Below are 56819 nucleotides of genomic sequence, written 5' to 3' on the forward strand. Positions count from 1 at the left end.
GCGGGAGATCGAGTCTGCCTCGACTCGCTACGGCGTCGACCAGGCGTTGGTCCGCGCGGTGATTCATGCCGAATCGGCGTTCCAGCCCAACGCCATTTCCATCGCCGGCGCCCAGGGGTTGATGCAGTTGATGCCCGACACCGCCGAGCGCTTCAACGTCAGCAATGCCTTCGATGCGCGGCAGAACATCCGTGGCGGCGTGCGCTACCTGGCCTGGCTGCTCAAGCGCTTCAACGGTAATCAGAGGCTGGCGCTGGCCAGCTACAACGCCGGTGAAATGACCGTCGACAAGTACAACGGAATACCGCCCTACACCGAGACGCAAACCTACGTCGCCCGCGTGCAGTCCCTGACCGAGCGCTATCGCAACCATCGCTAAGGCGGGCTGCCGACATCTCAGCGCGCGTAGGAGCGGACTCCGTCCGCGATGGGCTCGCCGTGCTTCGTGGTCTGCCGGAGCGGCGGCAAATCGATCGCGGACAGAGTCCGCTCCTACGCTAGCCCTGCCCCCTGCGTAGGGCGCATAACCTGGAACAGGTTATGCGCCGGACCTTCCGCCGCGGATAACGCTGGCGCGTTATGCGCCCTACAAAGGCGGTGATCCCGGCGCGGATGAACCACGCCGGGATCAACTCAAGCGAACTTCCATCCCGCCGTAGCCAGGCGCGTCTCCAGCGCAGCAAGGTCGGCTTCCACCCGCGCCGCCGGCTCCGGCATGTAGGCCAGCGGATCGGGCAGCGTGGACGCACCGCCGAGGAAACCTTCCGTCGCCGCATGCAGGCAGTACGCGCTGTAGGCCGGGTTGTAGCCGCCCTCCTGCACCACCAGCAGTCGCCCCTGGCAGAGTTCGTCGGCCAGCGCGCGGGCGCGGCGGGCCAGGCGGTTGAAGCCTTGCATGGTCACCAACTGGCGGCCGTTGGGGTCGAACTGCGAGGCGTCCAGGCCGTTGGCGATGATCAGCAGGTCCGGCTTGAACGCCCGCAGCGCCGGCTCGACGAAGCGGCTGAAGACCCTCTCGTAGAGCTGGTCGCCCGAGCCCATGGGCAGCGGCAGGTTGAGGTTGCTGCCCAGCCCCGCGCCGTAGCCGCGCTCGTCCGCCGCACCGCTCTGCGGGTGGCTCGGGCCCCAGGCGCCGTGGTCCATGTGCAGGGACACGGTGAACACCGAAGGGTCATCGTAGAAACCTTCCTGCGTGCCGTTGCCGTGGTGCACGTCCCAGTCGACGATGGCCACGCGTTCCAGCCCCGCCGCCTGCGCTGCCCGCGCGGCAACCCCGACATTGTTGAAGAAGCAGTAGCCGTCGGCCATGGCCGGGGCGGCGTGGTGGCCCGGTGGGCGCACCAGGGCCATGGCCGGGTTGCCGGTCGCCAGCACGCTTTCCAGCGCTGCCAGGCTGGTGCCGGCGGCGGCCAGCAGGCCGGCGAGGCTGCCGGCGGACATCAGGGTGGTGCTGCTGAAGCGCTTGCCCTGGGCGTCCGCTTCGAAGATGCCGCGCAGGTAGTCGGCATCGTGGAAGCGCAGCAATTCCTCTTCGCTGGCATGGCGGCCCTGGTGCCAGCGCAGCGAGCCGGCGACCGGCCCGCGCTGGAGGATGGCGCGCATGTTGAGCAGCCGGGGATTGCTCTCCGGGTGCAGCAGTTGTTCGGCCAGCAGGTCGCTGGGCGGCGCCTCGAACACGCCGGCGGCGGTGTCGTGGCGCAGCACGTCGTCGTGCCAGAAAACATCCATCGTGTGACTCATCAGAAACCCTCGGATTCCATCACTGCGCCCGCAGGCGCAGACACGCAACACGGATTCGCCCCCGGCCGGCCAGCGAAGTGGCGCCGGGAGCGATCCTCCATCAGTCGATGATCGTCAGTTCCGGCGGTATCTCCGACAGGCTCGCCGAGCCCTTCTCGCCGCACAGCACGGTGTCGCCGAGCTTGATGCCGAAGCCTTCGTTGTACAAGGACAGGTTCGGCTCGATGGAGAACGACATGTTCGGCTGGAATACGTGGTCATCGGCCTCGTCCACCATCATCGCTTCCAGCCAGGTCGGCGGGTAGGCCAGGCCCAGGCTGTAGCCGATGCGGTGCACGCGGGTGCGCGAGAGGTCGATGCGGTCGAGGATCTGGTTGCACACACGGTTGGCCTCACCCACCGGGGTGCCGGGCTTGGCGATGTCGATGGCGGCGTTGAAGGCCTCGGTGAGCAGGGTCGCCACTTCCTTCACGCGCGGGCTGGGTTTGCCGATCACCGCGGTGCGCATGAGGATCGCGTGGTAGCGGTTGCACACGCCGGCGTGTTCGAGGATCACCACGTCGCCGTGGCTGATGGTCTGGCGGTGCGGCATGGCGTGGGTCATGGTGCTGCGGCGGCCGGTGGCGCACATCGGGCTGATCGCCGAGTACTCGCTGCCGGCGCGGCCCAAAGCGTTGGCGACGATGCCGGCCACTTCCACTTCGGAGATGCCCGGACGCAGTGCCTCGAAGGCGGCCAGCATGCCCTGGTCGGCCATGCGCGCGGCGCTGCGCTGGTACTCGATTTCTTCGGCGGTCTTGATCAGGCGGTTCTCGGCGACCAGCGGGCCGGCGTCCTCGAAGCGCGCTTCGGGCATATAGCCCAGCAAGGCGTTGTACTGCGCCGGGGAGAAGGTCGAGGCGGTCATTTCCAGGCCGATGCGCGCCTGGGACAGGCCGGCCTGGGCGAGCACGTCGGCGACCAGTTTCAGCGGGTCCTGCTTGGCGATGTCATAGAAGATCGCCTCGTTGATGCACGACAGCTCCCACGTGCAGGGCTCCTCGCTGGTGCGGGTGAGGAACACCGGCTCGGCCAGCTTTGGCGAGATGATCAGCGCCTGGTACCAGAGGAAGCCGAGGCTGTCGAAGCCGGTCAGGTAGTTGATGTTGTCCGGGTAGTTGACCACCAGGGCATCCAGGCCACGATCGGCCATGCGCCGTTTGACGGCTTCGACGCGTTGACGGTAGGTGCGCGCGGGGAAAGCGGTAAGCATGGGGATTCCCTCCTCAGGGACAAGGTGCAAGCGACAGGCAGTTCGATTGGTCGCCAACGTGGCGACCGGATGTAAATCGGGGTGAGTCAGGAAGGCGGCTGTCGGCGCTCCAGGTATATGCGCAGCAGCATCACCGCCAGGGTGAGGACGATCATCAGGGTGGACACGGCGGCGATCGCCGGGTCGAGGTTGTAGCGCAGGCCGTCCCAGATGCGCTTGGGCAGCGTCACCACGTTCAGGCCGCTGGTGAACAGGGTCACCACCACTTCTTCCCAGCTCATCACGAAGCCCATGAAGAAGCCGCCGAGGAGGCCGCCGCGCACGTTGGGCAACAGCACGTGCCAGAGCGTCGGCCAGAGCCCGGCGCCGAGCGAGCGCGAGGCCTTGTACAGGCTCTGGTCGAGCCGCGCGTAGGCCACCAGCAGGGCGATCACCGAGTACGGCAGCGCCATCAGCAGATGGCCGAAGCCAACGCCCAGCAGGCTGTCGAGAATGCCCAGGCGCGCGTCGAGGTAGTAGATCGACATCGCCGAAACCACCTGCGGGACGATCATCGGCAGCAGTACGATCAGCGTCAGCACGGTGCGGAAGCGCCGTTGCAGCCAGATGCCGGTGGCGAACAGGAAGGCCAGCGCGGTGGACAGCGCACCGACCACCAGCGCCAGGCCCAGGCTCTGCAGGATCGACAGCAGCCACGCGCCGTCGAACAGCGTCGCGTAGTGGCGCAGCGACCAGCCGCCATCGGGGAAGGCCAGGTAGCGCTGGTTGCCGAACGACAGCGGCACGATCACCAGGATCGGCAGCAGCAGGAACAGCGCGGACAGCACCAGCGCGGCCCAGGACAGCCAGCGCCCCAGCGGCGGGCGTGGCAGTTGCGGTTTTTTCGCGCCCTTGGGCATGGCGGAGAGATAGGTTCCCTGCGGAGTCACAGCTCATTCCTCCCGAGCAGGCGGCGGAAGCCGATCAGTTGTCCGAACAGCAGCGCACAGCCCACCACCAGCAGCATCAGCACGATGCTCAGCGCCGCGCCCAGGCCCCAGTTGGAAAGCTGGAACATCTGCACGTAGATGTACTCGGCGAGCATCGCCGCCTTGCCACCACCCAGCAGCGCCGGGGTGACGAAGCAGCCGAGGCTGAAGACGAAGACGATGGCGCACGCGGCGACCACGCCCGGCAGGGTCAGCGGGATGAAGATGTCCTTCAGCGTCTGCCAGTGCCGGGCGCCCAGGCTGCTGGAGGCACGCAGCAGGCTGTCGTCCACCTGTTTCAGCGAGGACAGCAGCGGCAGCACCGCGTACGGCACCATGAAGTGCACCATGCCGATCAGCGCGCCCAGCTCGTTGCGCACCAGCGGCGGCGGCGCGTCGAACCAGCCGGTGGCCATCAGCCCCTGGCTGACCAGCCCACCGTTGCGCAGCAGCACCAGCCAGGCGAAGGCGCGGATCAGCATCGACAGCCAGAGCGGCAGCAGCACGAACAGCTCGATCAGCTGCCGGCCACGTGGCGTCGCGAAACGCCAGCGGTAGGCAATCAGGTAGGCGATGGCGACGCTGATCGCGGTGGTCAGCAGGCAGATGCGCAAGGTGCGCCAGATCACCGCCTGCAGGTTGGCATTGTCGGCGATGGCCGCGTAGTTCTGCGTGCCCCACTCCGGCAGGCTGAAGCTCCAGCCGAGCACGCCGAGGGTCGGCAGCAGGTAGCCGACCACGACGAGCACAGGCAGGGGCAGGATCAGCAGGCCGTAGACCGGCAGCACGCCCGGTGCGAAACGTCGCATCTCAGCCACCGATCAGCGCGAGGTAGCGCTCCAGGGTTTCACCGTAGTGTTCGGCGTGCCACTTGTTGTTCAGCGACACCTGCTTCTTCAGGTTGTCCGGCGCGGTGGGGTTGATCGCCTGCAGCTGGGCGCTGAGCAGGTCGTTGGCCGCAAGGTTCACCGGGCCCATGTTGTAGACCTCCATGAGCTTGGCCTGCACCTCGGGACGCAGCGCGTAGGCGATGAACTCCATGGCCGCCTTGGCGCCGGCCGGGTTGCCCTTGGGCACCATCCACACCGAGGGCGAGACGACGCCGCCGTCGAAGCTCCAGTCGATCTTGCCGGCGGTGTCGTTCTTCACCAGCTCGGCGCGGGTGTGCCACATCTGCGCCATGCTCACCTCGCCGTCGCGGATCAACTGCTGCGACTCGGCGCCGGTGGACCAGTGGGTGGCGATGTGCGGCAGCAACTCCTCGATCTTGCGCAGGGCGCGGTCGACGTCCAGCGGGTAGAGCTGTTCCGGCGGCACGCCGTCGGCCAGCAGCGCGCATTCGAGGTTGGCGCTCATCCACTTGTAGAGGGTGCGCTTGCCCGGGTACTTCTTCACGTCCCAGAAGTCGGCCCAGGACTTGGGCGGGTTCTTGCCGAACTGCTCGTGGTCGTAGCCGATCACGTAGCTGTAGGTGTAGTTGGCGAGGCCGAAGTCATGCACGTCGCCGTAGCCGATCAGCGATTTGTCGACGATGCCGAAGTCGATGGGGGTGAGGAACTTGTCCTTGCCCAGCCGGTAGGACGAGTACATCTCGCCGTCGCACACGTCCCAGCGCACCGCGCCGCTGCTTACCTGGGTCTTCAGCGCGCCTTCGGTGGGGCCGCTGCCGTCGACTTTCAGGGCCAGGCCGGAAGCCTGGTCGAAGCCGCCGAAACTCTTTTCGAAGGCTGGCACCGCATCGCCACCCCAGTTGGCCAGCACTAGGTTGCCGCCCGCGGCGAAGGCCCGGCCCCCGGCGCCGAAAGGCAGCGCACTGGCGGCGGCGAGCAGCAGCAGGCTGCGGTTGAAATCGCGGCGGCTGATGCCGGCGCGCTCGCCCTTCTGGGCGGCGATCTCGATGGCGTCTTCGATGAAGCCTTGGGCTGCTTTTATAGAGTCGCTCATGTGATTGCTCCCCGATCGTTTGTTTTCGTTATGGGTTTGTCAGGCGGACAACAGGTGGCAGTGCTGCGGCGACCAGCTGCACCAATAGCGCTGGCCGCTGCGCAGGCTGCCCAGCAGCGGGTGCGATACCGGCAGGCGCAGGTCGAGGCGCTCGCCCTGTTCCAGGGTCAGTTCGAGATTGACGTGGGCGCCCTGGTAGGTGGCGCTGCCGACGGTGCCGCAGAGGCCGTTGTCGCGGCCGGCGTCCTGCAGCGGGCGCAGGTCGATGTGCTCCGGGCGCACCGCCAGCCAGCTCTTGGCGCCCTGCCCGGCAGCGGGCGTTTGCGCCACGCGCAGAGGTTGGCCACGGAAATCACAGAGCGTGGTTTCAGTCTCGCGACCGACCACACCGACTTCCAGCAGGTTGGTGTCGCCGAGGAAGTTGGCAACGAAGCGGCTGGCCGGGCGTTCGTAGACCTCGCGCGGGGTGCCGACCTGCTCCAGGCGGCCCTTGTTGAACACGGCGATGCGGTCGGACAGCGCCAGCGCTTCTTCCTGGTCGTGAGTCACGAAGACGAAGGTGGTGCCGAAGTCCTTGTGCATGCGCGCCAGCTCGCCCTGCATTTCCTGGCGCAGGCGGCGGTCGAGGGCGGACAGCGGCTCGTCGAGCAACAGCAGCTTGGGCTTGAACACCAGCGCGCGGGCCAGCGCCACGCGCTGCTGCTGGCCGCCGGAGAGCTGGTTGATGCCGCGCTCGCCCATGCCGGCGAGGCCGACGCGCTCCAGCACCTCCGCAACCCGGCGCTCGATCTCCGCGCCCGGCACCTTGCGGATGCGCAGCGGGTAGGCAACGTTCTGCGCCACGCTCATGTGCGGGAACAGCGCGTAGCCCTGGAACACCACGCCGAATTCACGCTGGTCCGGCGACAGGTGGGTGATGTCGCGGCCGTCCTGCTCGATGCGCCCTTCGCTGGGCTCGACGAAGCCGGCGAGCATCATCAGCGTGGTGCTTTTACCCGAGCCCGATGGACCCAGGAGCGTGAGGAATTCGCCCTGGCGGATGCTCAGGCTAAGGTCGCTCAGGACCTGCAGGTTGCCGTAGCGCTTGCCCAGGCCGAGCAAGTCGACGAAATGCTGCATGGCGGATCTCCAGCCGTTTTTTCTTGTTGATCGGTATTGGCTTGGGCTCATCTTCTGTGCAAATTTAACTAACGACAATTCAATAGATTTCTGCCTGAATCGTTAGTCAAATTCACGAAAGAAGGTCCTTCATGCGTCAGAACAGTGCGTTTCGCATGCCCTCGCTCATTGCCCTGCGCGCTTTCGAGGCGCTGGTCCGCCAGGGCAGCATCAGCCGCGCGGCGCTGGAGCTGCACGTCACCCACGGGGCGGTCAGCCACCAGGTGAAGAAGCTCGAGGAAGAACTGGGCATGGCGCTGGTGGAGCGCCAGGGCAAGGGCGTCAAGCTGACCCCGGCCGGGCGCCAGCTGAGCCAGCAGATCAGCAGCGCCTTCGACCAGTTGCGCGACATTCGCCGCGCCCTGCCCACCGAGGAGCCCGCCGGCGAGCTGCGCATCGCCTGCGCCCCGGCTCTACTGGCGCGGGTGTCATCACTGCTGGAGAAATTCCTGCGCAACTACCAGGAAGTCGCCCTGCACCTGCTGCCGATAAGCAGCGACCTGGGCCAGGTGGACATGGTGATTTCCTTCGGCGAGACGCACATCGAGGGCCAGCGCTTCGCTGCGCTGGGCGACATCCGCTACTTCCCGGTGTGCAGCCCGCGCCTGCTCAACACCCAGGAACACCTGCGCAAACCCCGCGACCTGGCGCGCCAGGTGCTGCTGCACGAAGACGACGGCTTCGACTGGAGCCGCTACTTCCTCGCCGCTGGAGTGCCCGGCCTGCAGGCGCGGCAGAACGTCTTCCTGCCCGATGCCTACCTGACCATCCGCGCGGCCCTGGCCGGCGGCGGCGTGACCATCAGCGACCACATCCTGGCCGGCGAGGAGCTGCACCAGGGGCGGTTGGTGCGCCTGTTCGACATCGACTTCCCGGCGCCCCACCCCTACTTCCTGATCATCCCGCCGCACGGCAACCAGGCCCTGGCGCGGGAGTTCGCCGACTGGCTGCTGCATGAGCTGGAGGCGATTCCGGCGTTCGATTGAAGCGGCGTGGCCTTACTCGGAAGCGCCCGAAGGAACACTTCGCAGGATGGCGTGGAGCGTAGCGATACCCATCCTACGTTGATGATCCAACGGTGAGCCCAGCGTTGGGCGTTCGCGAGCAAGCTCGCTCCTACAGCCCGGCCACCCGCAGCGCTGCTTTTCGTAGGAGCGAGCTTGCTCGCGAACCGCATGGCACAGACCCTGGCGCGTCTGAATCACCGTCAGACCAACCGCCATTGACGGCGCCACACCATCGGATAAGCTGTATATCCATACAGTTTTATCCGAGCCATTCCATGTCCCACCCTCTCATCTCCCTCCCCCGGCCAGCCTGCCGGGCGCATGACCGTCGCCGTTCGCCGTCCGGGAGGCCGTGATGGGCAGCGTGGTCGCGCTCGACACCCTGTTCCACCAGCGCCAGGTCTGGAAGGGCCAGCCCCAGAGCCTGCCACCCAGCCTGCAGCCCACCGGCCATGCGGCGCTGGACGCGGCCCTGCCCAGCGGCGGCTGGCCGGAAGCGGCGCTCAGCGAAATTCTCCTGGCCGCCGAGGGCACCGGCGAGCTGCAACTGGTCTGGCCGACCCTGGCGCGGCTCAGTGCGGCGGGCGAACGCATCGTGCTGGTCGCCCCGCCCCATGTGCCCTACCCGGCTGCCTGGCAGGCCGCCGGCGTCGCGCTGGAGCAGCTCGCCATCGTCCAGGCGACCGGTCGCGATGCGCTCTGGGCCGCCGAGCAGTGCCTGCGCTCGGGCAGCTGCGGCGCCGTGCTGTGCTGGCCGCAGCAGGCCAACGACCGTGCCCTGCGCCGCCTGCAGGTCGCCGCCGAAACCGGGCAGACCCTGGCCATCGCCTACCGCCCGCAGCGCGAAGCGCTCAACCCCTCGCCCGCCGCGTTGCGCCTGGCGCTGGACGCCAACCCGGCGCAACTGCGCGTGCTCAAGTGCCGCGGCGGCCTGGCGCCGGCGCGGCCCATCCCGCTGCCCTGGCACTGAGGCCGTCATGCTCTGGGCCTGCATTCTCCTGCCGCAACTGGCAATGGACGGCGTGCTGCGCGGCCGTCCCGAGCCGGACACCGCCCTGGCGCTGCTCGCCGGGCCGACCCAGCGCCGCCTATTGCAGGCGGTGAACCCGGCCGCGCGGGCGCTGGGGCTCAAGCCCGGTCAGTCGCTCACTGCCGCACAGGCCTTGAGCCGTGACTTCGCCACCGCCGAGTACGACCTGCGCGAAGTCGACCGCTGGCAGAACCTGCTGGCCGCCTGGGCCTACGGCTTCAGCTCGCAGGTCAGCCAGCACTACCCGCGCGCGCTGCTGCTGGAGGTGCAGTCCAGCCTGCAATTGTTCGGCCCCTGGCCGCGCTTCGAGGCGCGCCTGCGCGAGGAGTTGAGCGGGCTGGGCTTTCGTCACCGCATCACCGCCGCGCCCAACCCGGCCGCCGCGCGCATCCTCGCCAACGGCCACGACGGCCTGGCGATCCACGACAACGACCAGCTGCGCCAGTACCTGGGCAGGATGCCGCTGGAGCGCCTGGGGCTGGAGCGCGACGCCGCCACCTCCCTGGGCCGCATGGGCCTGCGCAGCCTGCAGCAACTGCTTGCCCTGCCGCGCGAGAGCCTGGCCCGGCGCTTCCCGCCGCAGGTGCTGCGGCAGGTCGATACGCTGCTCGGACAACGCCCGCTGGCCCTGGAGTTCTACCGGCCGCCGGACTGCTTCGAGTCGCGCATCGAGCTGAACTTCGACGTGGAATCCACCCAGGCGCTGCTGTTCCCGCTGCGCCGCCTGACCGCCGACCTCGCCGCCTTCCTCGCCGGGCGCGACAGCGGCGTGCAGCGTTTCGTCCTGCATCTGGAGCACCACGAAGGCTGCGACACGCAGATGCCGGTCGGCCTGCTCAGCGCCGAGCGCGAGGCGGCGATGCTCTTCGAGCTGACCCGTGGCCGCCTGGAGCAACTGCAACTGCGCGCCCCGGTGCACAGCGTGCGGCTGCTGGCCGACGACCTGCCGCCCTTCGTGCCGCAGCACCGCGAGCTGTTCGACGACCGCCCGCAGCAATCGCTGCCCTGGGAGCAGCTGCGCGAACGCCTGCGCGCGCGACTGGGCGACGATGCCGTGCACAGCCTCGGAGGCCGCGCCGACCATCGCCCCGAGCGCGCCTGGCAAGGCAGCTCCACATCGCTGTTGCCCATCGTCGATGTCCCGCGCCCCGGCTGGCTGCTGGCGGAACCCCAGCCGCTGCGCGAATTCGCCCCGGCCCTGCTGGCCGGCCCCGAGCGCATCGAATCCGGCTGGTGGGACGGCGAGGACATCCGCCGCGACTATTACCAGGTGCGCACCCGCAGCGGCCAGCACGCCTGGGTGTTCCGCCCGGTGGGCGACGACGGCCCCCTGCTGCTGCACGGCTGGTTCGCATGAGCGCGCCGGTCGAAGGCATCGGCTATGCCGAGCTGCACTGCCTGTCCAACTTCAGCTTCCAGCGCGGCGCCTCCAGCGCCGCCGAGCTGTTCGAGCGAGCGAAGAAGCTCGGCTACCGGGCGCTGGCGATCACCGACGAATGCAGCCTGGCCGGTATCGTCCGCGCCTGGCAGGCGGCGAAGGAGAAGGAAATCCCGCTGATCACCGGCAGCGAACTGAGCATCGAGCAAGGCCCGAAACTGGTGCTGCTGGCGGAGAACCTGACCGGCTACGAGAACCTCTGTCGCCTGCTCACCCATGCTCGGCGCCGGGCCGAAAAAGGCAGTTACCGCCTGGTGCGCGCGGACTTCGACGGCAACCTGGAGCACCTGCTGGCGATCTGGCTGCCAAGGGATGATCGGGACGACGACGGCCTCTGGCTGCGCGAGCACTTCCCCGAGCGCCTGTGGCTCGGCGTTGAACTGCACAAGGGCCCGGACGATACCGGCAAGCTGCGTCGCCTGCGCGAACAGGCGGCGCGCCTGGAGATTCCCGCCGTGGCCTGCGGCGACGTGCACATGCACGCCCGTGGCCGCCGCGCCCTGCAGGACTGCATGACCGCCATCCGCCAGCACCTGCCGGTGCACGAAGCCGGCCAGCACCTCTATCCCAATGGCGAACGCCATCTGCGGCCGTGGGAGGCGCTGGCGTCGATCTACCCGGCCGAGCTGCTGGCGGAGACGCTGAAGATCGCAGGGCGTTGCACCTTCGACCTGGGCGATCTGAAGTATCAGTACCCGCGCGAACTGGTACCCGAAGGCCATACGCCCACCACCTGGCTGCGCGAGAAGACCGAGGAAGGTATCCGGCGTCGCTGGCCAGACGGCGAGAGCGAGAAAGCACGCGCGCAGGTGGAATACGAGCTGGAGTTGATCGCCGAGCTGGGCTACGACAGCTACTTCCTCACCGTCCACGACATCGTCGCCTTCGCCCGCCGCCAGAGCATCCTCTGCCAGGGGCGCGGCTCGGCGGCCAACTCGGTGGTCTGCTTCGCCCTCGGCATCACCGAACTGGACCCGACCCGCGAGCACGTCCATCTGCTGTTCGAGCGCTTCATCTCCCGCGAGCGCAACGAGCCGCCAGACATCGACGTCGACTTCGAGCACGACCGCCGCGAGGAAGTCATCCAGTACGTGTTCCAGCGCTACGGCCGCAGCCGCGCCGCGCTCACCGCCGTGGCCAGCACCTACCGCGGCGCCGGCGCGGTGCGCGACGTAGCCAAGGCGCTGGGCCTGCCGCCGGACCAGGTTGGCGCGCTGGCGGACTGCTGTGGGGCCTGGAGCCGCGAAGCACCGCCGCCCGAGCGTCTGAAAGAGGCCGGCTTCGACCCCGAGAGCCCGATCCTGCGCCGCGTGCTGGCCCTGACCGGGCAACTGGTCGGCTTCCCCCGGCACCTGTCGCAGCACCCCGGCGGCTTCGTCATCTCCCAGCAGCCGCTGGAAACCCTGGTACCGGTGGAAAACGCGGCGATGCCCGAGCGCACCCTGATCCAGTGGGACAAGGACGACCTCGACGCCGTCGGCCTGCTCAAGGTCGACGTGCTCGCCCTCGGCATGCTCAGCGCCCTGCGCCGCTGCTTCAACCTGATCGCCGGCTATCGCGGCCAGCAGTGGACTCTCGCCACGCTGCCGCAGGAATGCACGAAGACCTACGAAATGATCAGCCGCGCCGACACCGTGGGCGTGTTCCAGATCGAGTCCCGCGCGCAGATGGCCATGTTGCCGCGGCTCAAGCCCAGAACCTTCTACGACCTGGTGATCGAAGTGGCCATCGTCCGCCCCGGCCCGATCCAGGGCGACATGGTCCATCCGTACCTGCGACGGCGGAACAAGGAGGAGCCGGTCGACTACCCCTCCGAGGAACTCAAGCCGGTGTTCGAGCGCACCCTCGGCGTGCCGCTGTTCCAGGAACAGGTGATGCAACTGGCGATCATCGCCGCCGAATACACCCCCGGCGAGGCCGACCACCTGCGCCGCTCCATGGCTGCCTGGAAACGCCATGGCGGACTGGAGCCGCACCGCGAGCGGTTGTTCGAGCGCATGAGCGCCAAGGGCTACGAACAGGAATACATCGCCCGCATCTTCGAGCAGATCAAGGGGTTCGGCAGCTACGGCTTCCCCGAGTCCCACGCCGCCAGCTTCGCCCTGCTCACCTACGCCAGTTGCTGGCTGAAATGCCACGAACCGGCGGCTTTCACCTGCGCGCTGATCAACAGCTGGCCCATGGGCTTCTACAGCCCCGACCAGTTGCTGCAGGACGCCCGCCGCCATGGCCTGGAGATTCGCCCGGTGGACGTGCGCCACAGCCACTGGGACTGCACCCTGGAACCCATCGCCGAACGCCAGCCGGCGATCCGCCTCGGCCTGCGCATGGTGCGCGGGCTGCGCGAGGACGTGGCCAATGCCGTGGCCCAGGCGCGCGAGCAACGCCCCTTCGCCGATGTCGCCGACCTCTGCCTGCGCGCGCATCTGGACGGCCGCGCCCGCGAACAGCTGGCCGACGCCGGCGCCCTGCGCGGCCTTGCCGGCCACCGGCACAAGGCGCGCTGGGCAATTGCCGGGGTCGAACCGCAGCTGCCGCTGTTCGCCGGCCAGGCCACCGAGGAAGCGCCAATCAGCCTGCCGCTGCCCAGCCGCGGCGAAGACCTGCTTACCGACTACGCGACCCTCGGCACCACCCTCGGCCCGCACCCCATGACCCTGCTGCGCGGCGCCCTCAAGGCCCGCCGCTGCCGCAGCTCAAAAGAACTGTCCACCCTGGAAGCCGACCGCCCGGTGCGCGTCGCCGGCCTGGTGGTCGGCCGCCAGCGCCCCGGTACGGCCAGCGGCGTCACCTTCGTCACCCTGGAAGACGAGTTCGGCATGATCAACGTGATCGTCTGGCGCGACTTGGCCGAACAGCAGCGCCGCCCCTTCCTCAGCGCCCGCCTGATGCAGGTGGACGGCACCCTGGAAGCCAAGGACGGCGTTCGCCATGTGATCGCCGGGCGGCTGATGGACTTGAGTGAGCTACTGGACGGGCTGGATGTGCGGAGTCGGGACTTCCATTGACACGCTCTTTGCAGGGCCAAGCGGTTCGCGAGCAAGCTCGCTCCTACGAAAGGCGCGCGGTGCAAACCTGAACCGGTAGGAGCCGTCAGGCATGGCGCATACCCCTCATCCTCCCAGCAGGTAAACCACCGACAGCAAAACGAACCCCGCAGGAATGCAGCTTCGTAGGATGGCGTGGAGCGCAGCGATACCCATCAACTCCCCGCACCAACCGCATGGGTATCGCTGCGCTCCACCCCTCCGACCAAGAGCGCTCATCCTCCCGGCAGATAGATGACCAACTCCCCCACCGACAGCGAGAACAGGTACGGCTCGACACGAAACAACCCCGGCCGATTTGCGAAAGACCGCGCGGACGCCTTACGCTGCCGCCATTCCTCTTTCCGGCCCCGAGCATGATCACCCTCCGCCACATCGAAGTCTTCCGCGCGGTCATGACCACCGGCAGCGTCACCCGCGCGGCGGCGTTCCTGCATACCAGTCAGCCCACCGTCAGCCGCGAGCTGGCAAGACTGGAGCAACTGGTCGGCTTCGAGCTGTTCCTGCGCGAGCGCGGGCGGCTGGCACCGACGGCGCGGGCGCTGATGCTGTTCGAGGAGGTGGAGCGTTCCTTCACCGGGCTGGACCGTATCGTCGCCTTCGCCGACAGCCTGGGGCAGTTCGCCGAGGGCAAGTTCTCCATCGGCTGCCTGCCGGCGCTGTCCCAGGCGCTTCTGCCGGAAGCCTGCAAGCGCTTCAGCCGGGAAAACCCGGCCATCAGCCTGGAGGTGGCGGCGCTGGAGTCGCCGCATCTGGAAGAGGCGCTGAGCGCCCAGCACCATGACATCGGCCTGATCGAGAACGACGACGCCCCGCGCGGCACTGAGCTGCAGCCGCTGCTGGCGGTGGACGAGGTGTGCATCCTCCCGGACGGCCATCCGCTGCTGGCCCGCGAGCGCCTGGAGGCGGCGGACTTCGCCGGCCTGCCCTTCGTCAGCCTGGCCACCAGCGACCGCTACCGGCACCTGATCGACGCCGTGTTCCTCGGCGCCGGCGTGCAGCGGCAGATGCAGGTGGAAACCCACAGCGCCGTCTCGGTGTGCAGCATGGTCCGCGCCGGATTGGGCCTGGCCGTGGTCAACCCGATCACCGCGCTGATGTTCCAGGGCCAGGGCATTCAGCTGCGCCCGCTGGCCTTCTCGCTGCCGTTCCAGGTCAGCGTGGCGAAACCGCTGTACCGCCCCGCTACACCGCTGCGCGAGCGCTTCGTGGCGGCACTTCAGGCAGAGGCTGGGGTACTGGTGCAGCGCCTGCGCGATGCCGGCGTGGGCTGCACCCTATATCAAAATTGAATTGATCAGATAACAAGCGGCATTATTCAGACATGCAAAGGGCCGGTAGACTAGCGCCATCTACCTTTGGAGCCCATTCATGACTTTCCTCGCCCTGCCCCGCGCCGAACAGCTCGCCCTGCAATTCGGCACCCCGCTGTGGATCTACGACGCAGCCACCATCCGCGGCCAGATCGAGCGCCTGAAGAGCTTCGACATCATCCGCTTCGCCCAGAAGGCCTGCTCCAACCTGCACATCCTGCGCCTGATGCGCGAACAGGGCGTGAAGGTCGATGCGGTCTCCCAGGGCGAACTGCTGCGCGCCCTGGCCGCCGGCTATTCGTGCCGCGAGGATGAATCCGAGATCGTCTTCACCGCCGACCTGCTGGACCGCACCACCCTGGAAACCGTGGTCGAGCACGGCATCCCGGTGAACGCCGGCTCCATCGACATGCTCCGCCAACTGGGCGAAGTCGCCCCCGGCCACCCGGTGTGGCTGCGCATCAACCCCGGTTTCGGCCACGGCCACAGCAACAAGACCAACACCGGCGGCGAGCACTCCAAGCACGGCATCTGGCACAGCGACCTGCGCGCCGCGCTGGACGTGATCCGCGAGCGCGGCCTGCGCCTGGTCGGCCTGCACATGCACATCGGTTCGGGCGTCGACTACGGCCACCTGGCCCAGGTCGGCGAAGCCATGCTCGGCCTGGTGCAGCAGGTGAAGGACGCCGGCCACGACCTGTCCGGCATCTCCGCCGGCGGCGGCCTGTCCATCCCCTACCGCGCCGGCGACCCGGAAGTGGACACCGCGCATTACTTCCAGCTGTGGGACAAGGCGCGCAAGGCCGCCGAAGCCGTGGTCGGCCACAAGCTGCACCTGGAAATCGAACCGGGCCGCTACCTGGTCGCCCAGTCCGGCTGCCTGCTCAGCGAAGTGCGCGCCACCAAGGACGCCGGCCGCAACCACTTCGTGCTGGTGGACGCCGGCTTCAACGAACTGATGCGCCCGTCCATGTACGGCAGCTACCACGGCATCCGCGTGCTGGCTGGCGACGTGGCCCGCCGCGAGGCGATCGACACCGTGGTGGCCGGCCCGCTGTGCGAGTCCGGTGACGTGTTCACCCAGGGCGACGGCGGCGTGGTCATCCCCCGCGCCCTGCCGCGCGCCCAGGTCGGCGACCTGCTGCTGATCGAAGACACCGGCGCCTATGGCGCGTCCATGTCGTCGAACTACAACAGCCGCCCGCTGATCGCCGAGGTATTGCTCGAAGGCGCCGAAGCGAAGCTGATCCGCCGCCGCCAGCGTGTGGAAGAGCTGCTGGCGCTGGAAGAAGACCTGGGCTGATTGTTCCCCAGGATCAAATGCCCCTCACCCTAACCCTCTCCCGCAAGCGGGAGAGGGGACCGTTCGGCGCAGGATGAAACAAAGGCGTTCGCCGGCACGATCTGCCCCCTCTCCCTCCGGGAGAGGGCTGGGGTGAGGGGCAGCCCCGGTACAGAATTCCGCAAGTAAACCCACCCTCACCGATCAATGCGCGTCGACAGGATGATCGACGACATCGTCCGCTCCACCCCGTCCAGCGCGCCTATTCGGTCCAGCACTGCGTCCAGGTCGCGGATCGACAGCGCCTCGACGATCACAATCATGTCGAAGTTGCCGCTCACCGAATGCAGCGTCTTCACCTCGGCGATCTTCTCCAGCGCCTGCACCACCTGATGCGACAGCTTGGGCAGCGCCGTCACCAGCACGTGGGCGCGCACCAGCGATTGTGCGTAGCTGTCCGACACCTTGATCGAATAGCCGCTGATGATGCCCTGCTGCTCCAGCCTTTCAATACGGCTCTGCACCGTGGAGCGCGACACTCCGAGCTTGCGCGCCAGCTCGGAGATCGACTCGCGGGCGTTGGCGCGCAGCAGGTTCAGCAAGGCCGCGTCGGCGTTTTTCGTCATATTGCTCATTATATTGGTCAATCTGCCTGAAAGCTCTCGCCAATCTTGCAGATTGTCAGGTTCATTTCAACGACGGCCTTTGCAATAGTGGACGCCACGGCGAGCCCTCACAGCTCGCCATTTCTTTGCCCGCGCGCCATCCATCGACTGGCCTCAGCGGGCCGCACAAAGCCTTGCCAAGCTGGTTGATACAAGCCGGCGAGCCGCATAAGTCGAACAAGATTGAAGGGAGCCTTCCATGCACAAGAACCGCCACCCCCACACCCCCGGCAAGAAACCGGTGACCATCTTCGGCCCGGACTTCCCCTTCGCCTTCGACGACTGGATCGAGCACCCCGCCGGCCTGGGCAGCATTCCTGCCGACCGGCACGGCCAGGAAGTGGCCATCGTCGGCGCAGGCATTTCCGGCCTGGTGGCGGCCTACGAGCTGATGAAGATGGGCCTCAAGCCGGTGGTCTACGAGGCGTCGAAGATGGGCGGCCGGCTGCGTTCGGAAACCTTCGAGGGCGCCGACGGTATCATCGCCGAGCTGGGCGGCATGCGTTTCCCGGTCTCCAGCACCGCCTTCTACCACTACGTCGACAAGCTCGGCCTGGAAACCAAACCCTTCCCCAACCCGCTGACCCCCGCCTCGGGCAGCACCGTGGTCGACCTGGAAGGCACCAGCCACTACGCCGAGAAGATGGCCGACCTGCCGGAAATCTTCCGCGAAGTCGCCCTGGCCTGGGCCGAAGCGCTGGAAGACGGCGCGCGCTTCTCCGAAGTCCAGGACGCGCTGCGCGAGCGCGACACGGTCAAGCTCAAGGCCCTGTGGGACGAGCTGGTGCCCAAGTGGGACGACCGCACCTTCTACGACTTCGTCGCCACCTCCAAGGCCTTCTCGCGCCTGTCCTACCGCCACCGCGAAATCTTCGGCCAGGTCGGTTTCGGCACCGGTGGCTGGGACTCGGACTTCCCCAACTCCATGCTGGAAATCTTCCGCGTGGTGATGACCAACTGCGACGATCACCAGCATCTGGTCGTGGGCGGCGTCGAGCAGGTGCCGCGCGGCATCTGGAGCCACGTGCCGGAAAACTGCGCGCACTGGCCGGCCGGCACTTCCCTGGCCACCCTGCACAACGGCGCGCCGCGTCCGGGCGTGAAGAAGATCGCCCGCGCCGCCGATGGCACCTTCGCCGTCACCGACTACTGGGGGGACACCCGCCACTACGCGGCCGTCCTGGCGACCTGCCAGACCTGGCTGCTGACCACTCAGATCGAGTGCGAGGAAGCGCTGTTCTCGCAGAAGATGTGGATGGCCCTGGACCGCACCCGCTACATGCAGTCGTCGAAGACTTTCGTGATGGTCGACCGGCCGTTCTGGAAGGACAAGGACCCGCAGACCGGCCGCGACGTGATGAGCATGACCCTCACCGACCGCCTCACCCGCGGCACCTACCTGTTCGACAACGGCGACGACAAGCCGGGGGTGATCTGCCTGTCCTACTCCTGGATGAGCGACGCCATGAAGATGCTCCCGCACCCGGTGGAGAAGCGCGTGCAGCTGGCCCTGGACGCGCTCAAGAAGGTCTACCCGAAGGTCGACATCGCCGGCCACATCATCGGCAACCCGATCACCGTGTCCTGGGAGGCCGACCCGCACTTCCTCGGCGCCTTCAAGGGCGCGCTGCCGGGCCACTACCGCTACAACCAGCGCATGTACGCGCACTTCATGCAGGACGACCTGCCCGCCGAGCAGCGCGGCATCTTCATCGCCGGCGACGATGTATCCTGGACCCCGGCCTGGGTGGAAGGCGCGGTGCAGACCTCGCTGAACGCCGTGTGGGGCATCATGAAGCACTTCGGTGGCGCCACCCATCCGCAGAACCCCGGCCCCGGCGACCGCTTCGCCGAACTCGGCCCGATGGAACTGCCGGACTGATTCCCACCACTCGCTGACGTGTGGCTCGCGTGGGGCCGGGATCGGGTGCAAACTGCCTGATCCCGGCCTTGCGCGTTTCGAAGGAGAACCCCATGTACCTCGCCCTCTACCAGTGCCCACCCGGCCCCGAAGACGTCGCCGGCAACCTGCACCGCCTGGAGCAGGCCGCCCAGCAGGCGGTGCAGAATGGTGCGGACCTGCTGGTGCTGCCGGAGATGTACCTGTCCGGCTACAACATCGGCGCCCAGCGCGTCGCCGAGCTGGCGGAAAGCTGCGACGGCCCGTCCGCCCTGCGCATCGCCGAGATTGCCCGCGAGCACAAGCTCGGCATCCTCTACGGCTACCCCGAGCGCGACGCCGGCGGCGCCATCTTCAACAGCGTGCAACTGATCGACCGCCAGGGCGAGCGCCGCGCCAACTACCGCAAGACCCACCTCTACGGCGAGCTGGACCGCAGCCAGTTCAGCGCCTCCGACGAGCCACCGGCGATCTTCGAGCTGGACGGCTGGAAGGTCGGCCTGCTGATCTGCTTCGACGTGGAATTCCCCGAGGCCGTGCGAACCCTGGCCCTGGCCGGCGCGGATGTGGTGCTGGTGCCCACCGCCAACATGCGCCCCTACGAATTCGTCGCCCAGGTCCTGGTGCCGACCCGCGCCTACGAGAACCAGGTGTTCCTCGCCTACGCCAACTACGTGGGCAGCGAGGGCGAGATCGAGTACTGCGGCCTGAGCAGCATCGTCGCCCCGGATGGCCAGGTGCTGACCAAGGCCAGGCACAGCGAGGAACTGCTGGTGGCCGAACTGGACCCGCAACGCATCGCCCTGGCGCGCGAGGGGTACAGCTATGTGCACTTGCGGCGGCCGGTGCTTTACCGCAGCTGAAAAAAGGCCCGGCACACGCCGGGCTTTTACGCTTGCGCCGAACCTGCTTTTGTAGGAGCGAGCTTGCTCGCGAACCCGCTTGACGCTGGTGCGGCAGGAAACGCTGTTCGCGAGCAAGCTCGCTCCTACGAAGATCCGTCTGGCTTACAGGTCCAGCACCAACCGCGCCGATCTGGCTCGCGAAACGCAGGCGCAGATCTGCTTGTTGGCGGCCTTCTCCTTGTTCGACAGGCAGTTGTCGCGGTGCTCCGGCTCGCCGTCCAGCACTTCGACGATGCAGGTGCCGCAGATGCCCTCGCGGCACTCGGTGTCGATGTCGCAGCCGTGGGCCTGGAGCACGTCCACCAGCGTCGAGTCCGCCGGTACGTGAAGCACCACGCCGGAGCTGGCCAGTTCCACTTCGAAGGAGCCGGCCGGCGCCGCGTTGGCGGCCGGGTCGGCCTGGAAGTGTTCCAGGTGGATGGCGTCTTCCGGACGGCTGCGCGCGGCGATTTCCACCACCTTGTTCATGAATGGCGCCGGGCCGCAGGTGTAGACATGAGCCTGCTGCGGAGCCCGCTCCAGGCACTCGCCCAGCACGCGATCGAGGTCGGCGGGCTCGACGCCGTAGTGCAGCTCCACCTTGCCGGCGAAGGCCTTGCTGGCCAGCAGCTTGACGAAGGCTGCGTGCTCGGCGGAGCGGGCGAAGTAATGCAGGCGATAGGACTCGCCCCTGGCATTCAGGCGGTAGGCCATGCTCAGCAGCGGCGTGACGCCGATGCCGGCGGCGAACAGCACGTGCTCGCGGGCTTCCGGCGCCAGGCGGAACAGATTGCGCGGCGCGCCGATGTCCAGCTCCATGCCTTCGCGCACTTCGTGCAGCGCACTGGAGCCGCCACGGGAAGCGCCTTCCTTCTTGATTGCCACCAGGTAGGCCGCGCGGTCGTCCGGCGGGCTGCACAGCGAATACTGGCGCGTCACCCCGGTGGGGCCGGTGACGTCGACGTGGGCGCCCGGCTCGTAGGCGTCGAACGGCTGGCCATCACACCGTACGAGGCGCAAGGAACGGATGTCCTGCGCTTCCTCGACGATCCTTTCGATTCTGACCTTCATCATGGCGGTACCTGCAAGGCGTTGAGTGCGGGCTCTGTGGCCCCTTTCCGGCCTCTTTTTCACGAGTGGACGGGTTGTCGATGTTGCTCTGGAGAGAGATTTCCTCTCTCCGATTGATTGGTTTCGGAGCAAGGGCACTGCCCTCACCCCAGCCCTCTCCCCGAGGGAGAGGGAGCAGAATGTGCCGGCTGACGATGCGGATTCATCCTGCTCCGGACGGTCCCCTCTCCCTTCGGGAGAGGGTTAGGGTGAGGGGGTCTTGAAGCCCATCACCCAAGCCAGGACCGAGCGTAGGGCGGATAACGCACAGCGTTATCCGCCGATCACTCAGCCAAAGCCTCAGCGCATGAACAACCCGCCGTTGATATCCCAGCAGGCGCCCGTTACCGACCCGGCGTTCTCCGCGCAGAGCAGCAGCACGCTGTCGGCGATGAAGGTTGCATCGCCCAGGCGGCCGGCAGGGATGGTCTTGAGGATCTGTTCCAGACGCTCCGGCGCCACGCTCTCGTAGACCACCGGCAAGTCCAGCGGCCCCGGCGAGATGGCGTTGACGGTCACGCCCTGCGCCGAGAGTTCGCGGGCGAACACCTTGGTCAGGGTCGCCACGCCGCCCTTGGCCGCCGCGTAGTGGCCGCCGGTGGCGGTGCCGCCGTTCTGCCCGGCCAGCGAGGCGATATTGACGATGCGGCCATAGCCGCGCGCCGCGAAGTGCGTGCCGAACACCTGGCAGGCGACGAAGGTGCCGCGCAGGTTCACCGCCATGGAGGCGTCGAAGTCCTCCGGGCTGATGTCCATGAGCGCGGCCACTTTCGACATCCCGGCGTTGTTCACCAGGATGTCGGTGCCGCCCCAACGCTCGGCGAGCAGGTCACGGGCACGCTCGAAATCGGCTTTCTCCCGCGCATCGAGACGAATGCCGACAGCCGTGCGGCCCTCGGGGTCAAGCTCGTCGGCCAGGCGCTGCACCGCTTCTTCGTTCAGGTCGGCCAGCGCCACGCGCAGGCCGGCGGCGTGCAGGCGGCGCGCGATGACTTCACCCAGCCCGCGTGCGGCGCCGGTTACCAGGGCTACTCGTTGCATGGCGCGGCCCTCAGAGCAGGAAGCCGAGCGCGTTGAGCGCGTCTTCAGCATTGATCAGGCGGATCACCTTGCGCTCCAGGCGGGCTTGCCCGTCGGTGAAGCGGATGCGGTGGTTCAGGTCGGCAATGAACGGAGTCGCCACGCCGCGCTTGTAGGCGTAGAGCACCTGCGCCGAGTTCACCTCGACCCGGTCGCCCGCTGCGTCCACCAGGGTGAAGCGCGAGACGGTGCGCACGGTCTTGGCCGCATCCACCGCCGAGGGCGAATGGCCGCCGGTGAGGCGTTCGATACGCAGGGCACGCATGCGCGCGTCGTCGAAGACGTAGTTCAGGCGCGAGGCGAAGTCATCGTCCTCGCCGTCGATCGGCACCACGTAGACGCCGTCCTCGCTCCACAGCTGCGACCACTGTGCGTAGTCCTTGCGGTCCAGCAGTTCGGCTTCGCGCCAGACGAATTCGATGGCCTTGGCCAGCGGGCCGGAGAAGCCGTTCAAGGTGTCGTTGCTCATTGGCTCATCATCCTTTTCCACATCTGGTACGCCTCGCGCATGCCGCCTTCGTCGGTGGCGTGGGAGACCTTGTCGCCGTTCTCGGCGACCACTTCGCGGTTCAGGCCGCGGTTGACCAGGATCGGTGCATCGACGCCGGCATAGGAGCCACGCTGCACGCGGTCCCAGGCTTCGGCGTCATCCGGGCTGCCGAAGCCGAACGGGCCCTGGAAGTGCTCGTGGATGCGCATGCGCTCGCGGTTGGCGATTTCCGGGCCGCCGTCCATGCCCAGCGCGACGTGGCGAATCTCGGTCTCGGTGACGGAGATCGGCCGCAGCACGCGGAAGAACGACATGGACATCGCCACGTTGGGGAACAGGTTGAGGTTGAAGCCGGCGCCATGCAGCGAACGGACGATGCGACGTACCTGCGCAGGCTCCATGGTCTTCGACAGTTCCTCGGTGACGTGGGCGAAGCGCTCCTGGAGCTGCTCGGTGCCGTCGTCGTGGTCGAGGTCGACGTGCTCGGGGACCATCACCATCACGCTGTGGCCGTTGCCCAGGGCGTGGGTGACCGCCTGCTCGTCGCTCATGAACGAGAGCATCTCTTCGGTCTCTTCATCCACCGAGGACATGAACGACTTGTGCACGATGGGGAAGTGGTAGCCGTCGGTGGTGTTTTCCAGCTGGATCTTCCAGTTGCCGCGGAAGGTGAACTTGTGTTCGCCCTGGGTCTTGATCGGGTAGCCGGCGCCCTGCTTCATGAACAGGTCCATCCAGTGCTTGGCGCCGCCGAGGAAGTCTTCCAGCGGCTCGATCTCGTCGTTGTAGGTGGCGAACACCATGCCGGCGTAGCTCTCGACCCGCAGGCTGGTCAGCGGCAGCTCGGACTTGTCGAGGATGTCCTCGTAGCCGTCCGGGTACGGCAGCGCACGCAGCTTGCCGTCCAGCGCGTAGGACCAGCTGTGGTACGGGCAGGTGAAGCCGGTGGCGTTGCCCTTGTGCTTCTCGCACACGGTGGCGCCACGGTGGCGGCAGCGGTTTTCCAGGACGTTGATATGGCCCTTCTTGTCGCGCACCACGATCACCGGGCGGCGACCGACGCTGGTGGTCTTGAAGTCGCCGGCGTTGCGCACTTCGCTTTCGTGGGCGACCCACACCCAGGTGCGGTAGAAGATCTTGTCCATCTCCGCTTCGAACAGCTGCGGGTCGTTGTACAGCGAAACATCGACGCGGTCGTCGCCGACCAGCTCTTCGACGCTGCGCGACCGGGCGATCAGCCGGTATTCGTGAGCGCTCATGCCCCTCTCCTCATGCCGATTTCTTATGTTTTTGCGCAGGCCGCGTGGCAGCCAGGCTGTGTTCGAGTTGCGCGCCGAAGGCGCACACACGTTCGTCGTCGCCCTGGCGGCCGACGATCTGCAGGCCGACTTTCAGCCCGCCGCAATCCAGGTCCACCGGCACGGTCAGCGCCGGGTGTCCGCTCAGGTTGAAAGGCCGTACCAGGGGCGTCATGCCGGCCACGGACTTGCCGTTGCGCGCATCGCTGAGCAGCGGCGGCAGGTCGGGCATGGTCGGCAGCAAGAGCACTTCAAAGTCCTCCAGCGCGGCATCGATGGCGCGGGTGAAACCGTCGCGCACCTTCTCCGCCTCGGCGCGCTCGGCGTCTGTGGTGCGGCTGGCCAGCAGCAGGCGCTGCTCGACGTCGGCGCCGATCAGGCCCTTGCCGGTCAGCGCCGCATAAGCGGCCCAGTTCTCGTGGTTGATCACCACCAGCCCGGCCTGGAAGGCCGCCTCGAATTCACCGAGGAACAGGTGGCTGCGGCGCCAGCCGGCGCGATCGGCGGCGGCGCCCAGGCAAGCCTGGATGTGCGGCGCCGACGGTACTTCGAGGAAGGCCACACGGGCACCCTCGCCCGGCATCCGAACCTCGCCGAAGCCGGGGCAGATGACCTGCATGGCGGCGATCAGGTCGGCCATGCTGGCCGCGAACGGGCCGACGCAATCCAGGCTGCTCTGCGCCGGGTGCACGCCGTCACGGCTGACCCGGCCGAAAGTCGGCTTCAGCCCGGCGATGCCGCAGCAGGCCGCCGGTACGCGGATCGAGCCGCCGGTGTCGGTGCCCAGGGCGATGTCCGCCAGCCCCGCCGCCACGGCGGACGCGGAGCCGCTGGACGAGCCACCCGGCACACGGTCGGGCGCCATCGGGTTGATCGGCGTGCCGGTCCAGTCGTTGATGCCGGTGACGCCGAAGGCCAGTTCGTGAAGGTTGGTCTTGCCGACGATCTGCCAGCCGGCGTTCAGCACGGCGTCGACCACGAAGGCGTTGCGCTCGGCTGGCGCGGCATCGGCCAGCGCGCGGGTGCCGCAACGGGTCGGGTAGCCGGCGATGTCGATGCTGTCCTTGACCGCGACGCGCTTGCCGTTGCCGTTATCGTTGTGGCCCAGGAGGAATTCGCTGACGAAGGTGCTCATGGGCGGCTCTCCTCTGCTCTACCCAGCAGGCGCTGCGACAGGCGCTGGGTACGGAAGTGGCTGATCTGCCAGTGCCCGTCGATCTCGCGGAAATCGATGTCCAGGCGCGTGCCGAACAGCTCGGTGTGGCCCTCGGCGTAGGTCGAAAGCTGCTGCATGATCCATTGCCCGCGCGCGGTGCGGCCGTTGACACGGATCGACTCGCTGGTGAGGAAGTGCAGGTTCAGCGTGAAGTGCGGCGACGGCGGCAGGTAGCCGAAGACGAACGCCGCAATCGCCTCGCGGCCCTGGTGATGGCCGAAGGTTTGCGCGGTGGATGAGCCAATGCCCTCCCATACCGCGTCCTCGCTGAACAGCTCGGCCAGCTCGCTCATCGCCACCGGCGCGTGCGGCACATCGCAGAGGTCCATGTAGCGGGCCATCAGCCGACGCACCTGGCTCTCCCCTTCGAGGGCCTCCAGGCGGCGGTTCAGTTCGGCCATGCTCAGGCTGCTCATGGCTCAGGTCCGCGCGGCTTCAGGGATGGTCAGCGGGCGGCCGATGCGCGCCTCGACCTTGGCGTACTTCCACAGGCTGTACTCGCCCACCGGGGTGGTGCGGAACAGGTTGCAGGCGTCGATCACGGTCTGGTGGCAGTCGACGTCGGCCATGATGTAGACGGTCCACGGCGAGGTGGTGGACGGGCCGACCATCAGGCGGTCGTCATCCAGCACGCCGAGCACGTTCATCCCCGGCAGCGCGCCGAGGTCGCCCATCATCTGCGAGAAGCCCTTCCACACGGTGATGCCTTCACCGGTGGGCAGGTCGAAGAACGGCTGGGCGATGCCGATGCAGAACAGTACGCGCAAGGGTTCGGTGGTGGGACGGGTCATGTGTCGAGTCCTTGTTCTTATAGGGTTGAATCAGATGTATCCGGGGAACGGCGGCACATCGAGCAGCACCGCGCCGGCGCCGTCGTACATGCCATCGCTGAGGAAGGCGTGCTGGGTGACCACCATGGCGTCGCGCAGGTAGCGCTGCAGTGGGTGGTGCATATAGATCGCCGTGGTACCGGCCAGGGTGTAGGCGCGGCGCACCACGTCGGCGCCGGCGCGGGACACGTGCACGGCGGACAGGCGCAGCTGGCTGACCTGTTCGGGGCTCACCGCATCGCCGGCCAGGATGGATTCCCAGACGGCCTCGGTGGCGTCATAGAAGAAGCCGCGCGCGGCCTGCAGTTCGGCTTCGGCCTTGCCAATCTCGATGCGCACGTAGGCGCGGTCGCCGAGCTTGGGCGCGCCGGTCACACCGCTGGAGGAGGCCATGCGGGTGATCTCGTCCAGCGCCGCGCGGGCCAGGCCGAGGTTGACCACGGCGAGCACCTGGGCGGCGTAGGCGATGGTCGGGTAGCGGTACAGCGGCTCGTCGATGTTGGATTCGCCGCCACGGATGAAGGTCCAGTCGTCCGCGACGAAGGCGTTGTCCAGCTTCAGGTCGTGGCTGCCGGTGCCCTTGAGGCCGACCACGTTCCAGTTCTCGACGATCTCCACGTCCCTGGCGCGCAGCACTGCGGTGCGCGGCTTGCCGCCGGGGCCACCGATGCCGATGCCGACGCCGAGCACGTCGGCGCCCTTGCAGCCGCTGGCGAACTTCCAGGTGCCGCTGACCCGCCAGCCGCCTTCCACTTGCGTGGCCGGCTGGATCGGGAACAGGCCGCCAGCGAACACCAGGTCCGGGCCGTCGGCATAAAGTTCGGCTTGGGTATGGCGGGGCAGCGCGCTGAGGTAAGTGCTGGCGCTGCCAAAGCTGGCAACCCAGCCGGCGGAACCGTCGGCCTCGGCGATGCGCTCGATCAGGCGCAGGAACTGGGCTGGCGGCAGTGCGTCGCCACCGAAGCAGCGCGGCGTCGCGGCGCGGTAGATGCCGACATCGCGGAAGCGTTCGATCATGTCGCGCGGCACGTGGGAGTGGCTGTCGAACTCCTCGCGGCGCTGGCGGACTTCATCCAGTACACGCTGGAATTCGAGGGCACGGCCGTCCGCATCGAGCGGTTCGGCGAGGGCGGCACGCAGCATGGCGTCATCTCCGGTTGTTCTTGTAGGGCCGGCCCGTTCGATGCGGGTCGGTCGTCGTTGGGGCCAGTGTATGAACCGCCGTGCACGCCCAACTATTGGTGCGTGCAGCCCCATGCCTAAAGAAATCCCCTAGTCGGCGCCGGGTTACTCCGCAGTCCCATCGCGCTACGCTGCGCGGTATAAAGACAGCACCTGCCTCCGAGAGCGCGTTCGATGTTCCAGCCCAAGCCCGACGACTTCCTCACCCTGCTGCAGGCCATGCCGCTGTGCGTGATCCTCCACGATGCGCAGACCAAGGAAATCCTCTGGGCGAACAACGCCGCCCTCGCCGTGCTCGGCTTCACCCTGGAAGAGCTGGTGCCGCTGAAGGCCCCGGACATGACCGCCAAGGCCCCGCAGTACCGCCGCTCGGTCGGCCTGCGCTGGCTGGAAGGCGCGGCGCGCACCGGCCAGCGCACCATCGAGTGGTGCTACCGCTCCAAGCAGGGCGTGGAGATTCTTTCCGAAGCCGTCGCCACCCGCGTCCACCTGCAGGAGCGCGACGTGCTGATGGTGCAGTTCCGCGATATCTCGAAGGAGAAGCAAGTCGAGCGCGACCTGCAGCGTTTCGAGAGCCGCCTGAAGGCCTTCATGCAGGACCTCGCCGAAGGCGTGGCGGTGCTGGATGCGGACGGCAAGCTGCGCTTCCTCAGCGAGTCTGCCCTGCCCCTGCTGGGCGGCAGCCAGGACGACTGGATGGCGCACAACTTCCTCGACCGCTGCGACACCACCACGCGCCCGCGCCTGCTGCATCACCTCGCCATGCAGCCGCCGAGCCGCGAGCCGTACTCGGTCAGCTACCAGTTGCAACGCCTGGACGGCGAATGGCGCTGGCACCATGCGACCTGCCGCTACATCGAGATCGAGGACGACCTGGTCGGCCACCTGCTGCTGTTCCGCGACGTCACCGATCAGGTGCGCGCGGCCCAGGCACAACGCCAGAGCGACCAGAAGCTGGAGTACCTGGCGCGCTACAACGCCATGGGTGAAATGGCCCTGGCGATCGCCCACGAACTCAGCCAGCCGCTGGCGGCCACGCGCAACTTCATCGAGGGTGCGCTGATCCGTCTGGACCGCGAGCAGAAGACCGAAGCCTCCGCCGCCTGGGGCCTGGACAGCGCCGTGCGGCAGATCGAGCACGCCTCGCTGATCATCAAGAGCGTGCGCGAATACGTGGTGAAGCTGGAGCAGGCCGAACAGCGCATCGACCTCAACGAACTGCTTGGCGAGACGCTCTATTTCATCAGCCTCAAGGCCCAGCCGAGCAACGTGCGGGTTGAGCTTGAGCGCTGCGACGAACCGCTGTGGGTGAGTTGCGAGAAAGTGCTGGTCGGCCAGGTGATCCTCAACCTCGCCTTCAACGCCATCGAGGAGATGCTCAACCTCCCCGAAGACCGCCGCCTGCTGCGCATCCGCACTTCTAGCGAAGGGAACAGCGCGCGGTTGTCAGTCCTCGACCAGGGCCGGGGCATTGATGCCGGGGCCAGGGAACGGTTGTTCGATGGTTTCTTCACCTCGAAAGTGAGCGGCAACGGCATTGGGTTGGCGCTGTGCCAGAGCATCGTTTCGCGGCACCGCGGGGACATCTGGGCGGAGAACGTCGAGCCGTGCGGGGCGATGTTCTGTTTCGAGCTGCCGTTGGCGGAGTGATCGGGCGCCGACGCTTTGCACTCCACGCCGCGCGCCGGCACTGCCTGTAGGAGCGAGCTTGCTCGCGAACCCATCTGCCGGGGCTCCGGAGCCAAGCGGTTCGCGAGCAAGCTCGCTCCTACGAAGATCAAAAGCACCGACGCTCTTGGGCACCGTTGTGGGTTCAGCACCGTAGGGCGCATAACCTGGAACAGGTTATCCGCCATTCCCGGCGGATAACGCTGGCGCGTTATGCGCCCTGCGAAAAGCGCCATCGCCGGGCTCCACCAAAGAGAACGGCGCCCGCGGGCGCCGTTGCTGGCTCTGGCTGGACGATCAGCCGTGGGACTTCTTGATGATCGCCTCGGCAATGTTCGCCGGCGCCTCGGCGTACTTGGTGAACTCCATCGAGTAGCTCGCCCGCCCCTGGGACATCGAACGCACATCCGTGGCATAACCGAACATCTCGCCCAGCGGCACCTCGGCGCGGATCACCTTGCCCGCTGGCGTGTCTTCCATGCCCTGGATCAGCCCGCGCCGGCGGTTCAGGTCGCCCATCACGTCGCCCATGTAGTCCTCCGGCGTCACCACCTCGACCTTCATCACCGGCTCCAGCAGCACCGCGCCGCCCTTCTGCGAGAGCTGTTTGGTGGCCATGGAGGCGGCGATCTTGAACGCCATCTCGCTGGAGTCGACGTCGTGGTAGGAGCCGTCGAACACCGAGGCCTTCAGGCCGATCAGCGGGTAGCCGGCGAGCACGCCGTTCTGCATCTGTTCCTCGATGCCCTTCTGGATCGCCGGGATGAACTCGCGCGGGATCACGCCGCCGACCACCTCGTTGACGAACTCCAGCCCATCCTTGCCCTCGTCGCCCGGCTCGAAGCGAATCCAGCAATGGCCGAACTGGCCACGGCCGCCGGACTGGCGGACGAACTTGCCTTCGATCTCGCACTTCTTGCGGATCGCCTCGCGGTAGGCCACCTGCGGCTTGCCGATGTTGGCCTCGACGTTGAACTCGCGGCGCATGCGGTCGACGATGATGTCCAGGTGCAGTTCACCCATGCCGGAAATGATGGTCTGCCCGGTTTCCTCGTCGGTCTTTACACGGAATGACGGGTCTTCCTGGGCCAGCTTGGACAAGGCGATGCCCATTTTTTCCTGGTCGGCCTTGGTCTTGGGTTCCACGGCCACGGAAATCACCGGATCGGGGAAGTCCATGCGTTCGAGGATGATCGGCTTGTCGATGGCGCACAGGGTGTCGCCGGTGGTGACGTCCTTCATGCCGATCAGCGCGGCGATATCGCCGGCGCGCACTTCCTTGATCTCCTCGCGCTGGTTGGCGTGCATCTGCACCATCCGCCCGACGCGTTCCTTCTTGATCTTCACCGAGTTGAGCACGGCGTCGCCGCTGCTGAGCACGCCGGAATAGACTCGGGCAAAAGTCAGGGTACCGACGAAGGGGTCGGTAGCGATCTTGAACGCCAGCGCGGAGAACGGCTCGCTGTCGTCGGCGTGGCGCTCCAGGTGCTTCTCTTCATCGTCGGGGTGGGTGCCATTGATCGCGGGGATTTCCGAAGGCGCCGGCAGGTAGTCGATCACTGCGTCGAGCACCAGCGGCACGCCCTTGTTCTTGAACGAGGAGCCGAGCACCGCCGGGACGATCTCGTTGGCCAGGGTGCGCTGACGCAGGCCGGCCTTGATCTCTTCGACGGTCAGCTCCTGGCCTTCGAGGTACTTGTTCATCAGCTCGTCGTTGGCTTCGGCGGCGGCTTCGATCATGTGCGCGCGCCACTCCTCCGCCAGCGCCTGCAACTCGGCGGGGATCGCTTCCTCGGTGTAGCTGGTGCCCTGATCGGCATCGTTCCAGACGATGGCCTTCATCTTCACCAGGTCGATCTGCCCGGCGAAGGTTTCCTCCGAGCCGATGGCCAGCTGGATCGGCACCGGGGTATGGCCCAGGCGCTGTTTGATCTGCGCCACGACGCGGAGGAAGTCGGCGCCCTGGCGGTCCATCTTGTTCACGTAGGCCAGGCGCGGCACGTGGTACTTGTTGGCCTGGCGCCAGACCGTCTCGGACTGCGGCTCGACGCCATCGGCGCCGCTGAACACCACCACTGCGCCGTCGAGCACGCGCAGCGAGCGCTCCACCTCGATGGTGAAGTCCACGTGGCCGGGGGTGTCGATGATGTTGAAGCGGAACTTGTGGTCGTACTGCTTGGTGGAGCCCTGCCAGAACGCCGTGGTGGCCGCCGAGGTGATGGTGATGCCGCGCTCCTGTTCCTGCACCATCCAGTCCATGGTCGCCGCGCCGTCGTGCACCTCGCCCATCTTGTGGTTCACACCGGTGTAGAAAAGGATGCGCTCGGTCGTCGTGGTCTTGCCGGCGTCGACGTGGGCGACGATGCCGATGTTGCGGTAAAGCTCGATGGGCGTGGTGCGAGCCATGGCGTGCTCCGTTTCTGCTGGTTGACTGCCGGGCCTGCAGCTGCGGGTCCGTTGCCTGCGCGGGGACGGCGAGAGGAAGTGCAGCGTCAGAAATTTCTGAGCGCAACAGGCTCAAGGTAGCGCGTCTTCGTGGCAATTCCAGTGTCGGGCCGTCGCAGTGGGTGTCGTCCGACCGGCTGCGCGGCAGTGCCATTGCGCTGACGCGTAGGAAAACCATAAAATGATAGTCATTCTCAAATGAAAATCTGACGCACGCACTGTGGCCCTCGTCGAAACCCCGCCCCCGCAGCATCTGCACACTCTCTACCACGAGCACCACGGCTGGCTGCAGCACTGGCTGCGCGGCAAGCTGGGCAACGCCTGGGATGCCGCCGACCTGGCCCATGACACCTTCCTGCGTCTGCTGCGAAGGCCACTGGAAGACCTCGGCGAACGCCCGCGCGCCCTCCTCACCCACATCGCCAAGGGCCTGCTGGTGGACCGCTGGCGGCGCCAGGAAATCGAACGTGCCTACCTGGAAAGCGTCGCCGCGCTGCCCGAAGAACTGGCGCCCGGCCCGGAAACCCGCGAGCTGATCCTCGAAGCGCTGGAGCGCATCGACGCCGCGCTGAGCGACCTGCCGGCGCTGACCCGCGAGGCCTTCCTGCTGTCGCAACTGGACGGCCTGACCTACCCGGTGATCGCCGAACGCCTGGGCATTTCCCTGGCCAGCGTGAAGCGCTACCTGCGCGCCGGTTTCGTCGCCTGCCTGAGCGTCGCCTGATGAGCGAGCAAGCGCTGGACCCCGGCATCCTCGGCGAAGCCGCCGACTGGCTGGTACGCCTCAACGAACACCCCGCCAGCAGCGCCGACCTGCAGGCCATCGAACAATGGCGCGCGCGCAGCGCCCAGCACGCCGAAGCCTGGCGCCGCGCCGAAGCGCTGTTCGGTGGCTTGCGCCAGCTGCCTGCGGGCGTCGGCCGGCAGAGTCTGCAACGCAGCGGCCTGAGCCGCCGGCAGATGCTCAACCGCCTGGGCGTGCTGATGGCCGTGGCCCCGGCTGCCTGGCTGGCAGCGCGGCAGCTGCCCTGGGCGGAATGGAACGCCGACCTGCGCACCGCCGTGGGCGAGCGCAAGCACCTGCGCTTGCCGGACGGCAGCCAGATCACCCTGAACACCGACAGCGCAGTGAACGTGGCCTTCAACGCCCGCGAGCGGCGGCTGAGCCTGCTCGAAGGCGAAATCCTCGTCGACGCCCTGCCCGACCCGCGCCCCTTCCTCGTCGACAGTCGCCACGGCCGGCTGCGCACCCCGGCCGCACGCTTCAGCCTGCGCGACCTGGGCGATGCCTGCCGAGTTGCGGTGCTCGACAGGGAGGTTAGCGTCGAACTGCCGGGTTATGCGAGCCAGATGGTCGGCGCCGGCCAGCAACTGCTGTTCGGCGCGCAGGGCTTCCAGTCGCTGCAGACGGCGGACGCCAACGCCAGCGCCTGGGAGAACGGCATGCTGCTGGCCCAGGGCATGCGCCTGGATGACCTGCTGGGCGAGCTGAGCCGCTACCGCAGCGGCTTCCTGCGCTGCGATCCGCGCCTGGCCAACCTGCGCGTGACCGGCGCGATCCCGCTGGGCGACAGCGACGCCGGCCTCGCGCTGCTGGTCGACATGCTGCCGGTGAAGCTGCGGCGGATGACGCGGTATTGGGTCACGGTGGAGCCGGCGTGAACGACCGGTGTAGGGCGCATAACCTGGAACAGGTTATCCGCCGGCCCGCTCGTGGCGGATAACGCTGGCGCGTTATGCGCCCTGCGAACTGCCGACCGTCCTTGCCATGAGTACCTTCGTAGGATGGGTGGAGCCTAAGCGATACCCCTGCTGTCTTTGCACGGATCGATGGGTATCGCTGCGCTCCACGCCATCCTACAAAGGCAGCGATGCCCGCGATCGCACCCATGGGGCGCTCCTGGAAGATTCACCGCCTGAATAATTTTTCGCCCATCCCTGACACCTTTTTCGACTTCGCCCGGTGAAGAGGAAGACACCCTCTATTTGCCGACAGGAACACTCCATGCTCCTCCGCTCCCGCCTTCGCCCGCACTCCCTTGCCCTGGCCGTCGGCCTGGCCCTGACCGGCGGCGTCGTGCTGCCCGGCCTGGCTACCGAAGCCGCCAGCCAGCAGCGCCAGTACGACATCGCTCCCGGTCCGCTGGGCGAGGTGCTGGCGCGCTTCGCCGCCCAGGCTGGCGTGCCGCTGGCGTTCGAGGCGCAGGCGCTGAACCGTCAGCAGAGCGCGGGCCTCAAAGGCAGCTTCGCGCCCGAGCAGGGCCTGGAGCAGTTGCTCGACGGCAGCGGCTACCGGCTGGTGCGCAAGAGCAGCGGCTACGGTGTGGAAGCCGCGCCGGACGACAACGGTGCGCTGGAGATGGACGCCACCACCGTCAGCGGCACCGTGCAGCAGCCCGGTGAACTGCCGCCCGCCTACGCCGGCGGCCAGGTCGCCCGTGGCGCGCAGTTAGGCATGCTGGGCAACCAGGACATCCAGGACGTGCCCTTCAGCTTCGCCAGCTACACCGCCAAGACCATTCAGGACCAGCAGGCGCAGACCGTCGGCGACGTGCTGCTCAACGACGCCTCGGTGCGCCAGGGCAACGGCTACGGCAACTTCTCGCAGATCTTCGTCATCCGCGGTCTGCCGCTGAGCACTGACGACGTTTCGCTCAACGGCCTGTACGGCGTCACCCCGCGGCAGATCATCGGCACCGAGTCGCTGGAGCGCGTCGAGTTGTTCAAGGGCCCCAACGCCTTCATCAACGGCGTCACGCCCAGCGGCAGCGGCATCGGCGGCGCGGTCAACCTGCAGACCAAGCGCGCCGAGGACACGCCCACCCGCAGCGTGACCCTGGGTTATGGCAGCGACAACCAGATCGGCGAACACCTCGACCTCGGCCAGCGCTTCGGCGAGGACAACCGCTTCGGCGCGCGGGTCAACCTGGCCCAGCGCGAGGGCGAGACCGGTGTCGACGACGAGAACCAGCGTTACAAGCTGGCCACCATCCACCTCGACTACCGTGGCGAGCGCCTGCGCCTGAACACCGACTTCGGCTACCAGAAGCAGCGCATCAACCAGGGCCGCCCGGTGGTCTACGTCGGCAGCGGCGTCACCAGCGTCCCCCACGCCCCGGACGCCGAGCACAACTACGGCCAGTCCTGGAGCTACTCGCAGCTCGAAGACACGTTCGGCATGTTCCGCGCCGAGTACGACCTGAACGACAACTGGACGGCCTACCTCTCCGGTGGCGCCAAGCACACCCGCGAGAACGGCGCCTACTCGGCCCTGACCCTCAACGACAACAGCGGCAACGCGGGCGGCGGCATGATGGACGCCACCCACGACGAGGACAACAAGAGCGCCATGGCCGGCCTCAACGGCCACTTCGCCACCGGCCCCGTCAGCCACCAGATGAACCTCAGCGTCGCCGGCATCTGGGCCGAGCAGCGCAGCGCCTACACCATGACCACCAAGCGCTACCCGACTGACCTCTACCACCCGGCGCAGACGCCCAAACCCGCGCCGACCCTGGCCGGAGGCGACTACAGCGACCCCGGTATCGTCGGCAAGACGCTGAACAAGAGCGTGGCCGCCGCCGATACCCTCGGCTTCCTCGATGACCGCGTGCTGCTGACCGTTGGCGTGCGCCGCCAGAGCATCGGCACCGACGGCTGGAACTACGTCGGCAAGCGCACCGCCAGTTACGACGAATCCATCACCACGCCGGTCTACGGCCTGGTGGTGAAGCCCACCGAGTACCTGTCGCTCTATGCCAACCGCATCGAAGGCCTGGCCGCCGGCCCGACCGCGCCCAGCAGCGCTTCGAACTTCGGCGAAGTCTTCGCGCCGAACCGCTCCAAGCAGGTGGAAGTGGGCGCCAAGCTGGACTTCGGCAGCTACGGCGGCAACCTGGCCTTCTACCGCATCGAACAGCCGTTCAGCACCACCGACCCGGACTCGAAGCTCTTCAGCGTCGATGGCGAGCAGGAGAACCGTGGCATCGAGCTGAACCTCTTCGGCGAGCCGGTCGACGGCCTGCGCCTGCTGGCCGGCGGCACCTGGATCGACACCGAGCTGAAGAACACCGCCGGCGGCAAGACCGACGGCAACCGCGCCGTGGGCGTGCCGACCTTCCAGTACAACCTGGGCGCCGACTGGGACGTCCCCGGCCTCCAGGGCGCTGCCATCAACGGCCGCGTGCTGCGCACCGGCGGCCAGTACCTGGATGCGGCCAACGACCTGAGCATCCCCGCCTGGACCCGCTTCGACCTCGGCGCCCGCTACGCCTTCAAGGTGGACGAGCGCGACGTGACGCTGCGCGCCAACCTGGAGAACGTCGCCAACACGTCCTACTGGGCCTCCACCGTCGGCGGCTACCTGACCCAGGGCGACCCGCGCACCCTGAAGCTGTCGATGACCGTCGATTTCTGATTTCCCCATCGCGACAGGGACGTCGCCCCCCCTATCGAAGGCCGGCCCGCATGGCGAAATCCGGCCCGGCCGTCTCGCCACTGGATTGCAACGGCCATCCGGGTCCATGCTGGAGGCTCGCCCATTTGCCGGAGTTCGCCCCATGAGCGACGCCATCACCCTCGATTTCGTCTCCGACGTGGTCTGCCCCTGGTGCGCCATCGGCCTCAACGGCCTGCTGGCAGCCATCCGCCGGGTGGACGGCGAACTGACCGTGGAACTGCGCATCAAGCCCTTCGAGCTGAATGCCGACATGCCCGCCGAAGGGGAAGACCTGGTGGAGCACCTGCAGCGCAAGTATGGCAGTAGCGCCGAGGACATCGCCCGCAACCAGGAGAACCTGCGCGCCAGAGGCGAGGAAGTCGGCGTACATTTCGACCTGAAGAAGCGCAGCCGCATCTACAACACCTTCGATGCCCACCGCCTGCTGCACTGGGCGGGGGAATCGCACCGCGACATCGCCCTGAAGCAGGCACTGCTGCACGCCTACTTCGGCGAGGGGCGCGACCCGAGCGACCCGGAAGTGCTGCTGGACGTGGCCGTCAGCGTCGGCCTGGACGCCGTGCGGGCGCGGGAGATCCTCGACAGCGACGCCTACGCCGACGAGGTGGTGGCCGAGGAGGACTTCTACACCAGCCATGGCATCCGCGCGGTGCCGGCGGTGATCCTCAACGGCCGCCAGCTGATCTCCGGGGCACAGAGCACCGACTACTACGAGCAGGCGCTGCGCCAGGTGGCGCGCAAGGCGCCGTTGCCGGAGTGATGGCCGCTCCTACGAAGCGCCGGTATCACATGTCATTGAGCTGATCGGTCATCCACGCGATGAAGTGCGCCACCGCCGGCTTCTCCAGCCGCAGGCGCTCGCAGACCAGCGCGTACTGCCCCAGCGAGGTGATCTGCGCGGCGAAGGGGCGCACCAGCCGGCCACTGGCCAGGTCCTCGGCGCTGGTGAGGTTGTCGCCGATGGCCACGCCCTGCCCGCGCACCGCCGCCTCCATGGTCAACCCGGCGTGGCCGAGGTAGACGTGGCGGCCGGGGCGGATATCGCTGGCGTGGGTGGTCAGCCAGGCGGTCCAGGACTTGCCATCCTGGTCGTCGTGCAGCAGGCAGTGGCGCGCCAGGTCGCGCGGGTGCTTGAGCGGTGACTGGTTGAACAGGCCGGGGCTGCATACCGGGAAGAACTGCAGGGTCGGCAGCGGCCGCACGAAGTAGCTGCTGGCGTCCACCGGGCCGGTGCCGTAGGTGATCGCCAGGTCCATCTCGGCGGCGGGCCCCGGTGCCTCCAGCGGCTGTTCGTGCAAATGCAGGACGATCTCCGGGTAACGCTCGGCGAAGTCCGCCAGCCGCCCGACCAGCCACTTCTGTGCCAGCTCGACCGTCACCGCGATATGCAGCTGCGCCTGGGAGCCGGGGTCGCGCAGTTCATCGCACGCCGTGCCAATCAACTCGAAGGCCTGCTGCAGGCTGCGCAGCAACCTGCGCGCCTGGGCCGTGGGCTGCACCTGACGGCCCTGGCGCTCGAACAGTGCGACTCCCAGCTGTTCTTCCAACTGGCGAATCTGGTGGCTGACCGCGCTGTCGGTGACGCACAGCTCAGCGGCAGCGCGGCCGAAATGCGCGTGACGGGCAGCGGACTCAAAAGTGCGCAGGGCGGTGAGCGATGGCAGGCGGCGCATGGGCGGTGTGTCTTTTGGCGAATAGGCGGCCGGCATGCTGAACGAGGCATCGCGCCCAGCGCAAGGTGCACGCCAACCGCGAGTCGAAAACCACCCTGCTCCGGGCAAGGCTCATCTCGCGGGAGCCACGATTCGGCCAGGGTAGCCCCATCGCCACGAGCCCGCTAAGCCACCCGCAGCCGCAGACGGAGCGGCTGCGGCCCACGCTGCTTCATGCTGACTGCGCTCGCTACCTATCGAGGAGCGCACGTTCACCAAACCTTAATATCGCGCCGCTAGGCTGAACTCAGTCACCAAAGGTGCGTGACCCATGAATGCTGCCTGTTTCAGGCAGCATTTTTTTTGCCCTGCCGCAGCGTGGGACTGTTCAAGGGCCGACCCGCCATTTCCTTCTTTGCAGGGCCTGCACACGAATCGCGGACACATCGGCCAGGCGCCCCGGCCCGTTCCGGGGTTTCTGAGCGGCCCCCAACCCTCTCTCCCATCGGGGTGAGGGCAGTGTCCCCCGGCACAAACCTTCCATTTCACGCCGGACAACCCAGCGGATTGCTGCTATATGCCTTGAGGCACGCGCACCTGCGCGACCGCCTCAACTTGCGCCTTCGTCTGGATACCGCATGCCGATCCGCCGTTCGACTACCGTCCTCCTCGCCAGCCTGGGCCTGACCAGCGCCATCAGCGCCCTGTCGCTGTGGGCCATCCTGGAAATGCGCCACGATGCCCTCGAGGTCGCCAGCACCAACGGCCATAACATCGCCCTGCTGGTGCAGCGCGATATCCAGCGCAACCTCGACCTCTACGCCATGACCCTGGAAGCGGTGGTCCACGCCCACGCGCAGCCCGAGGTGCGCGCGCTGTCCGCCGATGTGCGCGACTCGCTGCTCAAGGATTACACCGCGCCAACGCGCGGCATGGGCTCGGTCTTCATCGCCAACGCCGAGGGCGTGGCGACCTTCAGTTACGGCAAGGAAGTGCCCGCGCGCATCGACCTCTCCGGCCGTGAATATTTCCAGGCGCAGCGCGAGGCCGGTGGCCAGTCGATTTTCCTCAGCCATCCCTACCTGCCCTCCTCCAGCCACGCCGAGAGCAGCATCGCCCTGAGCCGACGCCTGGAACGCGCCGACGGCAGCTTCGCCGGCGTGGTGGCCGCCAACCTGGAACTGAGCTACTTCCGCCAGCTGTTCAGCGGGCTCGATCTCGGTGAAGGCGGCACGGTGAGCCTGCACATGCGCGACGGCACCCTGCTGGCGCATTGGCCGGAAACAGAGCCCGCCGCGCCCCTGAGCGGATCCTTCGAGCGCTACCGCAGCAGCGGCGCGGAGACCTTCTTCGACACCGGCAGCGATGGCGAACAGCGCTGGCACGACTTCCGCCCGGTGGTGGGCTATCCGCTGGTGTTCGGCGTCGCCCTGCCGTCCCGTGAGATCTATCAGGACTGGTACTGGCGCGCAGGGCTGATCGGCCTGCTGGGCATCTCCCTGATCGGCGCGGTCATCGGCCTCGCGCTGCTCGCCCTGCGCCAGATGCGCGAGCGCGACCGCCAGGAAGCCGAGCTGCGGCTGGCCGCCAGCACCGACCCGCTGACCGGCCTGAACAACCGCCGCGCCTTCGACCTGCGCGCCAGCCACGAGTGGTCGCGCTACCAGCGCAGCGGCGCGGCGCTGGCGGTAATGCTGATGGATATCGACAAGTTCAAGGCCTACAACGACCACTACGGCCACCCCGCCGGCGACGCCGCCCTGAAGACCGTGGCGCAAGTGATAGCCGAATGGACGCGGCGTCCGGCCGATTGCGCGGCGCGTTTCGGTGGCGAGGAATTCGTCGTGCTGCTGGGCGACAGCGGGGAAGCCGAGGCCCTGACGCTGGCCGAACACATCCGCGCCAGCCTGCAGGCCCTCGCCGTACCGCATGAGTACGGCCCGCTGGGTGTGCTCACCTTGAGCATCGGCGTCGCCAGTACTTCCCAGTTCAGCCCTGCCGACTGGGCGGAGTTGCTGCAGTCCGCCGACAGCGCGCTGTACCAGGCGAAGAACGGCGGGCGCAACCGCGTGGTGAGTTTTCGCCCCGAGGCAGTCGAAGCGCCCTAGGCCGGTTCAGCGCGGGCTCAGCACCTTCAGCTCGCACTCTCGGCAACCGTGCGGTTAGCATCCCTTGCATTCAACCCACAAGGTGAGAACACAAAATGGCGAACGAACCCTACACTCCCCCCCGCGTCTGGACCTGGGACAAGAGCAACGGCGGCGCCTTCGCCAGCATCAACCGCCCCATCGCCGGCCCGACCCACGACAAGCAGTTGCCACGCGGCAAGCACCCGCTGCAGCTGTATTCGCTGGCCACACCCAATGGCGTGAAGGTCACCATCCTGCTCGAGGAACTGCTGGAGCTGGGTGTAACCGAAGCCGAGTACGACGCCTGGCCGATCAGGATCAGCGACGGCGACCAGTTCGGCAGCGGCTTCGTCGAGATCAATCCGAATTCGAAGATTCCGGCCCTGCTGGACACCAGCGTCAAGCCCGAGCTGCGCATCTTCGAGTCCGGATCGATCCTGCTGCACCTGGCGGAAAAATTCGGTCACTTCCTGCCCAGGGGCCTGGCCAAGCGCACCGAGACCTTGAACTGGCTGTTCTGGCAGATGGGCAGCGCGCCCTTCCTCGGCGGCGGCTTCGGCCACTTCTACGCCTACGCGCCGGAGAAGTACGAGTACCCGATCAACCGCTACGCCATGGAGGTCAAGCGCCAACTCGACGTGCTCGACCGCCAGTTGGCCGAAAACCGTTACATCGCGGGCGACGAGTACAGCATCGCCGACATGGCGATCTGGCCCTGGTACGGCGCGCTGCTGAACAACCAGGTGTATGAGGCGGCCGAGTTCCTCGACGTCGAAAACTACACCCATGTGCGCCGCTGGACCGACGAAATCGCCGCGCGCCCGGCAGTTCAGCGTGGCCGGCGGGTCAACCGCACCTGGGGCGATGATGCATTGCCGGAGCGGCACAGCGCGGAGGATTTCAAGCGCTGACGCGCTGCCCCTGTAGAAGCTCGCTCGCGACCCCGCCCTGCGCCTGCGCCGGTTATCTTTCGCCGGCAGCTACGGCCACCACGGCGCGCCGCGCAACCTGATGATGAACGTGCGCTACGGCTTCTGAGCGTCGGGACGAGGACGGCATCCGGCGGGACGCCGTCCTCGCAGAGGTCTACTGCGGCTCGACGCTGACGGCAACAGCGGAGGTAACGCGCATCACCAGTTGCCGGCCGAGGTATTCGCCCTTCATGTCCACGTCCGGGCGGACCTTGACGGTGTGCTGGCTGCCGTCGGCGAATTGCAGGGTGGCCGTGCGCTTGGCGGTGTCCATGGATTTGATGGTGGCGGTGATTTCCACCGTGTCGGCGGCCAGCATGCCCGGCTTGTTGCCGGCCTGCGGCGCCACCAGCAGTGCGGCGGCACTGCTGCCACTCTCCTGACCCGGCTCGCGCAGGTAGACCACGCGCTGCAGGGTGACGATGGCCCGCACCCGGTCACCGACCTTGAGCTGGTCGAAGTTGCGCATCTCCGGCGGCGCCTGCAGGGTGCGACTGTTGCCCTGGTCGTCCCTGAGGGTGAAGGTTCGCTTGGCTTTGTCGATGGCGCTGACGCTGGCCTGCACTTCCTCCGTCTCGGTCATCGCACTGCCCGGCACCCCCTTGTCGACGGATTCGGTGCTGTCGTACTGGTAGCTCAGCTCATCGTCCTTCTGGCTCTGGCAGCCGACGAGCAGGCCGGCAGCCAGGGACAGGCAGATCCAACGGGACACGCTCATCGGGCCACTCCTTGGGTCAGGGTGTTTGCGGTGTGGTTTCGCGGTTGGGGGAAGACGAGTGCGCGCATGGCGTTCCTTCGTGGCAGCAATGGTTCACCGAGCGTAGCAGCTACCCGGCGGTACGGCGCAGCCGCGCTTCAGTACTTGATATCCCGCGCCCGCTCGCGCCCCTGCTGCTTGGTCTGGCGCTTGTCCTGCCGGCACTGGGCGTTGTACTGCTGGTCGGCGGCGCGGCAATCCTGCTTGGTCTGGCGAGCGTCCTGGCGGGTTTCCTGGCGCACGTCCCGCGCCTGGCGACGCTGGCTGCCCTGTTCGGTGGCCCAGGTGCTACCGACCGACACGACGAGGAAAGCCGCCACCAGTAGTGCTGTGAACAGGGAACGGCTCATGGCGTAACCTCCTGCCGCGCAGGGATAGGGATTATCCAGTACAGCCGATTTCCCACGAGCTTGCCGGTGATGGAAAGGAGTTGGCTGTGTGGCTCGACGAAAGGCAACTCCGACTGCGACGGCGGGCACCTTCAGCGCGCCGCCGTCCATTGCACAGGCTTATTGATCGCGCACCAGCAGCACCGGGCGCTTGCTCGATTGCAGCACCCCTTCAGCCACGCTGCCCAGCATCAGGCGGTGTACGCCACGGCGGCTGTGGGTGCCCATGACGATGGCGTCAGCCTTGACCGCATCAGCCTCGATCTCGATACGGTCGGCGACCTCTTCACCGGTGGTTTCCATGCTGATCCGCTGGTAGCTGGCCGGCACGGCGTACTCGGCCACCACTTCACGCGCCTTGTTCAGGATGTCGTCGGCAGCTTTGAGCGCGGCGGCGTGCAGCGCTTCGGCGTCGTAGTACTTGGCGTAGTAAGGCAGGTGCCCCAAGGGGCGGTCGACGATGGTGATCACATGCAGTTCACCGCCGCTCATGCGGACCAGCCTGGCGCCTTCGGCCAGGGCTCGGAAGGAAACGGGGCTGCCGTCCACGGCGGCCAGTACGTGCTCGTACATGATTTGCTCCTCGTTGAATGGGCAACCCCACCTTAACCGCCCGAACCGCCAACGCCCTTGTGCCGTGTCAATGGATTCACGGCGTGCCGGGGAACCAGCGGTAGCAGGGGCAACCGAAGGAGCATCTCGAGTTCAGCGCGACGCCCTAGACGCCATCGTCAGGTGCCGTTGGAGGCCGCGCCGGGGCGCTGTACCACTGTTCCGGCGGGACAAGTTTTTCCTGCCGCGGATCGCCCAGGTAATGCGGCGACATGATCTGCACCCCGTACTCGTTGAACACATCCTGGATGTTGGCGTGCAGCAGGCTCAGCAACTCGGCCCGTGGACGTGGCTCGCTGGGGATGGCCTGTGCCACCAGTCGATACTCCGGGTAGAAGTCCGACAGCGCCGTCTGGAATACCCTCGGCGCAGGCGTCTGCAGAATGCCATCGGTGCGCCGGGCGGCCTCGATCAACATGGCTTCCACCTGGCGCCAGGGCGTGTCGTAACCGATGGTGACCACGGTATCGACGATATAGCCACTGCCCTGGACCGCCCGCGAATAGTTGCGGGTGACCGAGCCTGCAATCATCGAATTGGGCAGCGTCAGCACTTCGCCCAGCCCCGTGCGGATAGTGGTGTTGAACATGCCGACCTCGGTCACCGTGCCCTCGTGTTCACCGATGCGGACGAACTCGCCGGCGCGCAGCGTGCGCGAATAGGTCAGGATCAGACCGGCAGCGGCCTGCCCCACGACACTCGAAGCGCCCAGCGAGATCATCAGGCCCACCAGCACCGACAAGCCCTTGAACGCCTCGGTGCCGGAGCCCGGCAGATAGGGATAGGCCATGACGACGGCAAATAGCCATATCGCCAGCGAGGTCAATCGCGTGGTGGGCTGCAGCGTTTCCTCGGTCAGCCAGCCGATGGCGCCGGGGCGGGACAGACGCTGCAGCATGCGCTGGCTGAAGCCGCTGATCCCCCGCGCAATGAAGAAGATCGCCAGCGCCACGGCCAGGCCGGGAATGGCGCCGACGATGCCACTGAGCAGGTAGTCGAGCAACTGCAGCAGGTGGACGTCGAGGCTCTCTCCCCAAGGCCGCGTGTAAGGGAATTGCGAGAGCACATAGCTCAGCCACTTGTAGCCCAGCAACAGCACCAGCGCCCAGTAGAGCAGCGACAGCAGGCGGTCGGCCAGGTAGTAGAGGTACTGCATGTCGAACAGCGGAAAATGCCCGACCCGGATCTGCCGCGCGCGCTCGCGCATCAACTGCGGCAGACGGCTGCGCAACTTGCGCCGCAGGTAATGCGCCGCTTTGAGCAGCGTGGCATAGACCAGGGTCGCCAGCACCGAGAAACCCAGCGCGACCAGCAGGAAGCGCACGCTGCGCGCCTGCCCGGTTTCCTCGACGACCGTCCGCAGGTTCGCCGCCGCCTGTTCCGCGGCCTCTCGTACCGAAGCTTCGGGCGGATCGACATCCAGCGGCGAGACGAAGAAGGCACGTCGCCCGCCCAGCAGCACCAGGTAGCTGTGCAGGATGGGATCGATGCTGACCTGGAGGTCTTCGGTCCCCTGCAGCGCTTCCTCGATCACCGTCCGCGCACGCTTCTCTCGCGCTGCGGGGGTCTCGCCCAGCAACGTGGCGTGGAACACGATGATGCTGCGATTGGCGATCTTCAGCTCGACCGGAGCGGCTGCGACGCCTTCAGTGGCATCCAGCTGCGCGGCGGGTGCCGCCGTTTCCCCGGCCATGCCCAGCGTGACGAACAGCCCAAAGAGACTCGCACCGATCCAGCGCCTCATCCCGCGACTCCTTACGTGCATGGCCGACCCTACGTGAGATAACTCCGTCAAGCGTAGCCAGCTTCAGACGCCTGGGTGGCCGGCCAACAGAAGGAATGGCGCGCATCATTGCGCCGAGGCCGTCGCCTCGTCACGGCAGGCGGAGGGGCTCTGCCCGGTCCAGCGCTTGAAGGCCCGGCGGAAGCCGCGCACGTCGCTGTAACCGAGGGCCTCGGCAATCCGCTCGATGGGCATCTCGGGGTTGTTCAGCAGGCTCATAGCGCGGGCGTGGCGCACCTGCTCCTGCAGCGCATCGAAGGTCATGTCGTGCTCGCTGAGGCGGCGACGCAGCGTGCGGCTGCTCATGTTGAGCTCGCCCGCCACCTTGTCGATCGGGCTGCCTTGCGCCAGGTCGCGGGCGATGGCGCGCTCCACCGTCTCCAGCAGGCCGGTCTTCTGCTGCACCTGGGCGGACTCCGTTTCCAGCAGGCTGAGCGCCTGGCGCAGGGCGACGGGATGGTGACTGGGCAGTTGCACGTCCAGCCAGTGGCTGGCGATGGCCACGCGGTTGTGCAGGCAGCCGAAGCGCAGGTTCGGCCCGAGCAGGCGCCGGTACTCGGCCTCGTAGCCCGGCGCGGCATGGGTGAACTCGAAGCGCCGCGGCTGGAACTGCGGGCCGATCAGCGCGCGGTTGTAGACCAGCAGGCTGGCGAAGAACTCCTCCACGGCGAACACCTGGATGTCGGCATAGGGCAGCCGGCATTCGACTTCGATGAAGCTCTCTTCGGGCCCCTCGATCAGGTTGCACAGCGCAATGCCGCCGGTGGTGTGCTGGAAGCGCCGACCGAGCTCGAAGGCGTCGCGCAGTGTCTTGCACAGGGACAGTACGTGGCCGAGCAGGCCGAGGGTGCCCAGCACGTTGCGGTGCCCGACCCACAGGCCCAGGCCGCGCTCGGGCAAGGCCGCCAGGGCGCGCTGGATCATCGCCACCGTCTGCCGGTAGGTAATGCGCTGGGCCGGGTCCTGCAACTCCTCGGCGGTGAAGCCGAGCCCACGGCACAGGCGTTCGGCGCTCACGCCCTGGTCGCTGGCGACCTCGGCCAGGGTCTGCAACAGGAAGGGCGACACCAGGGCCAGGTCGAATTGCGCATCGATGCTTGTGCTGGGCATGCAGGCTGCTCTCGAACAGGGGCGCCGGCAGTTCTTGTTATGTGGCCGGCGCGCGATGGCGGCATCATAACGCGATCACAGGCTGATCAAGAGCGGGGGTAACAGAATATTACAGAGCCTCCCCTTCAATTCCCCGGCGGCAAGACAGGCCGAGAACGAAAAACCCCAGGCCATCGACCTGGGGTTCTCCGTCACACCAACTCGCCGCTCAGCTGTACACCGGCCACTGCTCGACGATGCGCCCGCCGCGCACCGCCAGCAGGTCACCGAACTGCAGCAGGATCGACTCGGACTGGGTCGGCCGCAGGAACATCTGGTCGTCCACCTTCAGGCCGACGGCGCTGGAGCCGTTGACCATTTCCTGGTTGGAGCTGCGCCCGTACAGGTTGTTGAACTGCAAGCCCTTGGGCGATTCCGGCTCGGCCATCCAGTTGCCGCCGTAGACGAAGAAGGTCTCGCGCTGGTTCGTGTCCCACCAGGAGAACAGCGCGGACTTGTCGTCCAGCGCCGGAACCCGCACGGCGCCGGTGCTCTTGATCACCGGGGTGGCGATGAAGGCGGCGGGCTGGTGCTCCACCAGCGACGGCAGGTCGTAGTGGGTCGGCTTGACCAGCGCCGAGCCCACCGACACCTCGGTGCTGGTGCGTTCCTTCTCGTGCATCTTGTAGCTCGGGCTGCCGGCGGTGTTCAGCGTCAGACCCGACTTCCACAGCGTGGGGTGCTGGCTGCGGGCGTAGTCGACGAAGCCGTCGTAGAGGGTCATGACCTTGGCGAAGAGTTCCTCCGAGGAGCCGAGCACTTCGGGTACGCCCATGCCGACGAAGGGGTCGTAGCCCATGAAGCCGGCGAACTCCAGGTGCTGCGGGTTGGCGCCGATGATCGTGAGCATCTTGCCCAGGGTCGCATGGTCGGCCACGCCGCCACGGTGCAGGCCGACGTCCAGTTCGATGTTGATCCGCAGCCGCGTGTTACGCCCCTGCGCCAGCGCCAGGTACTGCTGCAGGCGCTCGGGGGTATCCAGCAGCCATTGCAGCTGGGTGGTCGGGTCGAAGGGGCCGCGCAGGTTCTCGTAGAACTGCTGCGCCGAGCCCACCGGCAGCGGCTTGCCCAGCAACAGGTCGGCGTCGGGGAAACGCTCTGCGTCGTGATTGAGGAACGGCTGGTGGAACGACATCATCCGCCGGGTGCCGGCGCGCTTGGCGATGTAGTCGAGCAGTTGCGGTGACGGCAGTGACTTCTCCACCACGCGCAGGTGCTTGCCGGTACGCGCAACCGATTGCATCACCACGTCGACGTTGTGGTCCAGGCGGTCGAGGTCGATCAGCATCACCGGGCGCATCGGCCCGTGCTCGCGCAGTTCGCGGTTGAGCCGGGCGAAGTAGTCGTCGTACGGCGCGCCGTGGTCGCTCGGTCGCAGCCAGGCGCCGGCACCGGCGAGCAGCACGCCCGCCCCCGCTGCGCCGACGATGAAATTGCGTCGTTTCATGGGTTATTCTTCCTTGTCAGGCCACGCCGAGGATCGATTGCAGGTGGGCATTGAGGAACTTGCCCTGCGGGTCGAGGGCCTGGCGCACCTCGGTGAATTCCTTCCAGCGCGGATACAGCGGTTGCAGCGTGCGCGCGTTGAGCGTGTGCAGCTTGCCCCAGTGCGGCCGGCCGGCGTACTTCCAGAAGATCGGCTCGACCGCGGCGAAGAAGTTGTGGTGGTCCATGCTGTAGTGCTGGTGCACGGAGATGGAGCAGCTGTCGCGGCCTTCGAACATGCTCAGGGGAATGTCGTCGGCCTTCACGTAGCGGTACTCGATGGGGAACCAGGTGCGCAGGTCCTTGTCGTTGATCAGCTTGAGAATCTCGCGCAGGCAGGCCGGGCCGTGCTCGGCCGGCACCGAATACTCCATCTCGTTGAAGCGCACATTACGCACGTTGGCGAAGATGTCGTAGGAGTCGCCGACCCGGTCATCGAAGCTGGCAACGTGGCGCAGGCTGTTGAGCAGGAAGCGCCGCGCGGCGGGGAAGTCGCTGCCGTACTTGTCGAGGCCCTCGATGATGCTGACGTACCCGTTGCCGCCCTCCTCGGCCGGGTCCAGCGGCGGCGTGGCCGGGTCCTCGGTCTCGTTCAGGGCGATGGACAGCGCGTAGTCGGAATGGGTGAGCACCTGCATTTCCCAGTGCTGGTTCTCGCGGGTGTTCTTTTCCACATCCTCCAGCAGCTCTTCGGTCCTGGCGATCCACTGGCGCTCGCGCAGGCGATAGGCCGCGCGGTTCTGCAGGCGCACGCGGGTGGCTACGCCGAAGGCACCGAGGGACACCCGCGCGGCATTGAATACATCGGGGTGACGCTGGGCGTCGCAGTCCAGCACCTCGCCACTGGCCGTGACCAGTTGCAGGCCGGTGACGGTGGAGGAATAGGAGCCGAAACCGACGCCGGTGCCATGGGTGGAAGTGGAGATGGCCCCGGCCAGGGTCTGGTAGTCGATGTCCGACATGTTCGGCAATGCCTGGCCAATCTCCTTCAGCGCGGCGCCCATGAGCGACATCGGCGTACCGGCGGCGAATTCCGCCTGCAGCGTGGCGGCGTCGTGGTCGAGCAGGCCGTTGAAGTAGGCCAGCGAGACCAGCGTGCCGTCGGTGGGCACCAGGGCACTGAAGGAGTGTGCCGAGCCCACGGGGCGCACCTTGCCCTGGGCCTGGCGGATGACCTGCACCAGTTCGTCGAGGCTCTGCGGCGCCAGGCGCGCCAGCGGCAGGCAGCTCTGCCCGCCGGACCAGTTGCGCCAGGGGATCAGCCGCGGCGCACGGGCCAGCTCGGCCGCCAGCGGGCTGGTGGACAGCGCCGCGAACGCGCCGGCGATGCCGGCGTTCTGCAACAGTTGACGGCGGGTGAGATGAATGGGCATCGGATCGGCTCCCTCTATTGGACCGGTTGGCCGGACATGAAGGCAATCAGCGCGAGGAACTGGTCCTCCGAGCACTGCATGCACAGGCCCATCGGCGGCATGCCCTTGTAGCCGTTGATGCTGTGGTCCAGCAGGCTGTCGCTGCCCTGAGCGACCCGCGGCTGCCAGGCTTTCGTATCGCCGCTCTGCGGTGCACCGGAAGCCGGGTTGGCGTGGCACAGCTTGCAACTGCTGTCGTAGACCTTCGCCAGAGCGGGATCGCTGGGTGTCAGCGCGGCGGCATTGCCGGCAGCGGGCGGCGGCGCGTCGTCGCCACAGCCGCCGAGCAGGCCGACCAGGGCCAGCAAGGCAAGCGGCAGCCAGGGTGTTGCGGGTTTCGCCATGGTGCTCCCCTTTTATCGCTGCGCCGGGCAGGCGGCGCGGATTCTTGTTGTCATGGGTAGCAAGCAGGTTAAGTCGGGCGGCTGGCAGCCCTGAGGACTTTGCCGGCCAACAAGGGGGCTTTGGCCGGCCAGCGTGGCGACGCGCCTGCGCGGCACGCTGTCGGTTTCAGGATGCGGGGAGTCGTTCGAGTGCTATCCCTAATCCAGAGGGATGGCAATCTTTCCAACTGTCGAGGACCCGGCGCGCCCAGACGCCTGGCCCGATTGCACCCCCCACTCAAACAATGGCGCCCCGAAGAGCCACGCAGCCCGTGACGTGGCCGGTACGCCGCAGCCGAAGGATTCCGCGTCGCTGCCCTTGGCAGCGTCCGCGATATCGAGGTGTGCTGTATGCCTGATGATTCGCTTCACCTGCCCCTGATCCACGACGTGCTGGAACGCCTGAAAGCCACACCCGGCGCGCTGCTACCGGTGCTCCACGGCATCCAGGACTGCGTCGGCTACATCCCGGATGACGCCGTCCCCGAAATCGCCCACGCCCTGAACCTCAGTGCCGCCGAAGTGCGCGGGGTGATCAGCTTCTACCACGACTTCCGTACTGCGCCCCCGGCCCGCCATACGCTGCGCCTGTGCCGGGCCGAGTCGTGCCAGAGCCGGGGCGCCGAGGCCCTCGCCGCGCAACTGCGCGAGCAGCTTGAACTGGACGACCACGGCACCAGCGCCGACGGCCGCATCGCCCTGCGCCCGGTTTACTGCCTGGGCGCCTGCGCCTGCTCGCCAGCGCTGGAGCTGGACGGCCGGGTGCACGCCCGCCTCACCCCCGATCGCCTGCGCGAGCTGGTCAACGGTTGCCGGGGGGATGCCGCATGCTGAAGCTGTTCATCCCCTGTGATTCGGTGGCCTGCGCGGTGGGCGCCGACGAGGTGACCGACGCCCTGGTCAGCGAGGCCGAGCGCCGCCAACTGCCGCTGGATATCCAGCGTACCAGCTCGCGTGGCCTCTACTGGCTGGAGCCGCTGCTGGAGCTGGAAAGCGATACCGGCCGGCAGGGCTTCGGCCCGCTCACGGTCGACGACGTGCCGGCCCTGCTCGACGCCCTCTGCGGCGACCCGGCCAGCCACCCACTGGCCCTCGGGCGGGTGGAAGAACTGCCCTACCTGAAGAGCCAGCAGCGCCTGCTGTTCGCCCGCGCCGGTATCACCCGGCCGCTGTCGCTGGATGACTACCGCGCCCACGGCGGCTTCGACGGGCTTGCCCGCGCCATCGGCATGGACGGCGCCGACGTCGTCGCCGCGGTGCTCGACTCCGGCCTGCGCGGCCGTGGCGGCGCGGCCTTCCCCGCCGGCATCAAGTGGCGCACCGTGCGCGACGCCCAGGCGGCGCAGAAGTACGTGGTGTGCAACGCCGACGAAGGCGATTCCGGCACCTTCGCCGACCGCATGCTGATGGAGGGCGACCCCTTCCTGCTGATCGAGGGCATGACCATCGCCGGCCTCGCTGTCGGCGCAACCATGGGCTACCTCTACGTGCGCTCGGAGTACCCGGACTCCATCGCCACCCTGAACCAGGCGCTGAAGCTTGCCCGCGACGCCGGCTACCTCGGTGAGGACGTGTGCGGCAGCGGCCGCGCCTTCGAGCTGGAAGTGCGGGTCGGCGCCGGCGCCTATATCTGCGGCGAGGAAACCGCCCTGCTGGATTCGCTCGAAGGCAAGCGCGGCGTGGTCCGCGCCAAGCCGCCATTGCCCGCGCTGCAAGGCCTGTTCGGCCTGCCGACGCTGGTGCACAACGTGCTCACTTTGGCCTCGGTGCCGATCATCCTGGCCAAAGGCGCGTCGTTCTACCGCGACTTCGGCATGGGTCGCTCGCTGGGCACCATGCCCTTCCAGCTGGCCGGCAACGTCCGCCACGGCGGGCTGGTGGAACGCGCCTTCGGCCTGACCCTGCGCGAGCTGGTGGAAGGCTACGGCGGCGGCACCGCCAGTGGCCGCCCGCTGAAGGCCGCGCAGGTCGGCGGCCCGCTGGGCGCCTGGGTGCCACCGTCGCAGTTCGATACCCCGCTGGATTACGAGGCCTTCGCCGCCGTCGGCGCCATGCTCGGCCACGGCGGCGTGGTGGTCGCCGACGACAGCCTGGACATGGCGCGCATGGCCCGCTTTGCCCTGCAGTTCTGCGCCGAGGAATCCTGCGGCAAGTGCACGCCCTGCCGTATCGGCTCAACCCGTGGCGTGGAGGTGGTGGACCGGCTGATCGCCGCCACCGACCTCGGCGCCCGCGAGGAACAGGCGCGGCTGCTCAGCGACCTCTGCGACACCCTTCAATACGGCTCGCTCTGCGCCCTTGGCGGGATGACCGCCTTCCCTGTGGCCAGCGCCCTCAAGCACTTCCCCGCCGACTTTGGTCTGGCGACTTCGGAGGCCGACCAGTGATCAACTACTTCGATCCCTCCTCGACTGGCAACACCAGCGACATCGACTTCGGCACGCCCGCGCGCGACAGCGACGTGCAGGTCAGCCTGCGCATCGACGGCCGCGAGATCAGCGTCCCCGCCGGCACCTCGGTGATGCGCGCCGCCGCCCTGCTGGGCACGACGATTCCCAAGCTCTGCGCCACCGACAGCCTGGAGGCCTTCGGCTCGTGCCGCATGTGCCTGGTGGAAATCGACGGCATGCGCGGCTACCCGGCTTCCTGCACCACGCCGGTGAGCGAAGGCATGGTGGTGCGCACGCAGACGTCGAAGCTGGCGGACCTGCGGCGCAACGTGATGGAGCTGTACATCTCCGACCACCCCCTGGACTGCCTGACCTGCTCGGCCAACGGCAATTGCGAGCTGCAAACCGTGGCCGGCCAGGTCGGCCTGCGCGAGGTGCGCTACGGCTATGACGGCGCCAACCACCTGCAGGACCAGAAAGACGTCTCCAACCCCTACTTCGACTACGACCCGAGCAAGTGCATCGTCTGCAACCGCTGCGTGCGCGCCTGCGAGGAAACCCAGGGCACCTTCGCCCTGACCATCGAAGGGCGCGGCTTCGAGTCCCGCGTGGCGGCGGCCGGCGGTGAGAACTTCCTCGACTCCGAATGCGTCTCCTGCGGCGCCTGCGTGCAGGCCTGCCCCACCGCCACGCTGATGGAAAAGAGCGTGGTCGAGATCGGCCAGCCGGAGCGCGCCGTCATCACCACCTGCGCCTACTGCGGCGTGGGCTGCTCCTTCCGCGCGGAGATGAAGGGCGACCAACTGGTGCGCATGGTCCCGGACAAGAACGGCCAGGCCAACCACGGCCACTCCTGCGTCAAGGGCCGCTTCGCCTGGGGCTACGCCACGCACCCGGACCGCATCACCAAGCCGATGATCCGCAAGCACATCAGCGACCCCTGGCAGGAGGTCAGCTGGGACGAAGCGGTCACTTATGCCGCCAGCGAACTGCGGCGCATCCAGCAGAAATACGGGCGCGACTCCATCGGCGGCATCACCTCCAGCCGCTGCACCAACGAAGAGACCTACCTGGTGCAGAAGCTGGTGCGCGCGGCGTTTGGCAACAACAACGTCGATACTTGTGCGCGGGTCTGCCACTCGCCTACCGGCTACGGCCTCAAGCAGACCCTGGGCGAATCCGCCGGCACCCAGAGCTTCGACTCGGTGATGCAGTCCGACGTAGTACTGGTGATGGGCGCCAACCCCACCGACGCGCACCCGGTATTCGGCTCGCAGCTCAAGCGCCGCCTGCGCCAGGGCGCGCAGTTGATCGTCATCGACCCCCGGCGTATTGACCTGGTCGACTCGCCCCACGCCCGCGCCGAGCTGCATCTGCAACTGCGCCCCGGCACCAACGTCGCCATGCTCAACGCCCTGGCCCACGTCATCGTCACTGAAGGCCTGGTCAAGCAGGACTTCGTCGATGCTCGCTGCGAGGCCGCCGACTTCGCCCGCTGGCGCGATTTCGTCAGCCTGCCGGAGAACGCCCCGGAAGTGCTCGGCCCGGTGTGCGGCGTACCCGCCGAGGAAATCCGCGCCGCCGCCCGCCTCTACGCCACCGGCGGCAACGCGGCGATCTACTACGGCCTGGGCGTCACCGAGCACAGCCAGGGCAGCACCGCGGTGATGGGCATCGCCAACCTCGCCATGGCCACCGGTAACGTCGGCCGCGAGGGCGTCGGGGTCAACCCGTTGCGCGGGCAGAACAACGTGCAGGGCTCGTGCGACATGGGCTCCTTCCCCCACGAACTGCCCGGCTACCGGCACATTTCCAACGAAAGCGTGCGCAGCCAGTTCGAACAGGCCTGGGGCGTGACCCTGCAGCCCGACCCCGGCCTGCGCATCCCCAACATGTTCGAGGCGGCGCTGGGTGGCAGCTTCAAGGCCCTGTACTGCCAGGGCGAAGACATCGCCCAGAGCGACCCCAACACCCAGCACGTCACCGCTGCGCTATCGGCCATGGAGTGCGTGGTGGTGCAGGACATCTTCCTCAACGAAACCGCCAAGTTCGCCCACGTGTTCCTGCCGGGCAGCTCCTTCCTCGAGAAGGACGGCACCTTCACCAACGCCGAGCGGCGAATCTCCCGCGTGCGCAAAGTGATGGAACCGCTGGGCGGCAAGGCCGACTGGGAAGGCACCGTGGCCCTGGCCAACGCCCTGGGCTACCCGATGGACTACACGCATCCTTCGCAGATCATGGACGAGATTGCCCGCCTGACACCGACCTTCACCCGCGTCAGCTACGCCGAACTGGACCGCCACGGCAGCCTGCAATGGCCGTGCAACGACGCCGCACCCGACGGCACGCCGACCATGCACATCGAGCAGTTCGTGCGCGGCAAGGGGCGCTTCATGCTCACCGGCTACGTGCCCACCGAGGAGAAGGTCAACGCCCGTTACCCGCTGCTGCTCACCACCGGGCGCATCCTCAGCCAGTACAACGTCGGTGCGCAGACCCGGCGTACCGACAACGTCGCCTGGCACGAGGAAGACCGCCTGGAAATCCATGCCAGCGACGCCGAAAGCCGTGGCATCAGCGACGGCGACTGGGTTGGCATCGGCAGCCGTGCCGGTCACACGGTGTTGCGCGCCAAGGTCAGCGAGCGCGTGGCGCCAGGGGTGGTCTACACGACCTTCCACTTCCCCGAATCAGGCGCCAACGTGATCACCACCGACAACTCCGACTGGGCCACCAACTGCCCGGAATACAAGGTCACGGCGGTGGAGGTGGTGCGCGTCTACGAGCCATCGGAGTGGCAGAAGCGCTTCCAGAGCTTCAGTGACGAACAGCGGCGCCTGCTCAAGGAACGTCGCCGCGAGAAAGCCGAGAAAGCCGAGGTCCGTCGATGAGCATCGAGAACCTGATCAAGATGGCCAACCAGATCGGCCAGTACTTCGCCAGCGAGCCGGACCGCGAGCTGGCGGTGCGCGGCGTGCAGCAGCACCTGAAGAACTTCTGGACGCCGGCCATGCGCCGCGACCTGAAGGCCTGGCAGGAGCAACACCAGGGCGCCGAGCTGCATGCCCTGGTGCAGGCGGCACTGACGGAAACGGCGCAAGCCTAGCCGCCCAATGCCCCAGCCCGGCGCGCGGGCTGGGGCGCATCAGAGCTCAGGCGTGCTTGCCGGCCGTCGTTTCGACCGGGACTGCGTATTGCGGCTTGAGCTTGCCGTCCTGGTCGAGCAGCCAGGCATCCATGACCTCGCGTACCACCGGGCCGGCCACCCGCCCGCCGGCCTCGCCGTTCTCGATGGTCACCGAGACCACGATGGACGGATCGCTGGCCGGGGCGAAGCCGACGAACAGTGCGTTGTCGCGGTGACGTTCCTTGGTCTTCAGGCGGTTGTAACGCTCGCCCTGGCGGATCGCGACGATCTGCGCGGTGCCGCTTTTGCCGGCGATACGGTACTGCGCACCCTGCCCCGCGGCCCGCGCGCCGCCGCCCGGATCGTGCATGACCAGCTGCATGCCGTAGTTCACGGCGTCCCAGTCGTGGGGATTGTTCAGGTGAATGTCGGGCATTGGATGGGTATCGACGACGTCATCCCCACCCACCGACTCGGCCAGCCGAGGGCGATGCCAGACGCCCTTGCTGGCGATCAGCGAAGTCGCTTCGGCGAGCTGCAGCGGCGTGACCTGCATGTAGCCCTGGCCAATGCCGAGGATCACCGTTTCACCGGGGAACCAGGCCTGGCGCCGGGTGGCGCGCTTCCATTGGCGGGACGGCATCAGCCCGGGGGCTTCCGCCGTCATGTCGATGGACACCTTGCTGCCCAACCCGAAGCGGGTCAGGTAGTCGTGCAGGCGATCGATGCCGAGCTTGTGCGCGACCTCGTAGAAGTAGGTGTCGTTGGAGCGTTTGATCGCCGCATTCAGGTCCACCCAGCCATCGCCGCTGTGGTTCCAGTTGCGGTACTTGTGATCGTAGTTGGGCAGCTGGAAGTAGCCCGGATCGAAGACCCGCGTGGCCGGCGTGATGGTGCCGGTGTCCAGCCCGGCGATGGCCACCACTGGCTTGATGGTCGAACCCGGCGAATACAGCCCGCGCAGCGCCCGGTTGAACAGCGGCCGGTCGATGGAGTCGCGCAACTCGGCATACTGTGCCGAGCTGATGCCGTTGACGAACAGGTTCGGGTCGAATTGGGGGTTGCTTACCAGCGCCAGCACCTGGCCGGTGTTCGGGTCCAGCGCCACCACCGACCCACGGCGGTCGCCCAGGGCCTTCTCGGCGGCGAGCTGCAGGTCCACATCCAGCCCCAGCACGACGTTCTCGCCATCCACTGGCGGCACCTTTTTCAGCACCCGCATGACGCGGCCCTGGGCGTTGGTTTCCACTTCCTCGTAGCCCACATGGCCGTGCAGCTGTGGCTCGTAGAAGCGCTCGACGCCGGTCTTGCCGACGTACTCGGTGCCCCGGTACTCGGTGCTGTCGAGGCGAGCGGCCTCACGCTCGTTGATCCGCCCGACATAGCCGACCGAATGGGCGAAGTGCTCGCCGTAGGGGTAATGGCGGACGAACTCGGCGTCCACGTCGATCCCTGGCAGCTTGTAGCGATTGACCTCGATGAGGGCGATCTGCTCCTCGCTCAGGTCATGCAGGATAGTGACGGGTTCGAAGGGGTGGCGGCTCTTCTTCAGGGCCTTGTCGAACTGCAGGCGCTGCTCGGCGCCCAGGTGAAGAATATCGGTGACCTGGTCGAGCACCGCCTGGGCATTACCGGCACGCTCGCGGGTCAGGGTGAGGTTGAAGCTCGGCAGGTTTTCGGCCAGCACCTTGCCGTTGCGGTCGAAGATCAACCCGCGTTCCGGGGGAATCGGCAGGACGTGGATGCGGTTGTTTTCGGAGACGGTAGCGTTGGTCGCGTAGTCGGTGACCTGGAGGAAATACACCCTCGCTACCAGGGTCACGCTCATCAGGGCCACCAGCGCGCCGCAGGCGATCAGCCGGCGGTTGACCAGCGTCGCCTCCTGCTGGTGGTCCTTGAGTTTGATCGGATCGTGCATCGGGATTCCAGAAGGTCCCCATCGATCCAGCGAAAAGCGTTTCGCCCCTGCCGTGCAGGGGGGCTTTCCGATCGATGCGGCCTGTTTGCAGCAGAGTGGGAACGAAAGGAAGCGGGCATCGCCAGACGCGGGGGGCATCACGCGCCAGCTGGCATACCGGCGCGGCATGGTACCAGACTGGCGGGCCGGGTTCTGACCGGTAGTCGTAGCGTGGCCTTGGCTGCGGTGCCGATTCCGCCCTCGATGGGTGCGCAGCGCGGTAGGAAGCATCGCGGACAAAGTCCGCTCCTGCAGTGATACTCCAGCGCTCGGGCCTGCCCTCACCCCCGCATCACACCACCGCACCTTCCGCCGGCTGCTCCAGCACCGCCACGACCACGGCGCTGCCGACGATCAGCACGATGCCGAGCAACGACAGCAGGCTGAGCACCTCGCCCCAGATCAGGTAGCCGAACAGGCTCGCCCAGATGATGCTGGTGTAGGTGTACGGCGCCAGCGTGGCGGCATGGGCGCGGCGCACGGCGATGGTGAACAGCAGTTGGCCAAGGGTGGCGAGCAGGCCGAGGGCGAGCATCAGGCCCAGGTCCGGCAGGCTCGGCGTACTCCAGGAAAACGGCAGCGTGGCGCCGGTAACCAGGGTGCCGACCACGGTGAAGTACAGCACCGTGGTAGTGGAGTCGTCAGTCGCGCGAATGCGACGGATCTGGATCATCGACAGCGCCCCGAAGAAGGCGCTGGCGACCAGCAGCGCTGGCCCGAGCAGGCTGGCCTCGGCGTTGTCCGGCTTGACCACCATCAGCACGCCGAGGAAGCCCAGCACCGCCGCCAGGGCGTTACGCGGCAACAGGCGCTCGCCCAACAGCAGCGGCGCCAGCACAATCACCAGCAGCGCCTCGGAATAGGCGATGGAGATCGCCTCGCTCAATGCCATGTAGGGCAACCCGGCGAAGAACAGCGCGGAGGAGCCCAGCAGCGTCAGCGCGCGGATACTCTGCCCGCGCACGTCCAGCTGCCGCCAGCGCTGCACCAGCGGCCGGCCGCGCAGGCAGAGGAGAAACGCCGGCAGCACGCCGAAGGCCATGCGGAAGAAAGTCACCTCGTTGGCCGGGTACTTCAGCGCCACCACCTTGGCCAGCGCATCCACCACGGCGAAACAGAACATCGACAACAGCATCAGGCCCACGCTGCGCATGGCATGGCTGCGGGGGGCGACGAGGGTCAGCTGAGGCATGTCGTGTTCTCCATTTTTTCGGGGT

General features: G+C 67.3%; 47 protein-coding genes (1 of these 47 only partly in view). 20 read left to right on the plus strand and 27 right to left on the minus strand.

Features of this window, described 5'->3' with window-relative positions; genetic code table 11:
* Positions 1-379 carry the 3' end of a lytic transglycosylase domain-containing protein gene (locus CTR55_RS02745; RefSeq protein WP_296284014.1) on the plus strand. The gene continues 446 nt to the left of window position 1, outside the view, so the window shows 379 of its 825 coding nt (coding positions 447-825); its start codon lies beyond the left edge, outside the window; the stop codon is at positions 377-379.
* Positions 380-633: 254 nt separating this feature from the next.
* Here CTR55_RS02745 and CTR55_RS02750 read toward each other — a convergent pair whose 3' ends face one another.
* The 6 genes from CTR55_RS02750 to CTR55_RS02775 all read right to left on the minus strand — a co-directional run bounded on the left by CTR55_RS02750 (position 634) and on the right by CTR55_RS02775 (position 7023).
* A complete protein-coding gene (locus tag CTR55_RS02750; protein WP_296284015.1) occupies positions 634-1740 on the minus strand; it encodes a hypothetical protein in 1107 nt (368 codons plus the stop codon).
* 100 nt (positions 1741-1840) lie between these two features.
* Positions 1841-2992 carry a Xaa-Pro peptidase family protein gene (locus CTR55_RS02755; protein WP_296284016.1) on the minus strand — a complete coding sequence of 384 codons (1152 nt, stop codon included), beginning with the start codon at positions 2990-2992 and terminating at the stop codon, positions 1841-1843.
* Between the two features lie 86 nt (positions 2993-3078).
* Positions 3079-3921, minus strand: coding sequence for an ABC transporter permease (locus CTR55_RS02760; RefSeq protein WP_296284017.1), 843 nt, complete (start codon positions 3919-3921; stop codon positions 3079-3081).
* Positions 3918-4769, minus strand: coding sequence for an ABC transporter permease (locus CTR55_RS02765; protein ID WP_296284018.1), 852 nt, complete (start codon positions 4767-4769; stop codon positions 3918-3920). Before CTR55_RS02765 ends, CTR55_RS02760 begins: the two co-directional genes overlap by 4 nt.
* 1 nt (position 4770) lies before the next feature.
* Positions 4771-5904, minus strand: a complete 1134-nt coding sequence (locus CTR55_RS02770) for an ABC transporter substrate-binding protein (protein WP_296284019.1) — start codon at positions 5902-5904, stop codon at positions 4771-4773.
* Positions 5905-5943: 39 nt separating this feature from the next.
* Entirely contained in the window at positions 5944-7023 is a 1080-nt protein-coding gene (locus CTR55_RS02775) for an ABC transporter ATP-binding protein (protein WP_296284020.1), read from the minus strand.
* Between the two features lie 131 nt (positions 7024-7154).
* Between CTR55_RS02775 and CTR55_RS02780 the strand changes: the two genes are divergently transcribed.
* The 6 genes from CTR55_RS02780 (at position 7155) to lysA (ending at position 16200) form a co-directional block, all read left to right on the plus strand.
* Positions 7155-8048: a LysR substrate-binding domain-containing protein gene (locus CTR55_RS02780; RefSeq protein ID WP_296284021.1), complete on the plus strand. Its 894-nt coding sequence runs from the start codon at positions 7155-7157 to the stop codon at positions 8046-8048.
* Between the two features lie 376 nt (positions 8049-8424).
* A complete protein-coding gene (imuA, locus tag CTR55_RS02785; protein WP_296284022.1) occupies positions 8425-9039 on the plus strand; it encodes a translesion DNA synthesis-associated protein ImuA in 615 nt (204 codons plus the stop codon).
* A gap of 7 nt (positions 9040-9046) precedes the next feature.
* Positions 9047-10456, plus strand: a complete 1410-nt coding sequence (locus tag CTR55_RS02790; protein WP_296284023.1) for a DNA polymerase Y family protein — start codon at positions 9047-9049, stop codon at positions 10454-10456.
* On the plus strand, positions 10453-13545 hold the full coding sequence (locus CTR55_RS02795) for an error-prone DNA polymerase (protein ID WP_296284024.1): 3093 nt from the start codon (positions 10453-10455) through the stop codon (positions 13543-13545). Before CTR55_RS02790 ends, CTR55_RS02795 begins: the two co-directional genes overlap by 4 nt.
* Before the next feature lie 395 nt (positions 13546-13940).
* Positions 13941-14876 (plus strand): LysR family transcriptional regulator, encoded by a 936-nt coding sequence (locus CTR55_RS02800; RefSeq protein WP_296284025.1) that lies wholly within the window; start codon positions 13941-13943, stop codon positions 14874-14876.
* Between the two features lie 79 nt (positions 14877-14955).
* On the plus strand, positions 14956-16200 hold the full coding sequence (gene lysA / locus CTR55_RS02805) for a diaminopimelate decarboxylase (protein ID WP_296284026.1): 1245 nt from the start codon (positions 14956-14958) through the stop codon (positions 16198-16200).
* A 176-nt stretch (positions 16201-16376) separates the two neighbouring features.
* Here the strand turns inward: lysA and CTR55_RS02810 are convergent, their stop codons facing one another.
* Positions 16377-16805 carry an Lrp/AsnC family transcriptional regulator gene (locus CTR55_RS02810; RefSeq protein WP_088417584.1) on the minus strand — a complete coding sequence of 143 codons (429 nt, stop codon included), beginning with the start codon at positions 16803-16805 and terminating at the stop codon, positions 16377-16379.
* Between the two features lie 238 nt (positions 16806-17043).
* On the opposite strand from CTR55_RS02810, the gene CTR55_RS02815 reads away from it, so the two are divergent.
* Entirely contained in the window at positions 17044-18726 is a 1683-nt protein-coding gene (locus CTR55_RS02815) for an NAD(P)/FAD-dependent oxidoreductase (RefSeq protein ID WP_296284027.1), read from the plus strand.
* Between the two features lie 92 nt (positions 18727-18818).
* Positions 18819-19607 carry a carbon-nitrogen hydrolase family protein gene (locus CTR55_RS02820; protein WP_296284028.1) on the plus strand — a complete coding sequence of 263 codons (789 nt, stop codon included), beginning with the start codon at positions 18819-18821 and terminating at the stop codon, positions 19605-19607.
* Positions 19608-19751: 144 nt separating this feature from the next.
* Here the strand turns inward: CTR55_RS02820 and CTR55_RS02825 are convergent, their stop codons facing one another.
* The 8 genes from CTR55_RS02825 to CTR55_RS02860 form a co-directional block, all read right to left on the minus strand.
* Positions 19752-20702 (minus strand): PDR/VanB family oxidoreductase, encoded by a 951-nt coding sequence (locus tag CTR55_RS02825; protein ID WP_296284029.1) that lies wholly within the window; start codon positions 20700-20702, stop codon positions 19752-19754.
* A 336-nt stretch (positions 20703-21038) separates the two neighbouring features.
* Entirely contained in the window at positions 21039-21779 is a 741-nt protein-coding gene (locus tag CTR55_RS02830) for an SDR family oxidoreductase (RefSeq protein WP_296284030.1), read from the minus strand.
* A 10-nt stretch (positions 21780-21789) separates the two neighbouring features.
* Positions 21790-22287 (minus strand): aromatic-ring-hydroxylating dioxygenase subunit beta, encoded by a 498-nt coding sequence (locus CTR55_RS02835; RefSeq protein WP_296284031.1) that lies wholly within the window; start codon positions 22285-22287, stop codon positions 21790-21792.
* On the minus strand, positions 22284-23567 hold the full coding sequence (locus CTR55_RS02840) for an aromatic ring-hydroxylating dioxygenase subunit alpha (RefSeq protein WP_296284032.1): 1284 nt from the start codon (positions 23565-23567) through the stop codon (positions 22284-22286). Before CTR55_RS02840 ends, CTR55_RS02835 begins: the two co-directional genes overlap by 4 nt.
* A gap of 10 nt (positions 23568-23577) precedes the next feature.
* The gene (locus tag CTR55_RS02845) at positions 23578-24741 is read right to left on the minus strand and encodes an amidase (protein ID WP_296284033.1); all 1164 of its coding nucleotides are present in this window, start codon (positions 24739-24741) and stop codon (positions 23578-23580) included.
* Positions 24738-25223, minus strand: coding sequence for a nuclear transport factor 2 family protein (locus tag CTR55_RS02850; RefSeq protein ID WP_296284087.1), 486 nt, complete (start codon positions 25221-25223; stop codon positions 24738-24740). Before CTR55_RS02850 ends, CTR55_RS02845 begins: the two co-directional genes overlap by 4 nt.
* Positions 25224-25241: 18 nt before the next feature.
* Positions 25242-25613, minus strand: a complete 372-nt coding sequence (locus CTR55_RS02855) for a hypothetical protein (protein ID WP_045207771.1) — start codon at positions 25611-25613, stop codon at positions 25242-25244.
* Between the two features lie 30 nt (positions 25614-25643).
* Positions 25644-26795: an acyl-CoA dehydrogenase family protein gene (locus tag CTR55_RS02860; protein ID WP_296284034.1), complete on the minus strand. Its 1152-nt coding sequence runs from the start codon at positions 26793-26795 to the stop codon at positions 25644-25646.
* Between the two features lie 213 nt (positions 26796-27008).
* Here CTR55_RS02860 and CTR55_RS02865 point away from each other — a divergent pair, with 213 nt between their 5' ends.
* A complete protein-coding gene (locus CTR55_RS02865; RefSeq protein ID WP_296284035.1) occupies positions 27009-28484 on the plus strand; it encodes an ATP-binding protein in 1476 nt (491 codons plus the stop codon).
* Positions 28485-28799: 315 nt separating this feature from the next.
* Here CTR55_RS02865 and fusA read toward each other — a convergent pair whose 3' ends face one another.
* Positions 28800-30908 carry an elongation factor G gene (fusA, locus tag CTR55_RS02870; RefSeq protein WP_296284036.1) on the minus strand — a complete coding sequence of 703 codons (2109 nt, stop codon included), beginning with the start codon at positions 30906-30908 and terminating at the stop codon, positions 28800-28802.
* A gap of 259 nt (positions 30909-31167) precedes the next feature.
* Here fusA and CTR55_RS02875 point away from each other — a divergent pair, with 259 nt between their 5' ends.
* The 4 genes from CTR55_RS02875 to CTR55_RS02890 all read left to right on the plus strand — a co-directional run bounded on the left by CTR55_RS02875 (position 31168) and on the right by CTR55_RS02890 (position 36166).
* A complete protein-coding gene (locus CTR55_RS02875) occupies positions 31168-31671 on the plus strand; it encodes a sigma-70 family RNA polymerase sigma factor (protein ID WP_296284037.1) in 504 nt (167 codons plus the stop codon).
* Complete coding sequence (locus CTR55_RS02880) at positions 31671-32609, plus strand: FecR domain-containing protein (RefSeq protein ID WP_296284038.1); 939 nt, start codon at positions 31671-31673, stop codon at positions 32607-32609. The genes CTR55_RS02875 and CTR55_RS02880 overlap by 1 nt, the downstream gene beginning before the upstream one ends.
* Positions 32610-32952: 343 nt before the next feature.
* On the plus strand, positions 32953-35364 hold the full coding sequence (locus CTR55_RS02885) for a TonB-dependent receptor (RefSeq protein WP_296284039.1): 2412 nt from the start codon (positions 32953-32955) through the stop codon (positions 35362-35364).
* A gap of 142 nt (positions 35365-35506) precedes the next feature.
* Positions 35507-36166, plus strand: a complete 660-nt coding sequence (locus CTR55_RS02890; RefSeq protein WP_296284040.1) for a DsbA family oxidoreductase — start codon at positions 35507-35509, stop codon at positions 36164-36166.
* Positions 36167-36191: 25 nt separating this feature from the next.
* Here the strand turns inward: CTR55_RS02890 and CTR55_RS02895 are convergent, their stop codons facing one another.
* Positions 36192-37079 (minus strand): LysR substrate-binding domain-containing protein, encoded by an 888-nt coding sequence (locus tag CTR55_RS02895; RefSeq protein ID WP_296284041.1) that lies wholly within the window; start codon positions 37077-37079, stop codon positions 36192-36194.
* A gap of 617 nt (positions 37080-37696) precedes the next feature.
* Here CTR55_RS02895 and CTR55_RS02900 point away from each other — a divergent pair.
* Both CTR55_RS02900 and yghU read left to right on the plus strand, forming a co-directional pair.
* The gene (locus tag CTR55_RS02900) at positions 37697-39166 is read left to right on the plus strand and encodes a sensor domain-containing diguanylate cyclase (protein WP_296284042.1); all 1470 of its coding nucleotides are present in this window, start codon (positions 37697-37699) and stop codon (positions 39164-39166) included.
* A gap of 95 nt (positions 39167-39261) precedes the next feature.
* Complete coding sequence (gene yghU, locus CTR55_RS02905; RefSeq protein WP_296284043.1) at positions 39262-40098, plus strand: glutathione-dependent disulfide-bond oxidoreductase; 837 nt, start codon at positions 39262-39264, stop codon at positions 40096-40098.
* Between the two features lie 175 nt (positions 40099-40273).
* Here the strand turns inward: yghU and CTR55_RS02910 are convergent, their stop codons facing one another.
* The 8 genes from CTR55_RS02910 to CTR55_RS02945 form a co-directional block, all read right to left on the minus strand.
* Positions 40274-40876: a hypothetical protein gene (locus tag CTR55_RS02910; RefSeq protein WP_296284044.1), complete on the minus strand. Its 603-nt coding sequence runs from the start codon at positions 40874-40876 to the stop codon at positions 40274-40276.
* 137 nt (positions 40877-41013) lie between these two features.
* Positions 41014-41265, minus strand: a complete 252-nt coding sequence (locus CTR55_RS02915; protein ID WP_296284045.1) for a hypothetical protein — start codon at positions 41263-41265, stop codon at positions 41014-41016.
* 159 nt (positions 41266-41424) lie between these two features.
* Entirely contained in the window at positions 41425-41877 is a 453-nt protein-coding gene (locus tag CTR55_RS02920) for a universal stress protein (protein ID WP_296284046.1), read from the minus strand.
* Between the two features lie 145 nt (positions 41878-42022).
* Positions 42023-43609, minus strand: a complete 1587-nt coding sequence (locus CTR55_RS02925; RefSeq protein ID WP_296284088.1) for a mechanosensitive ion channel domain-containing protein — start codon at positions 43607-43609, stop codon at positions 42023-42025.
* 156 nt (positions 43610-43765) lie between these two features.
* A complete protein-coding gene (locus tag CTR55_RS02930) occupies positions 43766-44809 on the minus strand; it encodes an AraC family transcriptional regulator (protein WP_296284047.1) in 1044 nt (347 codons plus the stop codon).
* A gap of 208 nt (positions 44810-45017) precedes the next feature.
* Positions 45018-46295, minus strand: coding sequence for a DSD1 family PLP-dependent enzyme (locus CTR55_RS02935; RefSeq protein WP_296284048.1), 1278 nt, complete (start codon positions 46293-46295; stop codon positions 45018-45020).
* Positions 46296-46311: 16 nt separating this feature from the next.
* Entirely contained in the window at positions 46312-47706 is a 1395-nt protein-coding gene (locus CTR55_RS02940) for a D-arabinono-1,4-lactone oxidase (RefSeq protein ID WP_296284049.1), read from the minus strand.
* Between the two features lie 14 nt (positions 47707-47720).
* A complete protein-coding gene (locus CTR55_RS02945; protein ID WP_296284050.1) occupies positions 47721-48089 on the minus strand; it encodes a c-type cytochrome in 369 nt (122 codons plus the stop codon).
* Positions 48090-48479: 390 nt separating this feature from the next.
* Here CTR55_RS02945 and CTR55_RS02950 point away from each other — a divergent pair, with 390 nt between their 5' ends.
* The 4 genes from CTR55_RS02950 to CTR55_RS02965 are packed head-to-tail and all read left to right on the plus strand — an operon-like array spanning position 48480 to position 53624.
* Entirely contained in the window at positions 48480-48962 is a 483-nt protein-coding gene (locus tag CTR55_RS02950) for a formate dehydrogenase subunit gamma (RefSeq protein ID WP_296284051.1), read from the plus strand.
* Entirely contained in the window at positions 48956-50515 is a 1560-nt protein-coding gene (locus CTR55_RS02955; RefSeq protein ID WP_296284052.1) for an NADH-quinone oxidoreductase subunit NuoF, read from the plus strand. The genes CTR55_RS02950 and CTR55_RS02955 overlap by 7 nt, the downstream gene beginning before the upstream one ends.
* The gene (gene fdhF, locus CTR55_RS02960; RefSeq protein ID WP_296284053.1) at positions 50512-53409 is read left to right on the plus strand and encodes a formate dehydrogenase subunit alpha; all 2898 of its coding nucleotides are present in this window, start codon (positions 50512-50514) and stop codon (positions 53407-53409) included. The genes CTR55_RS02955 and fdhF overlap by 4 nt, the downstream gene beginning before the upstream one ends.
* Positions 53406-53624 (plus strand): formate dehydrogenase subunit delta, encoded by a 219-nt coding sequence (locus CTR55_RS02965; RefSeq protein WP_296284054.1) that lies wholly within the window; start codon positions 53406-53408, stop codon positions 53622-53624. Before fdhF ends, CTR55_RS02965 begins: the two co-directional genes overlap by 4 nt.
* Before the next feature lie 46 nt (positions 53625-53670).
* Here the strand turns inward: CTR55_RS02965 and mrdA are convergent, their stop codons facing one another.
* A complete protein-coding gene (gene mrdA, locus CTR55_RS02970) occupies positions 53671-55563 on the minus strand; it encodes a penicillin-binding protein 2 (protein WP_296284055.1) in 1893 nt (630 codons plus the stop codon).
* 331 nt (positions 55564-55894) lie between these two features.
* On the minus strand, positions 55895-56794 hold the full coding sequence (locus CTR55_RS02975; protein ID WP_296284056.1) for a DMT family transporter: 900 nt from the start codon (positions 56792-56794) through the stop codon (positions 55895-55897).
* Positions 56795-56819: the final 25 nt, after the last annotated feature.

The organism is Pseudomonas sp. (assembly GCF_002796985.1).
GTDB lineage: Bacteria > Pseudomonadota > Gammaproteobacteria > Pseudomonadales > Pseudomonadaceae > Pseudomonas.

What these genes read in the sequence shown, in the direction of transcription:
- CTR55_RS02855 (WP_045207771.1), bottom strand. Translation starts at nt 25,613, where the DNA reads ATGACCCGTCCCACCACCGAACCCTTGCGCGTACTGTTCTGCATCGGC.
- CTR55_RS02885 (WP_296284039.1), top strand. Translation starts at nt 32,953, where the DNA reads ATGCTCCTCCGCTCCCGCCTTCGCCCGCACTCCCTTGCCCTGGCCGTC.
- CTR55_RS02795 (WP_296284024.1), top strand. Translation starts at nt 10,453, where the DNA reads ATGAGCGCGCCGGTCGAAGGCATCGGCTATGCCGAGCTGCACTGCCTG.
- CTR55_RS02940 (WP_296284049.1), bottom strand. Translation starts at nt 47,706, where the DNA reads ATGCCCATTCATCTCACCCGCCGTCAACTGTTGCAGAACGCCGGCATC.
- CTR55_RS02770 (WP_296284019.1), bottom strand. Translation starts at nt 5,904, where the DNA reads ATGAGCGACTCTATAAAAGCAGCCCAAGGCTTCATCGAAGACGCCATC.
- yghU (WP_296284043.1), top strand. Translation starts at nt 39,262, where the DNA reads ATGGCGAACGAACCCTACACTCCCCCCCGCGTCTGGACCTGGGACAAG.
- CTR55_RS02750 (WP_296284015.1), bottom strand. Translation starts at nt 1,740, where the DNA reads ATGAGTCACACGATGGATGTTTTCTGGCACGACGACGTGCTGCGCCAC.
- fusA (WP_296284036.1), bottom strand. Translation starts at nt 30,908, where the DNA reads ATGGCTCGCACCACGCCCATCGAGCTTTACCGCAACATCGGCATCGTC.
- CTR55_RS02830 (WP_296284030.1), bottom strand. Translation starts at nt 21,779, where the DNA reads ATGCAACGAGTAGCCCTGGTAACCGGCGCCGCACGCGGGCTGGGTGAA.
- CTR55_RS02865 (WP_296284035.1), top strand. Translation starts at nt 27,009, where the DNA reads ATGTTCCAGCCCAAGCCCGACGACTTCCTCACCCTGCTGCAGGCCATG.
- CTR55_RS02775 (WP_296284020.1), bottom strand. Translation starts at nt 7,023, where the DNA reads ATGCAGCATTTCGTCGACTTGCTCGGCCTGGGCAAGCGCTACGGCAAC.
- CTR55_RS02900 (WP_296284042.1), top strand. Translation starts at nt 37,697, where the DNA reads ATGCCGATCCGCCGTTCGACTACCGTCCTCCTCGCCAGCCTGGGCCTG.
- CTR55_RS02975 (WP_296284056.1), bottom strand. Translation starts at nt 56,794, where the DNA reads ATGCCTCAGCTGACCCTCGTCGCCCCCCGCAGCCATGCCATGCGCAGC.
- CTR55_RS02930 (WP_296284047.1), bottom strand. Translation starts at nt 44,809, where the DNA reads ATGCCCAGCACAAGCATCGATGCGCAATTCGACCTGGCCCTGGTGTCG.
- CTR55_RS02965 (WP_296284054.1), top strand. Translation starts at nt 53,406, where the DNA reads ATGAGCATCGAGAACCTGATCAAGATGGCCAACCAGATCGGCCAGTAC.
- CTR55_RS02810 (WP_088417584.1), bottom strand. Translation starts at nt 16,805, where the DNA reads ATGACGAAAAACGCCGACGCGGCCTTGCTGAACCTGCTGCGCGCCAAC.
- imuA (WP_296284022.1), top strand. Translation starts at nt 8,425, where the DNA reads ATGGGCAGCGTGGTCGCGCTCGACACCCTGTTCCACCAGCGCCAGGTC.
- CTR55_RS02950 (WP_296284051.1), top strand. Translation starts at nt 48,480, where the DNA reads ATGCCTGATGATTCGCTTCACCTGCCCCTGATCCACGACGTGCTGGAA.
- CTR55_RS02945 (WP_296284050.1), bottom strand. Translation starts at nt 48,089, where the DNA reads ATGGCGAAACCCGCAACACCCTGGCTGCCGCTTGCCTTGCTGGCCCTG.
- CTR55_RS02835 (WP_296284031.1), bottom strand. Translation starts at nt 22,287, where the DNA reads ATGAGCAACGACACCTTGAACGGCTTCTCCGGCCCGCTGGCCAAGGCC.
- mrdA (WP_296284055.1), bottom strand. Translation starts at nt 55,563, where the DNA reads ATGCACGATCCGATCAAACTCAAGGACCACCAGCAGGAGGCGACGCTG.
- CTR55_RS02765 (WP_296284018.1), bottom strand. Translation starts at nt 4,769, where the DNA reads ATGCGACGTTTCGCACCGGGCGTGCTGCCGGTCTACGGCCTGCTGATC.
- CTR55_RS02910 (WP_296284044.1), bottom strand. Translation starts at nt 40,876, where the DNA reads ATGAGCGTGTCCCGTTGGATCTGCCTGTCCCTGGCTGCCGGCCTGCTC.
- CTR55_RS02880 (WP_296284038.1), top strand. Translation starts at nt 31,671, where the DNA reads ATGAGCGAGCAAGCGCTGGACCCCGGCATCCTCGGCGAAGCCGCCGAC.
- CTR55_RS02860 (WP_296284034.1), bottom strand. Translation starts at nt 26,795, where the DNA reads ATGCTGCGTGCCGCCCTCGCCGAACCGCTCGATGCGGACGGCCGTGCC.
- CTR55_RS02920 (WP_296284046.1), bottom strand. Translation starts at nt 41,877, where the DNA reads ATGTACGAGCACGTACTGGCCGCCGTGGACGGCAGCCCCGTTTCCTTC.
- CTR55_RS02915 (WP_296284045.1), bottom strand. Translation starts at nt 41,265, where the DNA reads ATGAGCCGTTCCCTGTTCACAGCACTACTGGTGGCGGCTTTCCTCGTC.
- CTR55_RS02935 (WP_296284048.1), bottom strand. Translation starts at nt 46,295, where the DNA reads ATGAAACGACGCAATTTCATCGTCGGCGCAGCGGGGGCGGGCGTGCTG.
- CTR55_RS02850 (WP_296284087.1), bottom strand. Translation starts at nt 25,223, where the DNA reads ATGGCCGAACTGAACCGCCGCCTGGAGGCCCTCGAAGGGGAGAGCCAG.
- CTR55_RS02755 (WP_296284016.1), bottom strand. Translation starts at nt 2,992, where the DNA reads ATGCTTACCGCTTTCCCCGCGCGCACCTACCGTCAACGCGTCGAAGCC.
- CTR55_RS02825 (WP_296284029.1), bottom strand. Translation starts at nt 20,702, where the DNA reads ATGATGAAGGTCAGAATCGAAAGGATCGTCGAGGAAGCGCAGGACATC.
- CTR55_RS02820 (WP_296284028.1), top strand. Translation starts at nt 18,819, where the DNA reads ATGTACCTCGCCCTCTACCAGTGCCCACCCGGCCCCGAAGACGTCGCC.
- CTR55_RS02955 (WP_296284052.1), top strand. Translation starts at nt 48,956, where the DNA reads ATGCTGAAGCTGTTCATCCCCTGTGATTCGGTGGCCTGCGCGGTGGGC.
- lysA (WP_296284026.1), top strand. Translation starts at nt 14,956, where the DNA reads ATGACTTTCCTCGCCCTGCCCCGCGCCGAACAGCTCGCCCTGCAATTC.
- CTR55_RS02800 (WP_296284025.1), top strand. Translation starts at nt 13,941, where the DNA reads ATGATCACCCTCCGCCACATCGAAGTCTTCCGCGCGGTCATGACCACC.
- CTR55_RS02895 (WP_296284041.1), bottom strand. Translation starts at nt 37,079, where the DNA reads ATGCGCCGCCTGCCATCGCTCACCGCCCTGCGCACTTTTGAGTCCGCT.
- CTR55_RS02925 (WP_296284088.1), bottom strand. Translation starts at nt 43,609, where the DNA reads ATGGCCGGGGAAACGGCGGCACCCGCCGCGCAGCTGGATGCCACTGAA.
- CTR55_RS02840 (WP_296284032.1), bottom strand. Translation starts at nt 23,567, where the DNA reads ATGAGCGCTCACGAATACCGGCTGATCGCCCGGTCGCGCAGCGTCGAA.
- CTR55_RS02845 (WP_296284033.1), bottom strand. Translation starts at nt 24,741, where the DNA reads ATGAGCACCTTCGTCAGCGAATTCCTCCTGGGCCACAACGATAACGGC.
- CTR55_RS02890 (WP_296284040.1), top strand. Translation starts at nt 35,507, where the DNA reads ATGAGCGACGCCATCACCCTCGATTTCGTCTCCGACGTGGTCTGCCCC.
- CTR55_RS02780 (WP_296284021.1), top strand. Translation starts at nt 7,155, where the DNA reads ATGCGTCAGAACAGTGCGTTTCGCATGCCCTCGCTCATTGCCCTGCGC.
- CTR55_RS02815 (WP_296284027.1), top strand. Translation starts at nt 17,044, where the DNA reads ATGCACAAGAACCGCCACCCCCACACCCCCGGCAAGAAACCGGTGACC.
- CTR55_RS02790 (WP_296284023.1), top strand. Translation starts at nt 9,047, where the DNA reads ATGCTCTGGGCCTGCATTCTCCTGCCGCAACTGGCAATGGACGGCGTG.